Origin of the sequence: Bacteroides sp. 4_1_36, from assembly GCF_003466325.1 — a bacterium.
Taxonomy (GTDB): Bacteria; Bacteroidota; Bacteroidia; order Bacteroidales; family Bacteroidaceae; genus Bacteroides; species Bacteroides uniformis.
The window spans coordinates 1-43389 of record NZ_QSOX01000027.1 but is presented as its reverse complement, the minus strand read 5'-3'; the positions used below and the strand labels follow the sequence as shown (position 1 = coordinate 43389).

General features: G+C 46.0%; 40 protein-coding genes, 3 tRNA genes and 1 pseudogene. 15 read left to right on the top strand and 29 right to left on the bottom strand.

From position 1 onward, the window contains the following. Positions 1 to 601: 601 nt before the first annotated feature. The 20 genes and pseudogenes from DXD65_RS18925 to DXD65_RS18840 form a co-directional block, all read right to left on the bottom strand. Positions 602 to 1150 (bottom strand): ASCH domain-containing protein, encoded by a 549-nt coding sequence (locus DXD65_RS18925; RefSeq protein WP_117887872.1) that lies wholly within the window; start codon positions 1148 to 1150, stop codon positions 602 to 604. 441 nt (positions 1151 to 1591) lie between these two features. Beyond that, positions 1592 to 4107 (bottom strand): annotated as a pseudogene (locus DXD65_RS18920) (DNA methyltransferase). Further along, positions 4104 to 5432, bottom strand: coding sequence for a PcfJ domain-containing protein (locus tag DXD65_RS18915; protein WP_158573903.1), 1329 nt, complete (start codon positions 5430 to 5432; stop codon positions 4104 to 4106). Before DXD65_RS18915 ends, DXD65_RS18920 begins: the two are co-directional and overlap by 4 nt. 4 nt (positions 5433 to 5436) lie before the next feature. After that, positions 5437 to 5853, bottom strand: a complete 417-nt coding sequence (locus DXD65_RS18910) for a PcfK-like family protein (protein WP_117887870.1) — start codon at positions 5851 to 5853, stop codon at positions 5437 to 5439. Positions 5854 to 5967: 114 nt separating this feature from the next. Further along, positions 5968 to 6351, bottom strand: coding sequence for a DUF6633 family protein (locus DXD65_RS21545; RefSeq protein WP_317125009.1), 384 nt, complete (start codon positions 6349 to 6351; stop codon positions 5968 to 5970). Between the two features lie 103 nt (positions 6352 to 6454). Then, the gene (locus tag DXD65_RS21540) at positions 6455 to 7003 is read right to left on the bottom strand and encodes a hypothetical protein (RefSeq protein WP_317125008.1); all 549 of its coding nucleotides are present in this window, start codon (positions 7001 to 7003) and stop codon (positions 6455 to 6457) included. A 215-nt stretch (positions 7004 to 7218) separates the two neighbouring features. Then, on the bottom strand, positions 7219 to 7584 hold the full coding sequence (locus DXD65_RS18895) for a VRR-NUC domain-containing protein (protein ID WP_117600648.1): 366 nt from the start codon (positions 7582 to 7584) through the stop codon (positions 7219 to 7221). Continuing rightward, positions 7581 to 9269 carry a DEAD/DEAH box helicase gene (locus tag DXD65_RS18890; RefSeq protein WP_117887868.1) on the bottom strand — a complete coding sequence of 563 codons (1689 nt, stop codon included), beginning with the start codon at positions 9267 to 9269 and terminating at the stop codon, positions 7581 to 7583. Before DXD65_RS18890 ends, DXD65_RS18895 begins: the two co-directional genes overlap by 4 nt. 1 nt (position 9270) lies before the next feature. Further along, a complete protein-coding gene (locus DXD65_RS18885; protein WP_117887867.1) occupies positions 9271 to 9921 on the bottom strand; it encodes a hypothetical protein in 651 nt (216 codons plus the stop codon). Between the two features lie 2 nt (positions 9922 to 9923). Then, positions 9924 to 10349 (bottom strand): hypothetical protein, encoded by a 426-nt coding sequence (locus DXD65_RS18880; RefSeq protein WP_117589296.1) that lies wholly within the window; start codon positions 10347 to 10349, stop codon positions 9924 to 9926. Then, positions 10349 to 11170 (bottom strand): HNH endonuclease, encoded by an 822-nt coding sequence (locus tag DXD65_RS18875; RefSeq protein WP_117887866.1) that lies wholly within the window; start codon positions 11168 to 11170, stop codon positions 10349 to 10351. The genes DXD65_RS18880 and DXD65_RS18875 overlap by 1 nt, the downstream gene beginning before the upstream one ends. After that, a complete protein-coding gene (locus tag DXD65_RS18870; RefSeq protein ID WP_117589298.1) occupies positions 11154 to 12092 on the bottom strand; it encodes an ATP-binding protein in 939 nt (312 codons plus the stop codon). The genes DXD65_RS18875 and DXD65_RS18870 overlap by 17 nt, the downstream gene beginning before the upstream one ends. Before the next feature lie 215 nt (positions 12093 to 12307). Next, a tRNA-OTHER gene (locus DXD65_RS21050) sits at positions 12308 to 12438 on the bottom strand. A gap of 94 nt (positions 12439 to 12532) precedes the next feature. Further along, a tRNA-OTHER gene (locus DXD65_RS18860) sits at positions 12533 to 12600 on the bottom strand. 179 nt (positions 12601 to 12779) lie between these two features. Beyond that, a tRNA-OTHER gene (locus DXD65_RS21045) sits at positions 12780 to 12896 on the bottom strand. 92 nt (positions 12897 to 12988) lie between these two features. Beyond that, positions 12989 to 13147, bottom strand: coding sequence for a hypothetical protein (locus tag DXD65_RS21165; RefSeq protein ID WP_199670749.1), 159 nt, complete (start codon positions 13145 to 13147; stop codon positions 12989 to 12991). Continuing rightward, the gene (locus tag DXD65_RS18855) at positions 13113 to 13433 is read right to left on the bottom strand and encodes a hypothetical protein (RefSeq protein WP_117887865.1); all 321 of its coding nucleotides are present in this window, start codon (positions 13431 to 13433) and stop codon (positions 13113 to 13115) included. Before DXD65_RS18855 ends, DXD65_RS21165 begins: the two co-directional genes overlap by 35 nt. Then, on the bottom strand, positions 13430 to 13819 hold the full coding sequence (locus DXD65_RS18850; RefSeq protein ID WP_233556161.1) for a helix-turn-helix domain-containing protein: 390 nt from the start codon (positions 13817 to 13819) through the stop codon (positions 13430 to 13432). The genes DXD65_RS18855 and DXD65_RS18850 overlap by 4 nt, the downstream gene beginning before the upstream one ends. After that, a complete protein-coding gene (locus DXD65_RS18845) occupies positions 13816 to 14028 on the bottom strand; it encodes a hypothetical protein (RefSeq protein ID WP_117589300.1) in 213 nt (70 codons plus the stop codon). The genes DXD65_RS18850 and DXD65_RS18845 overlap by 4 nt, the downstream gene beginning before the upstream one ends. Before the next feature lie 1159 nt (positions 14029 to 15187). Then, complete coding sequence (locus tag DXD65_RS18840) at positions 15188 to 15490, bottom strand: hypothetical protein (RefSeq protein WP_117887864.1); 303 nt, start codon at positions 15488 to 15490, stop codon at positions 15188 to 15190. A gap of 161 nt (positions 15491 to 15651) precedes the next feature. Between DXD65_RS18840 and DXD65_RS18835 the strand changes: the two genes are divergently transcribed. The 8 genes from DXD65_RS18835 (at position 15652) to DXD65_RS18795 (ending at position 22308) form a co-directional block, all read left to right on the top strand. Continuing rightward, complete coding sequence (locus DXD65_RS18835) at positions 15652 to 15933, top strand: hypothetical protein (protein ID WP_117589216.1); 282 nt, start codon at positions 15652 to 15654, stop codon at positions 15931 to 15933. A gap of 624 nt (positions 15934 to 16557) precedes the next feature. Beyond that, entirely contained in the window at positions 16558 to 16956 is a 399-nt protein-coding gene (locus DXD65_RS18825; RefSeq protein WP_117589214.1) for a hypothetical protein, read from the top strand. A gap of 79 nt (positions 16957 to 17035) precedes the next feature. After that, the gene (locus tag DXD65_RS18820; protein WP_117589213.1) at positions 17036 to 17746 is read left to right on the top strand and encodes a helix-turn-helix transcriptional regulator; all 711 of its coding nucleotides are present in this window, start codon (positions 17036 to 17038) and stop codon (positions 17744 to 17746) included. Positions 17747 to 17770: 24 nt separating this feature from the next. Further along, positions 17771 to 18862 (top strand): type I restriction endonuclease, encoded by a 1092-nt coding sequence (locus DXD65_RS18815; RefSeq protein ID WP_117589212.1) that lies wholly within the window; start codon positions 17771 to 17773, stop codon positions 18860 to 18862. A 22-nt stretch (positions 18863 to 18884) separates the two neighbouring features. Further along, a complete protein-coding gene (locus tag DXD65_RS18810; protein WP_129643995.1) occupies positions 18885 to 19160 on the top strand; it encodes a hypothetical protein in 276 nt (91 codons plus the stop codon). A 357-nt stretch (positions 19161 to 19517) separates the two neighbouring features. Beyond that, positions 19518 to 20204: an energy transducer TonB gene (locus DXD65_RS18805; protein WP_117887862.1), complete on the top strand. Its 687-nt coding sequence runs from the start codon at positions 19518 to 19520 to the stop codon at positions 20202 to 20204. A 316-nt stretch (positions 20205 to 20520) separates the two neighbouring features. Further along, positions 20521 to 21165, top strand: a complete 645-nt coding sequence (pdxH, locus tag DXD65_RS18800; protein WP_005828057.1) for a pyridoxamine 5'-phosphate oxidase — start codon at positions 20521 to 20523, stop codon at positions 21163 to 21165. Between the two features lie 99 nt (positions 21166 to 21264). Then, entirely contained in the window at positions 21265 to 22308 is a 1044-nt protein-coding gene (locus DXD65_RS18795; RefSeq protein ID WP_117887861.1) for a DUF2776 family protein, read from the top strand. On the opposite strand, the gene pgl is transcribed toward DXD65_RS18795, so the two are convergent. The 3 genes from pgl to gnd are packed head-to-tail and all read right to left on the bottom strand — an operon-like array spanning position 22301 to position 26003. Next, positions 22301 to 23017, bottom strand: coding sequence for a 6-phosphogluconolactonase (gene pgl / locus DXD65_RS18790; protein WP_005828055.1), 717 nt, complete (start codon positions 23015 to 23017; stop codon positions 22301 to 22303). The two genes, DXD65_RS18795 and pgl, sit on opposite strands and share 8 nt — an antisense overlap. Beyond that, on the bottom strand, positions 23014 to 24510 hold the full coding sequence (gene zwf / locus DXD65_RS18785) for a glucose-6-phosphate dehydrogenase (protein WP_117589218.1): 1497 nt from the start codon (positions 24508 to 24510) through the stop codon (positions 23014 to 23016). The genes pgl and zwf overlap by 4 nt, the downstream gene beginning before the upstream one ends. Positions 24511 to 24527: 17 nt before the next feature. Further along, the gene (gnd, locus tag DXD65_RS18780) at positions 24528 to 26003 is read right to left on the bottom strand and encodes a decarboxylating NADP(+)-dependent phosphogluconate dehydrogenase (RefSeq protein WP_034523384.1); all 1476 of its coding nucleotides are present in this window, start codon (positions 26001 to 26003) and stop codon (positions 24528 to 24530) included. 128 nt (positions 26004 to 26131) lie between these two features. On the opposite strand from gnd, the gene DXD65_RS18775 reads away from it, so the two are divergent. The 7 genes from DXD65_RS18775 to DXD65_RS18745 all read left to right on the top strand — a co-directional run bounded on the left by DXD65_RS18775 (position 26132) and on the right by DXD65_RS18745 (position 36638). Continuing rightward, the gene (locus DXD65_RS18775) at positions 26132 to 27292 is read left to right on the top strand and encodes a dicarboxylate/amino acid:cation symporter (protein WP_005837656.1); all 1161 of its coding nucleotides are present in this window, start codon (positions 26132 to 26134) and stop codon (positions 27290 to 27292) included. Positions 27293 to 27366: 74 nt separating this feature from the next. Next, entirely contained in the window at positions 27367 to 28443 is a 1077-nt protein-coding gene (gmd, locus tag DXD65_RS18770; RefSeq protein ID WP_005836261.1) for a GDP-mannose 4,6-dehydratase, read from the top strand. A gap of 26 nt (positions 28444 to 28469) precedes the next feature. Then, entirely contained in the window at positions 28470 to 29546 is a 1077-nt protein-coding gene (locus DXD65_RS18765; protein WP_087332586.1) for a GDP-L-fucose synthase family protein, read from the top strand. A gap of 20 nt (positions 29547 to 29566) precedes the next feature. Beyond that, positions 29567 to 31981, top strand: coding sequence for a TonB-dependent receptor (locus DXD65_RS18760; protein WP_117887860.1), 2415 nt, complete (start codon positions 29567 to 29569; stop codon positions 31979 to 31981). 100 nt (positions 31982 to 32081) lie between these two features. Next, positions 32082 to 33740 (top strand): long-chain fatty acid--CoA ligase, encoded by a 1659-nt coding sequence (locus DXD65_RS18755; RefSeq protein WP_117589210.1) that lies wholly within the window; start codon positions 32082 to 32084, stop codon positions 33738 to 33740. 55 nt (positions 33741 to 33795) lie between these two features. Further along, complete coding sequence (locus DXD65_RS18750; protein ID WP_005828045.1) at positions 33796 to 35343, top strand: sulfatase; 1548 nt, start codon at positions 33796 to 33798, stop codon at positions 35341 to 35343. Between the two features lie 8 nt (positions 35344 to 35351). Then, on the top strand, positions 35352 to 36638 hold the full coding sequence (locus DXD65_RS18745) for an LA_2272 family surface repeat-containing protein (RefSeq protein ID WP_008663090.1): 1287 nt from the start codon (positions 35352 to 35354) through the stop codon (positions 36636 to 36638). A gap of 1 nt (position 36639) precedes the next feature. Here the strand turns inward: DXD65_RS18745 and DXD65_RS18740 are convergent, their stop codons facing one another. From DXD65_RS18740 to DXD65_RS18715, 6 genes are all read right to left on the bottom strand, one after another. After that, on the bottom strand, positions 36640 to 38628 hold the full coding sequence (locus DXD65_RS18740) for a fructose-1,6-bisphosphatase (protein ID WP_005828043.1): 1989 nt from the start codon (positions 38626 to 38628) through the stop codon (positions 36640 to 36642). A gap of 54 nt (positions 38629 to 38682) precedes the next feature. Beyond that, positions 38683 to 40353, bottom strand: coding sequence for a putative transporter (locus tag DXD65_RS18735; RefSeq protein ID WP_005828042.1), 1671 nt, complete (start codon positions 40351 to 40353; stop codon positions 38683 to 38685). Positions 40354 to 40446: 93 nt separating this feature from the next. Continuing rightward, positions 40447 to 41460, bottom strand: coding sequence for an inorganic phosphate transporter (locus DXD65_RS18730; protein WP_005828041.1), 1014 nt, complete (start codon positions 41458 to 41460; stop codon positions 40447 to 40449). Positions 41461 to 41472: 12 nt separating this feature from the next. Then, the gene (locus DXD65_RS18725) at positions 41473 to 42120 is read right to left on the bottom strand and encodes a DUF47 domain-containing protein (RefSeq protein WP_005828040.1); all 648 of its coding nucleotides are present in this window, start codon (positions 42118 to 42120) and stop codon (positions 41473 to 41475) included. A gap of 28 nt (positions 42121 to 42148) precedes the next feature. Beyond that, complete coding sequence (locus DXD65_RS18720; RefSeq protein ID WP_005828039.1) at positions 42149 to 42796, bottom strand: DedA family protein; 648 nt, start codon at positions 42794 to 42796, stop codon at positions 42149 to 42151. A gap of 95 nt (positions 42797 to 42891) precedes the next feature. Continuing rightward, positions 42892 to 43305 carry a hypothetical protein gene (locus DXD65_RS18715; protein WP_005828038.1) on the bottom strand — a complete coding sequence of 138 codons (414 nt, stop codon included), beginning with the start codon at positions 43303 to 43305 and terminating at the stop codon, positions 42892 to 42894. Positions 43306 to 43389: the final 84 nt, after the last annotated feature.

The following is a 43389-nucleotide window of genomic DNA, read 5'->3' as shown; positions in this document are numbered from 1 at the left end:
TGAGAGGACGTTTAGACGCAAGAAGGACGCTGAAGAGCTTAGTTGCGGATTTGAGGATCATGAGATAAATGCACTGAATCATGGAAAATAGCTATATTTGCAAGGAGTGACAAATATAGGGCGTTTTGCTCTATTTTGTCACCCAAAGACAGATGAGGTATAGTACAGCTATTGGAGTTTCACTATAAAACTATTGCATTGAGATGAAATGCTCAATATTAATAGATTATGTAGTTTTTTACAGAAGTGACAAGGAAGGAAATTTGCTCTGTATAGGGGGATTTTCAGAAATAATTCATTTCTAACCTTTTAGAAGTTGTAAACTATATACATCCATCTTTGCGAAAATTTGATTATTAATTGTATTCATGTAGGCTAATATGCGATTTTTCGACTCAGCCACCTTAGTTTACATTTGATATTCAGCAAGTTAGGTGGTAAAAATAAGCTACCTGGGATAGATAGCCTTTTTTTGTATCTATCAGTCACCTTTGTTCTCGTCCCTATACTTATGTTTCCAATAGCTATTTAAACAGTTATATACAGTAACGCAGATTATCAAAACTGTTATAACAAACCAATACCAATCAAATTCCATATCCTACTTTATTACATTCCACTCACTTTCCATAATCACATAGTCACACTTGTTGCATCGATGCAGATAAGTCGGGAACAGAGCCGTCGTATAATCTTCGACAGCTATTTCTATACTGCCACATTCCGGACACTCAATTTTTACCTCTTTAATACCGGAATAGTCCCAGAAAGATAGTTTCCCTTTCACGTTCTCGATAGGTTTGGAGTAAAGGATAGGATTAGCCAGTACCCAGTTATAACCCCCTTTCTCTGCCCAGATGGAAGAGTGATTCACAACGCAATCCACAATTTCGACACTTCCAATGATAGCAGAATTTACATATCCATTGCCGCAAATAATCTCACTCTGGAATCCAAGTGAAAAGCTATCCCATTGCCTTTTCGTAAATACACTATTAGGATTAATCATTTCCACGGGGACGGCGCTTGAATGAATCAGCACCCTCTGCCCTAAGTCTTTCTTAGGACACGGCCAAGTGCGATTCTCGATGTCTTTGATACCGTGGACTATCAAAGAGGCCCACGGTTGTTTTATGGTTATTACTTTCATATTTATTTGCTTTTTATAATAATACCATTTAAATTTGTTCCAGCATCTGTGACCGAATGGATAAGTTTTATATGCAGGTTCGAATCCTGTCAGATGTTAGGTAATATTGCCGCATAATATTAAAAAAGAATCAATATGATTTCATTTATAATAATAAATTTAATCCTACCTATACTTTTAGGTATTTTATCCTCATGGGTATATGATTCTATCAAAGATATGCGTTATCAAAATGCAATATTACTCATTATGGAGAGCCGTGAAGTACGGCTCTCTTACTTTAGCGAATTTTTCACATTATCTAAATTTTCTATTTCCATTACAAGACTGTTTTACTTCTTGCTTTTATTCCGTTTCCTATTATCTTCAGATACACACATCTTGCGCCATGACGCTTTCAGAAGGTATTGTAATCTGAACGGGGAATTGTCTGGTGAATGTTCATACGGCATCGCTCATTAAGTCGAACAATGTGGGTGCGCTGACCTCCATCTCCGCCTCATACAGATATGAAAGACTGTCTTTCCAGTAGTCGTAATTGAGTTCGGTTGACAGACCTTTCCTCCCCAGATTGATTGCGCAATAGGGAACGGTGCCGATACCTCCGAACGGGTCAAACACCAATTCACCTTTGTTTGAGTATCGTTCAATCAACCTTTCGACAATATCTAACTGAAGGGGGCAGATGTGGTTCTGCCGTTTCTTCTGCGACTGTTTCGTATTGAGCGTGCGCATCCGGGTGACATCATCCCATATCCAAGGTTTCTTGCTTACCGGGTCAACGGCCATGAATGTCTTTGGCAGTTTTCCATATGCCTCCAACTCTTCTGCGAACGACACGTGCTCCTCATAGTTGTAGATATGCTCACGCTCGTAGTTTCGGAACAAATGTCGAATCTTATCTATTCCAGCACCTTTCATATCTTCGTATGATAACAGAGAATTACCAGATGATTTCCAACTTGCATGAGCGTCTATCTGCCAACGGGCCAATGAATATTCACTCTTGTTCTTTGTTACCGGCAAATCAGCGTATGCACGTGAGGTGTCAGAAGGCAACTTGCGGAAAAGAAGGACATATTCCGGGCATCCGATACCCATCTTTGAACCGTCCTTACACATTTCAGTATAGCCAAGACGGTAAGTCTGGTTATTCTCTCTTACCACGTCCGTATCCACTGTAATACGCCCCATGTAACGGAACCCGTATTTCATGTAGTGGAATACAGTCATTTCACTGAACGGGTCGATGGTGGGCATACCGTCACCAGTGGCGTTGCCGAACAAAACACGGTCTTTCACATGGATGCAAGCTAACCTACCGGGTTTAAGAATACGCATAAGCTCCGGTGTAAGATAATCCATCTGCTCGAAGAACTTGCCGTTGTCCTCATTATGCCCGAAGTCATTATAGGTCGGAGTGTACTCATAGTGGTTGGAGAACGGGATGCTGGTTACAATCAAGTCCACCGAATTACTTTCCATAGTCTGGCATTCAAGAACATTGTCATTATTGATTGCCCTCCACAGTTTACCGGACTTTTCTTCCCTGCTGGCAAACATCCACCGCATCATCTTCTCCTCTGCCTGCAAGCCGAACAAACCGTTCTCGCGGACTATATCGGTCATCTTGGCTACCATCTCGCGGTGTTGCGCCCACTTCTGCATGAAGCTCTTGTATATCTCGCCCTCACTTTCCGCATAGACCAGATAAAGGTCAACCGGATGCTGCTGCATGAAACGGTAGATACGGGCTATCGCCTGGAACTTGTCGTTAAAACGGTAGTCGATGAACATGATTGCCTTGTGGCAGTGGTACTGGAAGTTCAAACCCTCACCGAGCATCTCCGGTTTGGCGGCCAGGTATTTCAGACGGCCGTCCTTAAAGTCCGCTATCACTTCATCGGCTTCCTCATCATCCTGCGAACCGTACACAGCCTTACAGCCGGGTATGGCGTCACACAAAGCCTTCCGTTCATTCTCCAGGTCATGCCATAAAAGGAAATGGTCGTTCTTGTTTTCAGGACGGTTAATGATTTCCACCACACGGGCAATCTTTTCCTGCATGTTGTCCCGACGTTCTTTCGCTGCGTCGGCAAGTCCGAGAGCAGCTTCACGGAACATCTTCACTTGTCCGTCACGGTCAGTTCCGGCTGTGGAGTTATCAACACTAACCACTTCTTCATGTACACGCAGTTCCGGCAATTCATATCCGTATCGGGGTAACCAAGATCGGACGGTTTGGTGAGGAACAACGCCCATGTACTTACCCACAACCAGAACTCCTTCTCCTTGTGCGGATAAAGGGTAAGGTTATTCGCCTTCGTGCTGTCACGCTGAAAGAAACGGGTAAGCGCCTGCCCGGTATCCATCACACCGAGATAACCAGCATAATGTATCAGTTCCTTATATCTGTTGGGCGATGGCGTGGCGGTGGCGACAAAGCGGTAGGGAACATCCGCAAACAAGGGAAGGAACTCCTGGTAGGTCTTGGTACCGAAACCACGTAATACGCTCGCTTCATCCAATGATGTTGCGGTGAAGTAGGAAGGTTCTATTCTTACACCATCTTCACCGTCGCGCACACGCTCGTAGTTCGTAACCATGATGTCAGTCGGGCATATCATCACATCAGCCATAGTTCGTACATAGGTCACTTTCATGTGCAGATGTTGTTCCGCTTGTGTAAGGAACTCAACCACTACACGTTTGGGACAAACTATCAGCCCTTTGCCGCCTTTGTGTTTCAGAACTACCCGAAGTATCTCCAACTGAGTAACGGTTTTCTGCATACCAAAACTGGAGAATATGGCACGGCAACCACCGGACACCGCCCAGCGAACAGTATCTTTCACATGGGGATATAACGACGGTGTCAGTTCATCCGGATTGACCTCGAACCCGGTCTGACGGCTGATGGCCATCTTGTCTTTCAGAAATTCTATATATTCTTTCATGCTGTCATTCGTTGTTTAATTAGATTTATATTCTTCTCCACAAGACCAATGATACGATTGTGATAAGGCGAAACACCATTGCATACCGCCCTTGACTGCTCTACTTTCAAAGTTTTCAAATTCAGTTCCACAGTCTCGATGCGTTTCCCTTCGGTGTCCTTTGCAGAAAGTATCAGAGAATCCGGCCTCTTGTAATAACCATTGTCATATACGCAATGGTGCATTGCCGCACCTTCTTCCGCTATCTCGGCAACACTGCTTATCACCGTCACCATTATCTCACCGTCACCGAAGCACACACCGAAGAACTTCCCTTTGTCTTTCTTGTACACTTCTTCCCACTTGGCTGCCTCCTTGTACTTTTCCTCCAAACTCCGTTTCGCTTTCACCTTGCGTTTACGCTCCATCATCTTGTCGTGTGCTTCCATAAGGTTAGGCGGACAAACATATTTAGCGTTATGGGTGTCGAGGTTAAAGTATGCCAATGCTTCCAGATAGTCGAACCATAGGGAAGCATCCTGAACGATGTAATGATTCCGGTTGCAGATGTTAAGGGCATGCCGGAAAGGTATCTCGTAGTTATCCTTACGCAACATGTATTCAAAAACGGACAACTGCCCGGTCTTTACCAAAGTCTCGGCTAAGGGGTTGGTAAGCAGCTGGCAAATAGTATCCACAACAGAAACCCGTGCCATCTTCAATAATCGCCCCATCCAACCGTTGCGCCGGAGCAAGGGAGTGACTGATGCACGCGGATAGAGAAAATTTCCCGTCACATCAAAGACATCGTTCATCTCGTAATACCCGGAAGCACTTCCGTTGTGCTGCTTAACATCTGTCTTGCTATCGTAATCCCAACTGAAATGAAACGGACTACGAGTATATTTTTTCCCAGTAATCACCTCCTTACCATCAGCAGTTATCCAATTCTGGAATACCTCATGGATGTACATACGGGTATCGCAACCGTACACATTATCACGCAGCACATCGAACGTCCGTACTACCATCATGCCACGGAAGGATTGCACTACCGAATAAAGCTTTTCTTCGGAATTGGCCTTCCTGCCATGTCTGTGTTCCAAATTCAATGATTTCCCGCAGTTCGGGCAAATGTGAGATTCCATTTCCAACGACACAGCCAGCATCGGTTTACTCACCGTGTCGATATAGCCGCAACACTGGCACCACACTTCACCTTTCTTCAAGTAGTAGCCCACTTGAGGGAACAGAGAAATGGCATATCTCCGTTGCGCATCCGTTAATGACGGCAGCTTGCCTGCCAATGCCACTGCGTGCTTCTCTAATTTCGTCCTCGGTTTCATAACTTTAGAACAATGACATCTGTTGTACTTCAGTTGCTCCTTTCCTTGCCCGTGACGTTTTTTTTCTAAGCGATGCATATTGCTCTTCGACCAAACGTTTTATCGCCGCTTCACGAGCCGCTTTCTTCTCCTCTTCCGTCAGTTCTACGGGTTGAAATGTGGAGATGGATGCACGGGTTCCAGTAGGCATCTTGCTCACTTTGATGTCATCCTCATCATAATAGTGGATAGCCATCCCGAATACTTCCTCGTCTGTCATGGCTACAGCATTACCCCGTTTCCGCGCCTCGCCCATGATGTAGGAACAACACTCATCCAAATTCTTGTTTTCTTTTGCGTAGGACTTGGCGAACAGTTCGTCAGTCCTAGCACGTCCGTCAAGATGATTCTTGATTACGTCCTTGAAAGTTTTGTTTTCCATAATTGCGTTACAAATAACTCCTTAAACAGTAGTCCGCTATCCAGTAGCAGACAAAATAAAAAGCGGCATACGCTGCCAGGATTGACAGAATAGTCGCTATCAGTTTCGTATCTTTCATTTCAAATTCAGTTTTACCCGTAAATCATCGGGCGGTTGGTGATTCCGTTTTACCGGAGCTTGTTGTTCCTCCAAAGCTTGGTTATTGCGTCGACGAATGATAATATCCAGTTCATCTGACCGTTCCCGAAGAAATTTCCGAAATGCTTCGCCAACAGTTATCGTGTCGAAGTAACCGTAGAATTTCCCGTATCTGCCCAACTTGAACCGTGCTACAAACAAGATAAACTCCGTCAGTTTAATGTAGTGGTATTGCCCAACGAACAGCCGTGAAAATTCATTCAAGGCATTTTCATCAGCGCCTTCCTTCGTAGAGGAAGCAAAATCAATGGTCAGTAACTGCGTCTTTACCCACAGAGACGAGGAACCATATCCGTACATCCGTTCAAGGTCTGACAGCGTGGGAGACTTCTCGCTGTACGCTTTCTCGGTATCTGCAAGAAGCATAGACTGGAGTGATGTCGAATATACGGCAGAAGCCTTACTAAAGGTCGGGTATTTCTCCTTGATGGCTGATAGCATTACTTCCCTGCTCGATGGCTGCATATTCGTCAAGGAGGTTTCTTGCCTTTGCTGCCTTATCAGCATCCCGATTGTTTTGTCTTTGGGCTTGATTTTCTGTTTTTCCATTGTCCTGTTGTTTTTTCTCGATTATCCAAAGATTGGCCCGACTATCCCAACGTTCCACCTTGGCACCGGTAGCAGTTTTCCAACCGAGACCGGAAAAGTGATTGTAGAAAATATCCGCTTGCAGTTCCCAATCGGGAAGTTTATCACGGAAATATTCCCGCACTTCTTCGGCGGTAGGTGGAATGAACTCTACCTTGGGTTTCGGAGGTTTCTTTTTCGGAGGTTGGTCCGGTGGGAATAACTCGCCAGAATTACCCACCTGTTTTTGTTTATGTTTATGTTTTATTATCTCGGCACCAACCTCGGCACCAACCTCGGCACAAACCTGCGCACCAACCTCGGTAAATTTTACCAAGGTGTACACTACATTCGGGCTTCCATTCTTCGTTTTGAAGTCAATCAATCCTACTTGTTTTAATCTATTCCGAGCATTTGACAAAGTCTTTAGAGAGGCTATGCTAAGGTCTGCAAGAACTTTACCATTGTTACGGTTAAACGTATTCGCCCACCTACAGAGGTTGTTAGTTTCTAACAGGTAGAAATACAAAGCGGTTTCTGTGACAGTTAGCGAATATGCGTTATGTTGCAACCAGAAGTTCTTTATTAGCTCAATATAGTTCATAATAGGTAAGAATTGACTTCATTCATAAACTCAGTAAGAGAATGGCATACCACATATTTATTTCGGAACTTTTCAGCCTCTCTCTGCCATCTTATCTGCTCCTCGCTTTGTTTCCCTTTCGGTCTCTTCATTTCGATGCAAAGAGCGGAAAATCCTTTCTTAGGTACAAGCAGTATCAAATCGGAAACACCCCTTACACTTCCCTCGTACTTCATTTGTGCTCCAGTCCTGGCATCACGCTTGCCACCATTTGGGACAGCAAACAACATAAGACTCAAAGACGGATATTGAATCCGGAACCAAGTCAGACAGCTATGCTGTATCTGACTTTCCGATTGCGGTGTAGTTTGTTTCTTTCTCATAATCTTCCTTTGAATAAGTCCATAGCCATATCTACTACATTCTCCTTAACCACATCATCCGTTCCGGTAACACCGTTAGCTATACCTTTCTTTCGCTGGATAACATCATACATGTATTCATCAATGGTATTCTTACCAAGAAAGTAGTAACAGTTAACATTATTCTTCTGCCCATTACGGTGTGCCCTATCTTCCGCCTGCTCACAGTCAGAAAAAGTCCATGGGAACTCGATGAAGGCTACACGGCTGGAAGCAGTCAAGGTGAGCCCGGTACCGCCCGATTTGTAGTTAAGGATAATCAACGTACAATCCGGATTGTTCTGGAAAGCATCGACGGCCATCTGTTTCTGCGTAGCGTTATCCTCACCCGTAACCGTTACAGCTTTGGGAAACATCTTCTTCAGTTCCAACACTACTTCTTTTAGGTAGGCAAAGACAATCAGTTTCTCGCCTCCATCTATCACGTCATGGATGAATTCGGCAGCCGCCTTGATTTTCCCACGTGCAGAGATGGCTTTCAGAATGCCCATACGAACCATTACCTCGCCCCTCATGGACTTGGCTATCTTCTCATCATCCGCATTCTTGTAGATACGCAGATATTGTATGAGGTCGCTTTCCGCTTTCTCATACTCCAACCGCGTAGTGATATCCATCTCAATATACTGCCTCGTCTTGTCCGGAAGCTGGGTCAATACCTTGGCTTTTTCACGCCGGAAGAAGCAGGTATTCCAGAGGCGCCAGTTCAGTTCTTTCAGATTGGAGGCTTTCTTCGGCCCATTACAGAAACGTTCGGTGAATGTCTTATACCCTCCAAAATCCTCCAACCGTCCCATTATCTTGAGTTGCTGTATAAGGTCAGTATTATCGTTTACTACCGGTGTTCCCGTCAGTTCAAGAATGAAATCCTTGCCTTTACAAATGCCCTCAACAAACTTGCTCTGCTGGGTCTTGGTAGACTTGCACTTATGCGACTCGTCAATGATTACAGACTTGAAAAGGGTTATACGTGGGTCAAAGGTGATTGATTTCAGCGTAAACCGCGTATCATTCTTCACATCCAATACAAAGAACTTTTTCAAGCTCTCGTAGTTAGTGATGAAGATGTCACAACACTTGGTTTCAATGAAGCGCTGCCAAGTATTTTTGTTCTTGTCATCAAGGATTAGCGCCTGCTTTCCAGCAAATTTCTTGAACTCACGCTGCCAATTTATTTTAAGTGCTGCCGGACATACAACAAGGCACGGATAGGATTTTGCAATCGTCACCGTGCCTATTGCCTGCAAGGTCTTACCGAGTCCCGGCTGGTCACCGAAGATACACCGTTTATGGGCCAGAGCATAGGCTATGCCCTCCTTCTGGTAATCGTACGGTTCAAGTAGCAATCCGTGGGGAACGGTCAGCTGCGGCATCGGAGCAATGTCAAAGCTCATATCGGCCTTTCTTTGCTCCGACCGTTGTACGGAACCGCAGAATCCCTGCTGTACCGCCCATTTCGCCATTGTATCAACATACCATTCATCAGCCAAGTCAACCCACCACGCCTTTTCATTGAAAAGATATGCTTTCTTTGCGTTAGCCTTGACTGATGGAATATTGTTCACGCATTTAACCAACATCGGATGATACATGAATTTCAGTTTGAAGCCGTCCGGATATTTGGTGATACAAAAAGGTGCTGCCATATCAAGCTGCCGGCTCTTTAATCTTCACTTTTTTACTTTTGTTTCTCGGCTTCACTTTCTTCCCGTCAATCGTCAGAGTAGTGCCACTCTGTTCCACCACTTGTTTAAGGAACTCATTCGCTTCCTCTTCAAATGCAGCATCTCCCACCGGGTCGGCTGCAATGTCCGTAGGAATATCCCCATCAAACGGAAGTTCCTGCTGGACTACCGCCCATTTCTTAGCGGTAAGATACTGTTCCACCTCATAATTACATGCCTCAATTGCCTGCTGCAGTTCGAATGAATGCTTATATTCCTCGTTCTCATTGTTGAACATGGTAAACGGAGCTATAAGGTTAAGCACCTTCTTACTTTTAAGAAAACGTTTTCCAACCAATACCACACCTTCATTGTCATCCGAACCGCTAACTGTGTAGCCCGTGACCTCGAATGTAGAGAAGATTTCTTCCGGCAGTTCATCTATGGAGTCCTTTCCATCAGCTTCTTTCTGCTCACAGAGGAAAGCAAGGTGAGGAATCAATTCGTTAAACGCTGCACGCAAATCCTTATGGATAAGATTCTTTCCCTCAATGGTTACATTGTCCTCATTCTCGTTCTTGAAAGAGGCAACAAGCGTGTTGTCTTTCGTGATTTTTGCTTTGGTGATATTCATTTCTACCTCCTGTCTTTATATTCGTTGATAAATTCGTTATAGTAACGGTCAGCCGGAAGAGGGAGCGTTATTCCCAGTTCGGCAGCAGCATCGGCCTGAACCTTATTTAGAAAGTCAGTCATCTGTACTGTATTGAGTTTCGATGTGCTTCCGGCAATGACCATTTCTTTTCCTCTGAAATACGAAGTCCTTCTGAGAAAGCGGTTACAATAGTAATCGTGTACATCCTGCTTGTCCGTCCCGGTCTCCTGCTCAATACAAGTAAACCACAACCACATAAGCGCATTCTGTGACAGCGTCCTTGGCTCTGTGAACCTTTCGATTTTTACACGATACCGACCATTACGAAGCTGGGAACACATGAAGTCAAAAGACTTGCTTATGTGTACCTCGCCGTTGACCTTTTCCAGAATTGCTTCTTGTGCCATTACTCTAATCCAAAGATTTTTTTATCAGAAATAATGTCTCGGTTTGCTTCCAAAAACTCTATGAAATGCTCGCAGTGTGCCGTAAGCAGCTTAATCGTCTGTTCATGGTTATAAGTGTAGTATTCCGGGTATTGCGTTCCGCTAATTAGTGGCGTCCGGCTGGTACCGCCCTTCATCTGATAGGCAGTGTACTCAAACGCTTTCACGCTTTCCATCTGACCGGAAGCAATCAGACAGTAAGGATATACATGGCGCTGCCAGCCGTGTTCATACTTGCCAAAATCATACTTAGATGTTGTCTTGATATCATATACAGTATCACGAACGAGCTCATCTATATACCCATAAAGCTCCACATCACCATAGCGAGTGGGAATGACTGCGGACACAAAGACTTGGGACAATGCACCGGAAAAATACTTCGACTGCTCTATACACCAGCTACGGTCAAATAAGAAATTACGCTCTGGCGCGATATCAGTAGCAGGAAAATATACCTGAATAGTATTCGTTTCTCCATCACCGATAATGGTGTATGGCTCCCGTTCGCTTGGTATATGCTTTTTCTTGTGGATATAGCAGTCTATGACAGCATTAAAGGCCGTTCCTTTATCAGCTGCCTCACTCTCAAACGGGACACGGTTTATCGCATCAAGTAGGCTTTGCTTCAGCTCCGCTTCAATTACTTCCGGACTTTTCTTATATTCCCCCGTTTCATTATCGACATTCCAGAAGCTCTCTACTTGTTCATCAGCCCGTAAATACTGCTCGAATTTATCAAGCAGTGACGGGTAGAATCTGTATTTAGGCTGCTGGTTCATACCTTTTGCTGAGTTTGTTAAACTTCAAGCCAAGTCTCTTGCACTTCTCATTGAGCATCATGCCTGCCCGTACCTTGCTGTCAAAGATATGCGTCATGGTGTCTAAAGCTTCCCGAACAGAATTGGCAGATTGTGTATCAGTCACTTGTTCCACTGCGTCACGGATAGCATCAAGAACCGCATCATATTCGGAAGATAGTTCCGTCTGCTTCGTCTGATACTCCTTATAAGTACTGATGATTTTCGTCATGAAATCATTCTCACCCGTTACGGTACCGGACTCATCAATGATAACGGGTATCTTGATACGAGAAGGAAGATTACATGTGTTCTTGCCGTAGAACTTCTCGCACGGGTCAAAAGAAATAGTTCTATCTTTACCGATAGCTTCCATGTAACCAACCAAATCCAACTCCTTAATCAAATCACCGGCAGATGAGCCACCAATCTCCGGACGTATCTGTTTTTCGTCGCCTACTTTCTCCTCCCGTTCATGAGCCACGAAGATAACAGACTTGCCCATGAGGGTTACTTGGTTAACGAAGTTGATGAACATGTTCTTACGTACTCCGTAGCCTTGCAAAGAAAGGGTACCATCCGCTTTCTTCATCTTCGGATTCGCTGCCATAATCGCCTTATCCATAAAAGAAAGCATCTTTCCGGCAGTATCAATCACAATAGTGGAAAACTCCTTGATTTCTTCGGACGAAAGTACCTGGTTCGTCTCGTCCCAGCTTGTAATCTGGACGGTCGGTACACGATGGGCGGCATTGACACGGTGAATACCGCCGTCATAATCGAACAATACCGGATTGGGAGCCGATAATGCAAGAGTTGTTTTTCCCATGCCAGGTTGGCCGTAAATCAGTGCTGACAAGGTAGTCTTAACGGTCAGCTCGTTAGGTCTTTTGATAAGTCCCATAATAGAAAATATTAAAGTGGTTAATAAAAAAATAGCCAAAGGAAAGCCCCGAAGCGTATTCTCCGGGGCGCAAACGACAAATACTCCTAATCCTATCCGATTTCGCATTACCTTTCAGATAGAGTCAACGGCTAACCGATGCCGCGCGGATGATTCCCTGCGCTATCTTCGCCCTACTCTCGGACTAAAAGCGGATTTTCTCTCATAAAGGCTTGTAGAAACGGATGGATTCGAACCACCGACCGCCGCTTGTGGTGCTCTCCCATTAAGCTAAGAATCTACTTGAGAGAATCGAACTCTCAACCTTCCACCACACACGGTGCTCTATCCACTGAGCTACGTTCCCAGAATAGGTGAACTATTTTCACAAACCGTTCACCTTGAAACACAAACAAAAAATAAAACACGACAAAACTACTAAATAACCCTCTCTTGGATTGTGGACGTTGACGGACTCGAACCGCCAATCTCCTCAAATGAGTTGTGTTAGCCATTACACCGAACGCCCATATTTGCCTACCATATCTTCACAGACCGGGCAGGCAGGTCAACAAAGTTGCTCCCGGATAGGCGGTCAAGCCACACCGGGATAGTCACTTAAAACAAAAGCAAAATAAAAACTTAAATGAGGACTCTCACCTCACGTTGTCCTTTACAACGGTATTCTTGGTTAAACAATAGAAGTCGTGGGTAATACGGGACTTGAACACCGTGACCTATACATGATGAAACCTTTAAATAATACCATGACAAACTACAAATACCAATATCATGTACCGCTCTACCTAACTGAGCTAATTACCCGTGTCTGCCACGGCTCTCACGAGCGGCGGCAACTAACAGTCTAACTTAAAAATCAATCTAATTTATGAGTAATACACTTCCTCCGCTGAGGTTTATATCTTGAATGCCTTCTTCATCTCCATAGCGAAGAAGAACGAATAGCATATTCCTATCACATTGTAGAACCAACATTCCATGTTTTCGTTGAACATCAACAAACAAGGAAGAGCCATTACATTAAGCAATAGCACGTTGAGAATCATTCTTTTCATGTTTCTTGTTTTTTCTCGGTTTTCTACGTTTGATTATTGCGAATTTCAGTACATCTGCCGCATTACAGAACCACTTTCCATTTTGCTTATTGGTGGGCTTATCACTTCTTATTTTTCCTTCCTCTATTAACTTTATAAGCCTTCCCAAGCCACCGACCAATGAAGCGGATTTTCTTTGACCGAAAGTTTCATTCTCCATAATGAACAATACATCTGCCAACTTCGCCTCTGCCGTTCCATCAATCAATATTGTAGAACGCCATTGATTGTTATGAGTGTATATCATACTTCCAAAAAATTAAAGTCATTACTATTCCTTTTACCAAACCTCATATACCGCATGGCTGTCCGTGTCCGTGAGGGTATTCTCATTCTCCGTAAATCAATATCATTGCAAGTGACCTGCATCAATAAGAACAGAATGGAGAATAGGAATTCAAGCCCGTGTCTGCGTAATTCCTTCAAATCAAAATCACGCTTAAGCCTATCGCAAATCATATACAGAAGCAGTTCCGTATCTTTGGAAATACCCAACTTTCGGTATATCGTTCTTTTCTGGGTCTTGACAGTCCAAACCGATTTATTCAGATTGCCCGCCACCTCCTTGTCGGCAAGCCCCTTGCAGTACTCATTCGCGACAAGCAGTTCCGTAGGAGAAAGGGAAATCATCATGCGACCCTTTCCACATCAAAAATACCTTTCCTCTTGTCAACCTCCCCTACTTTCCAGTCAGCATCCTCAACGCAGAACTCCAATCTCAATCGGGGGATAATTGTCCCCTTTATGGAATTATACGCCTTAACCGGAAAAGTTAGAACTTCCCCTACCTCCATATCTCTCAAAGCCGGAGTGTAGTTTTCTGTGATTATTCGCTTTTTCATCGCTATAAAATTTTAATGATTAGTATTTGAGCTCTCCCGAGCCAATCCGATTGGCGGCATCACGCTTTATTCGGGAGATTTACTTAACTTTGCATTGCCACATTTAAAATTAAGTAAGCATGAGTAGTGAAAGAAATCTAATCAGACTCTACATGCGTTCTCTGGATGAACGAACAGAATGGGTATTCAAAATACAAACAACACTTTTAATGGTAGCTTCAACCACCTTTGCAGTAATCATTTCTTTAAGCAGTCCTTCAGAGGACAGTCTTTGCAACAAGCTTCTCCTTGTGACTGCAATATGCGTAAATGCACTCTGTATCCTTTTCTCTGGAATATCTTTATACGAGAATAGAGTGTTGAGCAATCAAGCTGTGCGCACCTATCGGGAATACCTAAGAAAATATCATAACGGGGAATTACCGCACGGTCAAGCTTACGTATATGAAAGCATACCAAAAAGAAAAATCTTCGTATTCTGTGAAGGATGTTCGTATGTTTCATTCCTGCTGTTTATCATCGTATTGGTTACATATACTATTGTAAGGAGTTTCTGTTAATTATTTCATGTTACGAAGTATCTTTTTAAAAACCCTCCAACAAAAGTATAGCACAAAGGGGAACAGTACCATTTGAACAATAGTCTGTATCACATAATTTACAGACAAGGCATCAATCGCATACTCGATTGGTGAATCCTTAATGTAATCTATTATTTCATTCATATTCTCTCTATTTTCGATTAATATTCGTGCCCCGATAAGCTCTCTCTGCTCTTCCCACCGGAGTTATCAGCTACTGTACTTCGCTGCATGACCGTTCGGGGCATGTCGGCTTCTTATTTCGCACCGTTGCAAATCTTTCGCTCGTTCTGAACTTCCATTCAGACATCGTCGCAAATTCTTGCTACTCCGGGTATCTCTCGCGTCCTCTATGCTGGGATTGAGGGTAAGCGCCAGTATCGCTTTCTGGAACGGATTACTTAGGGCAATCTCCATCTCGTTCTCCGTCTCCCATCAAAGGGTAGGCTCAATGACCGGACGGAGAATCTTTCAATTCGCCCATGCAAGGCTTTGCACGCCACTTGCGCAAGTATTCATGTTAAGCGTACAGCTGTTCTGCATGGTATATGTAGCTGCCTTTTCTGCGAATAATTATCTTAATCGCCTACGTAACGGGAACCGAAGGCTCCTTTGCTGTTCTGATTGTAGTAAGCTGAAGCTGGAGCGTTGCAGTAATCATAAGAACTTCTTCTTTCCGGTCGTACCAAAGCTGCTTTCATTACTTCTTTCTCAGCCTTTCTCACTTCTTCATCAGCAACACGTTTCTTTTCGTCAGCCCAAGCGAGTTTCAAGCAATCACCGAAGGTCTGTACACCGTGAGTAAGCTGGTATAGCTTGAAATACTTTCTGTATATCTCGTGAGCCGCTTTCATAATCTTGTGTAAATCGTACTTTTTCATTGTCTTACTCCTTTTTAGGTATGTTGTTTTTTTGGTTATCTCACTCAAACTTCGCATCTTTGCTGCTGTTGTCGTTGTTGACGTTGCAAATATACTATCATTTTTGATTATAACAATCAATTATGATATATTTATTAGTTAATAAAATATAATATGATTGTATGACCTTAAGAGAATTGCTGAAAGAAAAGGGAATAGCCTATAAAGTTGTATCCGATGCCTTAGGTATTCACCCCAACAATATGCCACGATATGACGACTTAATGAAGCGTAGCGTAGAAGAGGTGATGATTATATCTAAGGCAACGAATATAGACCTATCAGAATTGATTGGAATTTCATTACCAAGACAATCAGAAGTACCAACCCCCATCACCAACGAACGCCTGTTCTCCGTCATAGAGAGCCAGCAACGTACCATCGAGAACCTTTCAAAGAAATAACTATGGGGAACTGGAGCGAACAACAAGCAGTAAAGCAAGAACGGAAAGAAAAAGATAAGACTAGACGAGACAAACTCGCAGGATATTTCTTCGACTTATCCAAACTTCCTTTCGCTGGGTTGGTCATAGGAATTACACTACCTTTGTTCTCTGACACCCAAAACGCAACAATGTGGCTCGTTGCTATGTTTGGAATAGTATTAACCGTATTGTCGGCATTGCTGGCAAACAAAATATTAAAATAGTATGGAAGTATTAATATTCGTTTTCGCAGTAGGAGTAGCAATAGTAGGCGGTATTTACCTATGGACATTCACCAAATCAGGCAAGAAGTGGCTTGCAAGTCTGTAATTATTGCATCCTTTCAAATAGACAGCCGTCAGAACGAACCCATAGAGGTTAAGAACTGAAAGGGTGGTAGAAATACTACCCCTTTTTAAATTTGCAACATCAATAAATCAAAGAACTACTCCTTTTTAGGTATTACTTTAATTTTGCCAACTCAACTATTTTTCATTATTTTGTAGTCGTTGTTGACGTTGATGTTGCAAAGATAAGATTTTTCTTATATCAAATACAAGAAATGATATAAGAATATTCTTATATTTAACTTTTATTAATATTATGGAATTAAAGGACTTTATAACGGCATCTTTAGAGAACATCGCAGATGGGATTATTGAATCGAATATTAAATTATTGAATAAAGGATTCATTGTAAGCCCATCAGCAAGTAGAGTAAACGATAGGACAACACATCAAATTCCTTTAGTTCAAGATATAAGATTTAATGTGTATGTAGAAGAAAACAATGAAACTAATGTATCTGGGAAAGGTGGATTGAGGGTATTGTCAGCTGGAATGAATGCAAAAACAGAGGGTAAATATGGAAATTCTCTGTCGTTTTCCATTCCAGTAATTTACCCTCAAAATTACTTTTTACTTTCTGAAAAGACGTTTGAATATTTTCCAGACAAAGATAAAGGCAGCGATAGTGGCCGCTATATATACAAGGATATATAAAGTAGCAGCAATCATTAACCAATCAAACATAATTATGTATGTATTAAATTCAATGCAAATATAAGAAAAATCTTATCACATGACAGGCCAAGAAATAATAAATAGTGTTTTATCTGAATTAGATATTAAAGCTCCAACATTGGCTGAGAAGATAGGGGTGCTTTATCAAAGAATATTTGACCTCCAAAAAGGTAAAACAAAGAAAGTCTCTTCTCAACTAGCTAATGCTATTATAAAAGTATATCCTCAATTTCAACTATCTTGGTTATTAACCGGTGAAGGAAATATGCTTACCGATGCTCCATCACAGACGTACCACTCCAACGCCCGCCCAGTTGACGATTTAAGCTACATGAACGTGCCCGTTATACACATCAAAGCACAATGTGGTTATCTCGCCGGATATGGAGATACCGAATATATAGACACCTTGCCCACAATGCCGGTAATCGTAGATAAGACCTATCACGGAAAATACCGCATATTTGAAGCAGAAGGTGACAGTATGGATGACAACAGCAGGCTTGCCATCTGCGATGGTGACAAGGTTTTAGCAAGGGAAGTAAGACGTGACCTTTGGCTTCCCAAACTTCATATTAACGACTGGTACTTCGTTATTGTACACCGTACAAACGGCATATCCATCAAGCAAATCACGGCCCAAGATGATAAAGGTAATATCACCTGCCACTCGCTCAATGAGTTATTCAATGACTACACCGTTAACCTTGATGATGTAGTGGAGATATACAACGTGATTAAGGTTGTTGAACGCAATATGAGACTATAATATCAATCTAAAAAGTAAAATACTATGGATTTTAAAGACACTATTAAACAGCTTGCTGATAGAATTGAAAAGCTGAAAGATAACATTCAGACAGAAGAAGCTACTAAAAATGCTTTCATCATGCCCTTTATTAATGCTCTGGGATATGATGTGTTCAATCCTTTGGAAGTATTGCCAGAAATGACCTGCGATATTGGGACCAAGAAAGGAGAAAAGATTGATTATGCCATCATGAAGGACGACCAGCCTATATTGCTGATTGAATGTAAGCATTGGAAGCAAGATTTAAACCTACATGATAACCAACTACTACGCTATTTCAACGTATCAAAAGCTAAGTTCGGACTTTTGACCAATGGAATTATCTACCGCTTCTATACAGATTTGAAAGAACCCAATATAATGGATGATAAGCCTTTTTTGGAAGTGGATATTACGGATTTAAGGGATAATCAAATCGAGGAACTGAAAAAATTCCATAAATCATACTTTGATGTGGACAATATTCTGAACTCAGCCAGCGAATTAAAGTACATGGGAGAATTAAAGGCTATTATCCAAGAAGAATTCTCCTCGCCTAGCACTGATTTTGTGAAAATGTTTGCTACCAAAGTTTATGAAGGTAGAATGCTTCAAAATATAATAGACCAATTCACACCTTTAGTCAAACGCGCTATCTCTTCACATATCAACGATATTATTAATGACCGTTTGAAAGGAGCTTTGACAGTTAGTGATTCCAAAATAGAGGAAAGCCAAACAAAAAACAGTGGAAACACATCAGAAGAGACTACAGAAGAAGTAAATACAGAATCCAAGATTGTCACTACAGAAGAAGAGTTAGATGCATACAGAATTGTAAAAGCTATCTGTAGAAAGAAAGTAGATATATCCCGCATAGTATATCGTGATGCACAGACTTATTTCAGTATTCTGCTTGATGACAACAATCGCAAACCTATTTGTCGTATGTATTTCAATACAGCCACTAAGTATGTAGCCACTATTGATGAAAACAAGAAAGATGTGAAACATGTTATTGAAACCCTAGATGACATCTATAATTACGAGGATGATTTCTTCAAGACAATAGACATGTATGAGCACAAAGATTGATGTCAATTCGATTATAGCAAATATGAATCAAATAATTACCGAATGCTCATGTCAGTGGAAAACTCCAAACCATTGTTCCCTCACCCCTACCTGCAAAGGCTGGGGGTGTCGGTTCCTTGCCACTCCCATAGATAAGTTGCCGACCACCGACAAGGAGAAAGCAAAACTGTTCTCCAAGGTATACCGGGAAGCGAAAGAAAAGGGTGTACTGGAATGTCCGCACTATCGTTCGCTTTTCATCGACGAGGTTCTAGAGAACATTGAGAAAAGTAACGTTATACAACAAAACATGAGCTGATTTTTCCTATTTATTGTCGACATCAGATTTAAACCAGCCTATAAAGAAGTGATACACAGATTATAGCTATATTTTCAATACAATAAGTCTAGTTTAGTTTTTGTGTGAAGCACTTCCTCCGTAAGCGAACGTTGGAAGTGCTTTTTACATATCAACACTATTTAATCCACAAGCAGAAAAATTATCAAAGCAAATTTAAAAAACTATATATAACTACATATCAAACACCAACATAACATTCATTTTCTTATCTTTAATACAGAAACAAGTGGGCACGCATGTTTTATGATTTTACTAATCACATCTGTATAATGTTAGTTTCGCGACAACCATTATACGGTAATAATCTTGTAAATTATGGAAATCAAGAAAACATCCAAAGCAAGCCTGGAAAACAAGAAGTCAAGTTGGCTACTTGTAGGTTATGTAATTGTGCTGGTCTTCATGTTCGTTGCATTTGAATGGTCGAAGCGTGATGTTAGGATTGACATGAGCGGTGCTATTACCGAGAACGTATTTGAGCAGGAAATTGAAATTCCTATCACGGAGCAACCCGAATTAGTAGCTCCACCACCCCCTCAAGCTCCTGCAATTGCCGAGGTATTGACAATTGTGGATGATAATGACAATGTGAAAGAAACAGCCATTGCCTCTTCCGAAGAAATCGGTGAAGCTGTAATCATCAACCCCATATCTCCAACCGTAGATGAAGAGATTCCGGTAGAGGATGAGATTTTTGAAGTTGTAGAGAAGAATCCCGAGTTTTCTTATAATGGCATGAGTCTGATGCAATATCTGGGTAAGAGTATAAAATACCCGACTATTGCACAAGAGACCGGAACCCAGGGGCGCGTAATAGTACAATTCGTTGTCAACAAAGACGGCAGCATCGTAGATGTAAAAGTAGTAAGAGGCGTAGATCCCTATCTGGACAAAGAAGCTATCCGTGTGATTTCCACCATGCCCAAATGGAAACCCGGTGAGCAACGAGGCAAACCGGTCCGTTGTAAATTCACAGTTCCCGTAATGTTTAAATTACAATAGCAGACATGCCAGTGTCCACTTTCCACTTGTCTCCATAAGGTAATCTCCAATATCCGAGGGTGTGTCGAAACTGGTATTCACCACAGATTACACAGATTTGCACAGATAAGCATCTTTGATTATCAGTAGATTAAGCTCATTCTGTGTTAATCCGTGTAATCTGTGGTGAATTTTGACACACCCCCATTTTTTTAAGTATCAACACAGCCATTTCCTTCTTCCATATTTTTCTTTCCGCAGAAAAACAAAAACATTCAGCCCTCTCAGACTGTTACATAGAAAAACAATATATCACTCCTGATAAAACCACACGATAATGAAATCACAACTCTTTGACATCAGAAGAGAATATAAGAAAGGCAGGCTGACACCGGGTAACCTCAACGACAATCCCTTTGAGCAATTCGACCATTGGCTGAACGATGCTATCCATAGTGATGAGTACGAGCCCACCGCCATGACGGTAGCTACAGTCTCGACAGACGGGCATCCTTCTACACGCACAGTGTTGCTGAAAGGGGTGGAAAATGGCCGTTTCATCTTCTTCACCAACTACGAAAGCAGGAAAGGCCGGCAACTGACTGCAAATCCGTATATATCCTTATCTTTCGTATGGCACAAACTGGAAAGGCAAATACACATTGAAGGAAAAGCTGAAAGATGCGCTCCTGCCGATTCTGACGCCTATTTTGCAAGCAGGCCTTACAAAAGTAAAATCGGGGCGAGGATTTCACCCCAAAGTCACGTCATCGGCAGCCGTATGGAGATAATGCGCGCGTTCGTCCGCGAAGCGGCAACATGGATAGGGCAAAGTATCAAACGTCCCGACAACTGGGGAGGTTTTGCCGTCACCCCTTTCCGTTTTGAATTCTGGCAAGGACGGGAAAGCAGGCTACACGACCGTTTCCTCTATTCCCAACAAGCGGATGGCAGCTGGAAAAAGGAGAGGCTGGCTCCCTAAATACGGACAGGGAAACACTTCTCATCACAAATAAATCTTAAAAGGAGGAACAAAGCCACAGAAACGCTGTTTGAAGGGGAAACTCTAAAAACAACAGTTATGAATTACGGTATCAGTATTCTTTTCAGGGCTATACCCTTGTTGATGGCCCTTTTCTGTTTCGGCTACGGAGCCTTTGTGCTCCACGAAGGACTGGATTCGGCAAAATTTGTGGCCGGTCCGGTAGTATTTTCCTTAGGGATGATTTGCATTGCCTTGTTCGCCACAGCGGCAACAATCATTAGACAAATTATTCATACCTACAATCCGATAGCCAGATACGCACTTCCGGTTATTGGTTACCTGGCAGCCGTACTCACAGTAATCTATGGTTGGAATTATATGCACGAAGCTGCCACGGCAAGCAATTTCGTGGCAGGACACGTGATTTGCGGAGTCGGTTTCATCACAGCTTGTGTAGCTACCACAGCCACAGCCTCCACCCGCTTCACCCTCATTCCCGCCAACTCGGAACGTACCGACCAGCTACAACCTGCCGATGCATTCAATTCCTCCCAGGGATATATCCTGATAGCAGTTGCCACCCTTATGGCAGTAATGGCATGGATATGGGCCTTCTGGCTATTGTCAAAAAGCAGCGAGCACAATGCATATTATGTAGCAGGCCATGTCATGGCAGGACTTGCTTGTATCTGTTCCAGCTTGGTGGCGCTGGTTGCAACCATCGTCCGCCAGATACGCAACAACTATACAAAGTCTGAACGGAAACAATGGCCGGCCCTTGTTTTGATAATGGGCAGCATAAGCATTCTCTGGGGACTTCTGGTCTTGGTCAACAGCAATCCGGCACTCTCCTCCACAGGATATATTATGATAGGCCTGGGACTGGTATGCTACAGCATTTCCAGCAAAGTCATACTACTTGCCGCCATCTGGCGGAACACTTTCAAGCTGGCCAACCGCATCCCGCTGATTCCGGTCTTCACGGCCCTGGCTTGTCTGTTTCTCTCCGCCTTTCTGTTTGAGATGGCAAGCCTGCACAATGCCTATTTTGTCCCTGCACGCGTACTGGCAGGTTTGGGAGGCATCTGCTTTACATTATTCTCCATCGTAAGCATTCTGGAGAGCGGTACATCTAAGTAGACATTTTCCCGCCATTGGCCTGAGCATCGAGGAACAATTCCACACGCTCGGCATGGTGGGCCACATAAGCTGCCGGACCGGTATCCCCGGAATCAAGAATATCGCGGACCACATCCGCCTTATTCTTGCCGGTAACAAAGAAAATAAGATTCTTCGCAGCAAACAAAAGGCAGCCGGTCATGGCTATGCGTTTCTGCCCATTATAGGGATTGACACTCACCTCATAAGGATGAAAGGAAGAAAGCAGATATTCCTGCCCCGGAAAGATAGAGGAGGTATGCCCGTCGTCTCCAGCACCGAGCAAAACAACATCGAAGGCCGGGAAGCCACCCCAAAGCGGAACCGTGCGGCAAACCAGCGTCGAATAGTTCTTTGCTTCAATCTCCGGGCGGTTCACTCCATAAATAGGGTAAACGTATTCATCGGGCATGCCTACTTCATCCAACAGCAAACGGCGCATGGTACCATAATTGCTCTCATAATCCTCTGCCGGCACACACCGTTCATCCACCCAATAAATCCGCATCCGCATCCAAGGAGTCACCTCCTTGTACTCGTTAGCCCAAATGTCAAACATCAACGAAGGAGTACTCCCCCCGCTGAATGCAAAATAAAAGGTCTTTTCCGGCTCACGCTCCATCATCGCAATCAAATGTTCAATCAACGCATGTGCCGTAGCTGTAGCCGAATGGTAAACATAACTTTTCATAACTCGCAATATTCATCTGTATTAGTCAAATTCTTACACGGATTAGTCCACTCAGCACCATGTTCGTGCATCATCGCTTCACTTTCCAAAGGTCCCCACGTACCTACGGGATACCCATATAAAGGAGCATCCGTATGCTCTTTCCAATAACGCAACACGGGATCGAAAAAGCGCCATGAAGCCTCTACCGCGTCGCTGCGGGTAAAGAGTGTAGGGTCACCTTGTATGCAGTCCTCTATCAGACGGGCATAGGCATCGCCGGTAGGCAACCCGCCCAACTGGTCATAACTGAAGTCCATCATCACCTGCTTCACGTCAAATCCCGGTCCGGGAGTCTTCATGCCGAATTTCAGCACAATACCTTCATTGGGTTGCAGGCGGAGAATCAGCTTATTCGCGCGGGGACAATGTCCACCCTCGCAACGGAACATCTGATGGGGCGTCTCACGGAAATGTACAACAATCTCAGTCACCTTTGTCGGCATTTGTTTGCCGGTACGGATATAGAAAGGAACACCCTTCCACCGCCAGTTGTTAATACCGATTTTCATGGCAATATACGTTTCGGTACGCGAATCAGGTGCCACGTTCTTCTCTTCCCTATACCCGGCTTTCGAGCCCGAAGCCGTATATTGTCCGCGGACAATGTGTTCCTCCAAATCCTCCTCTGTCAAGGGAGCCAATGACTCATAGACCTTCACCACCTCGTTGCGGAAATTATCGGCATTGAAAACGGCAGGCGGTTCCAATGCTGTGAGCGCCACAAGCTGTATGAGGTGGTTTTGTACCATATCGCGCAGGGCTCCGGCACCTTCATAGAATCCGCCACGTCCTTCGATACCCAGATTCTCTACGGCTGTAATCTCCACATAGTCTATATAATTACGGTTCCATAGCGGTTCGAAGATTCCGTTGGCAAAACGGAAGGCGAGAATGTTCTGCGCCGTTTCCTTACCCAAAAAATGGTCGATGCGGTAAATCTGATGCTCCTTGAAAACGGAAGCATAAATGCTATTCAGCTTTCTGGCTGACTCCAAATCGTAACCGAACGGCTTTTCAACGATGATACGCGTATCAGGACGGTTCAGACCGGCCGCCTTCAAGTGCAAGGGAATGACACCGTACAAGGAAGGTGGAGTAGCCAGATAGAACAGCAGGTTGTCCGGTTTCTGCTCACCGGTAAACTCTTGTAAACGTCCGTCCAGCAGATGATAGCCTTCAACCTCGGCGGGATCCAATGTCTGGTAATGCAGATGGCTGCAAAAATCCCTCATTTTATCTTCCACCTGCTCTCTGGAAGCTACGAACTTACTCAATTCACTCATTATATATTCTTGGTAACGGGCATCCGTATACTCGGTGCGTCCTATCCCCAGAATGGAGAATCCTTCCGGCAACCGCCCGCCACTATACAAAGTATAGAGCGCCGGCATCAGTTTGCGCTTCGTCAAGTCACCCGAAGCGCCGAATATAACAATCACTAATTTATTCATCATCTTCTCCCCCTTTCTCACACATTGTACGTACCCGATTTCGTATCTCCTCCGTGTCCCGTCCAATTTTCATGGAAAAACTGTCCACGCAACTCGTCTGTCCTTTCAAAGGTATGCGCACCAAAATAGTCACGTTGCGCCTGAATCATATTGGCAGGCAACTTGGCAGACACCAGCGAATAGAAATAATTCAAGGCGGACGAGAATGCAGGCACCGGAAGTTCCTCTTTCATGGATTGTGCCACCAGATGTTTCCAGCCGGAAAGCAACAGCTGCATTTCATTTTTGAAATAAGGAGCCAACAGCAGATGTTTGGGCTTGTCTTTTGCCTCGAAAGCCGTAGCTATGTCGTTCAGGAAAATACTACGGATGATGCAGCCGCCCCGCCACATGCGTGCGATGGATGCCAAATCGAGGTTCCAGGCAAAAGCGTCGGATGCACGCTGCAACACGGCGAATCCCTGAGCATATGACACTAATTTGGAAGCATAGAGTGCGGAATAGATATCCTTCACCATCTCCGACTTGTTGTACACCGCCTGCGAGCGTCGGCATACAAATTGCTTGGAAGCCGTTTCACGCAAGCCCTTCTGTGCCGACAAACTACGTTCGAACACAGCCGTAGCAATCAGCCCCAACGGCATGCCCAGCTCCATCGCATTGATAACGGACCACTTGCCCGTACCTTTCTGTCCGGCGGTATCCAATATCTTATCTATCAGGTAACCTCCTGATTTGTCCTTATGACGCAGTATGTTGGCGGTAATTTCAATGAGATAGCTACGCAACTTGCCCTCATTCCAATCAGCAAAGATTTCCGCCATCTGTCCATTGTCCAGACCAAGCAGATTCTTCATCACCCAATAAGCTTCGGCAATAAGCTGCATATCTCCATATTCGATACCGTTATGTATCATCTTGACGAAATGACCGGAACCGGCAGGACCAATCCACTGGCAGCACGGGGTACCGTCAGATGCTTTTGCCGCAATACTCTGCAGGATAGGCTTCACCTCAGGCCAGGCACTTTCAGATCCTCCGGGCATGATAGACGCGCCGTTCAGCGCTCCTTCCTCTCCACCGGAAACTCCAGCTCCCACAAAACGGAAGCCTTTCTTTTCGGCCAATGCCACACGCCGGTTGGTGTCCTCATAATTGGAATTACCACCGTCAATCAGGATATCCCCTTCGGACAAATGGGGAAACAGCTGTTCCATCAGTTCATCCACCGCACTGCCGGCACGAACCATCATCATTATTTTGCGGGGTATGGCAATGGAAGTTACAAATTCGGCTATATCTGTATAGCCTTCAATTTTTTTCCCTTTGGCGCGGCCGTTCACAAAACGTTCCACCACCCCTTCTTCCACTCCCGGAACCGTACGATTATATACCGAAACATTCCATCCCTTATCTGCCATATTGAGGGCCAAATTCTCGCCCATAACTGCCAGACCGATAAGTCCAATGTCTGTTTTATTTAAATTCTTCATATTCATGTAAATTTTGTCTTTATATGGAAACAAAATGCTAACAGCATTTGTTCGTATGAATTACGAAAATAAAATAGTACTTTTGTCAGCGAAAGCCTATTTTTCAACCAGACAGAAAACCAATGCTCATGAAGAACTTCCACATCGGACTATTGCCACGCATCATCATTGCCATTATCTTAGGTATACTTTTCGGAAATTTCCTACCGGCTTCGCTGGTACGGCTGTTCGTAACATTCAATGCCATTTTCAGTGAATTCCTGAACTTCTCCATCCCCCTCATCATTGTGGGACTGGTCACGATTGCCATTGCCGACATCGGCAAAGGAGCCGGACGGATGCTGGTCGTCACGGCGCTCATTGCTTACGGAGCTACCTTATTCTCCGGCTTTCTCTCCTATTTCACCGGTATGGCGGTATTTCCTTCCCTCATAGAAACCGGGGTGCCGTTAGAAGAAGTCAGTGAGTCTCAAGGCATTCTTCCCTATTTTTCCGTGGGTATCCCGCCCTTGATGAATGTTATGACCGCACTCGTACTTGCCTTCACACTGGGGCTGGGCCTGGCTCATCTGAAAAGTGAGGTACTGAAAAATGCGGCACGCGATTTTCAAGAGATTGTCATCCGCATGATCAGTGCAGTGATATTGCCGCTGCTTCCCATCTATATTTTCGGCATTTTCCTCAACATGACGCACAGTGGACAAGTATTCGGCATCCTGATGGTCTTTATTAAGATTATCGGTGTAATCTTCCTGCTTCACATCTTTCTCCTGGTATTCCAATACAGCATTGCGGCACTGTTTGTCCGCAAGAACCCTCTCAAACTACTGGGACGGATGATGCCTGCCTACTTCACGGCTCTAGGCACTCAATCCAGTGCCGCCACTATCCCCGTAACATTGGAGCAAAGTCGGAAGAACGGCGTCTCTGCCGATATTGCCGGATTCGTCATCCCACTTTGCGCCACCATCCATCTGTCGGGCAGCACATTGAAGATTGTGGCATGCGCCCTGGCACTGATGATAATGCAAGGCATGCCCCATGATTTCCCTCTATTTGCAGGATTCATCTTCATGCTGGGCATCACTATGGTAGCCGCTCCCGGGGTACCGGGAGGCGCCATCATGGCATCACTGGGCATCCTGCAATCCATGCTGGGCTTCGACGAGTCGGCACAAGCGCTGATGATTGCACTATACATAGCGATGGATAGCTTCGGTACTGCCTGCAATGTGACGGGCGACGGGGCAATCGCACTGATTATCGACAAAGTGATGGGAAAGAAATAGTTTATATTTTGCTATCTCGTGGAAAATAACGAATATTGCAGTCCGAAAAGACATAATAACAAGAAGCATACATTATGAAGAAAGCCCTTATCTCCGGCATTACCGGGCAGGACGGCTCGTTCCTTGCCGAATTCCTCCTGCAGAAAGGATATGAAGTGCACGGTATCCTGCGTCGCTCTTCCTCTTTCAACACCGGCCGCATCGAACACCTCTACTTCGATGAGTGGGTACGCGACATGAAACAGAAACGTACCATTAACCTGCACTATGGAGACATGACAGACTCCAGCTCTCTCATCCGTATCATCCAGAGTGTGCAGCCGGACGAAATATATAACCTTGCCGCCCAAAGCCATGTCAAAGTATCCTTCGACGTGCCCGAATATACCGCCGAAACCGATGCCGTAGGCACCCTACGCATGCTCGAAGCCGTACGCATTCTCGGTATGGAAAAGAAGACACGCATCTACCAGGCCTCCACTTCCGAGCTCTTCGGAAAAGTGCAGGAAGTGCCGCAAAGCGAAACGACCCCGTTCTATCCCCGCAGCCCCTATGGCGTAGCCAAACAGTATGGCTTTTGGATTACAAAGAACTACCGCGAAAGCTATGGCATGTTTGCTGTAAACGGCATACTCTTCAACCACGAGAGCGAACGCCGAGGTGAAACCTTCGTGACAAGAAAAATCACACTGGCGGCTGCCCGCATCGCCCAAGGCTTCCAGGACAAGCTGTATCTGGGCAATCTGGATGCCCGGCGCGACTGGGGATATGCCAAAGACTACATCGAGTGCATGTGGCTCATCCTGCAGCACGACACCCCCGAAGACTTCGTCATTGCCACCGGAGAAATGCATACCGTACGCGAATTTGCGACACTGGCATTCCGAGAGGTAGGCATCACTCTGTGCTGGGAAGGCCAGGGAGTGGATGAGAAGGGTATCGACACACAGACCGGAAAAGTCCTCGTGGAAGTCGACCCCAAATATTTCCGGCCTGCCGAAGTGGAACAATTGCTGGGCGACCCCACCAAAGCAAAAACACTGCTGGGATGGAATCCGAGGCAGACCAGTTTTGAAGAGTTGGTACGCATCATGGCAGAGCACGACATGAAATTTGTGAAGAAACTGTATTTAAGAAGCAAAGAGCTTTGAATGAACTATTAAACTTTCAGACAACAATGTTAGACAAAAATGCCAAAATATATGTAGCAGGCCACCGGGGACTGGTAGGTTCTGCCATCTGGAAAAATCTTGAGGAGAAAGGATACACCAATCTCATCGGCAAGACCCACACAGAACTCGATCTGCTCGACGGAGTTGCCGTACGCCGCTTCTTCGACGAGGAACAGCCCGAATATGTATTCCTTGCCGCCGCCTTTGTGGGTGGCATCATGGCCAACAGTATCTACCGTGCCGACTTCATCTACAAGAACTTGCAGATACAGCAGAACGTCATCGGCGAAAGCTTCCGCCACGGAGTGAAAAAACTTCTCTTTCTGGGCAGCACCTGCATCTATCCCCGTGATGCCGAACAGCCGATGAAAGAAGACGCACTCCTCACTTCTCCGCTGGAATACACGAACGAACCCTATGCCATCGCCAAAATAGCCGGACTGAAAATGTGCGAAAGCTTCAATCTTCAATACGGTACGAACTACATTGCCGTGATGCCCACCAACCTTTACGGTCCCAACGACAACTTCGACCTGGAACGCAGCCACGTGCTCCCTGCCATGATACGCAAGATACACCTCGCCCACTGCCTGAAACAAGGCGACTGGGATGCCGTACGCCACGACATGAACCTGCGTCCGGTGGAAGGCATCAACGGCGACAGCAGCAAAGAGGACATTCTGAATATCCTCCGGAAATACGGCATCAGCGAAGAAGAAGTGAGATTATGGGGTACCGGCACCCCCTTGCGCGAATTCCTCTGGAGCGAGGAGATGGCAGATGCCAGCGTCTTCGTCATGGAACACGTCGACTTCAAAGATACCTTCAAGCCGGGCGACAAGGAAATCCGCAACTGTCACATCAATATCGGTACGGGCAAGGAAATCACTATCCGCCAGTTGGCAGAGCTGATTGTCAACACCGTAGGCTATCAGGGCCGGTTGACCTTCGACACTTCCAAACCCGACGGCACCATGCGCAAACTGACCGATCCCGGTAAGTTACATGCATTGGGATGGCATCATAAGATTGATATCGAGGAAGGTGTGCAACGCATGTACCGATGGTACTTGGGAAAGTAATTAGTGACGTCTGATTAGCCATGAATGCCATACGGTACAATGTGGAAACTGTATTGTTTATATTGCTGATACTTTTATCAGGTATCAGCCCAACCATGAATGCCATGATAGCTCCCGTGACCTATTCCGTTCGCGGCAAAGTCATCGACAGACAGTCCAGACAACCCGTGGCCTACGCCAACGTTTTCGTTGCCGGCATCCCCGGGAAAGGGGCATCCACCGATTCACTCGGCACATTCAAGATAGAGCAGGTACCTCCGGGCATCTATAGCCTTGAGGCATCCTGCATAGGATACCAGACTGTTTCCACCCCCGAATATATCGTTTCAGCCTCAACCCCGTTCATCGAGATAGAGATGGAAGAGGATGCCAATCTGCTGAACACAGTAGTGGTGGTGCCTTCCCCCTTCCGGCGAAATATCGAAAGCCCGGTCAGCATGCGTATCATCGGCTTGCAGGAAATAGAGAAAAGTCCCGGAGCCAACCGGGATGTTTCGCGCATCGTACGCTCCTATCCCGGCGTCTCTTTCTCTCCCATCGGCTATCGCAACGACTTGATTGTTCGGGGCGGTTCTCCTTCCGAAAACCGCTTTTATATGGATGGCATCGAAATCCCCAACATCAACCACTTTGCCACTCAGGGTGCATCCGGAGGACCGGTAAGTATTGTCAATGCCGACCTGATACGCGAGATTACATTTTATACGGGCGCCTTCCCCGCCAACCGCTCCGGAGCCTTGAGTTCCGTCCTCGACTTCCAACTCAAGGACGGAAATCCGGACAAGCAGGCGTTCAAAGCCACCATCGGCGCATCGGAAGTCTCGCTCAGCGGAGCAGGCCATCTGGGGCAGCGCACCACTTATCTGTTCTCCGCACGCCAGTCCTACCTGCAACTTTTGTTCAAGGCTTTGGGACTGCCCTTCCTGCCCAATTTCATTGACGGACAATTCAAAACAAAAACCCGTTTCAACGAGCACAGCGAGCTGACCCTGCTTGGTCTTGCAGGCATTGACAAGATGAAACTGAATACCGATGAAAAAGGAGAAGATGCCGAATATCTGCTCAGCTATCTCCCCACTATCCATCAGGAAACATTCACTCTCGGAGCCTCTTACAGACACTACAATGGAAGGCACGTACAATCCCTTATACTGAGCCATAACTACCTGAACAACCGCAATCTGAAATACCGCAACAACGATGACTCTTCCGAAGACAACCTGACCCTGCGCCTACGCTCCACAGAACAAAAGACCACCCTGCGTTTCGAAAACCAAACGCGCTTGGGAGCATGGACCCTAAAAGAAGGAGCAGAACTGAACAACTCCATCTATACAAACCACAGCAGGCAAAGACTATACGGCAGTCATTCGAGTACGCTTTCCATCTACGAAACCTCACTCAACATCTTCGGCTGGGGGGCTTTCTTCTCTTCCAACTATACCACCGCCGACAAGCGTCTGGCCCTTTCTGCCGGTATCCGTATGGATGGCAACACTTACAACCGAAAGATGCGGCAGCTATGGAAACAGTTCTCCCCACGCCTCTCTGCATCCTACAAACTCTCGGAACAATGGACCCTGAGCGGAAGTACCGGCCTCTACCACCAATTGCCTCCCTACACCGCTTTGGGATATAAAGACAATGAAGGGCAATATCTCAACAAAAACCTGAAGTACATGCAGGTCTTTGAAAGCAGCCTCGGTGTGGACTGGCACCTGCAAGACCGGTTCATGGTTTCTGCAGAAGGTTTCTTCAAGCGTTACAGCCGTATGCCACTTTCCCTCCAAGACAACATTCCGTTGGCATGCAAAGGAAACGATTACGGTGTCACCGGCAACGAAGCACTCGTCCCTACAGCCAGCGGCAGGGCCTACGGACTGGAAACCATGTTCCGCTGGCAGGCATCCGGCAAGTTCAATCTCGTATCCTCCTTCACCTTATACCGCAGCGAATACCGCAACCGTTCAAATGGAGACTTCATTCCATCTGCCTGGGACAACCGTTTCATACTCAACATGAGCGGTACATACAACCTGCCCCGGCGCTGGAGCATAGGAGGCAAGCTAAGCTATATAGGCGGCAGCCCCTACACTCCCTATGATGAAGACAAATCATCACTCGTAGAAGCATGGGATGCCAAAGGACAGCCCTACTACGACTATGCGTACTATAATACCGGGCGGCTTCCCAACTTTGCCCAGTTAGACTTGCGTGTGGACAAGTCCTTCTACTTCCATCACTGCATGATAGGAATCTATCTGGACATACAGAATATCACCGGCAACAAACTGAAGCAGCCGGATGTGATAATGAGTACGGGCATCATCGAAAATCCGTCTGCTCCTGTTGCCGAACAGCGCTATAAAATGAAATACCTCAAGCAGGAAAGCGGCACTATCCTGCCTACTTTAGGTATAACTGTCGAGTTTTAGCAAATAGCCGCCATAAAAACTATTTTCCCTATAAAAGTTTGCTTTCTATATATAAACCCTTATATTTGCACAATTTTCAACCAAATGTGCAATTAATATCATGGAACAAAGTTTTATCGCCTATATAGAGAATAGCATAAAGGAAAATTGGGATTTAGACGCTCTGACCGACTACAAGGGAGCAACTCTACAATATAAGGACGTAGCCCGCAAAATAGAAAAGCTGCATATCATTTTCGAGGCAAGCGGCATCAAGAAAGGCGATAAGATTGCCGTCTGTGGCCGCAACAGTTCCCACTGGGGCGTAACGTTCCTCGCAACATTGACCTACGGTGCGGTAATCGTCCCCATCCTTCACGAGTTCAAGGCAGACAATATACACAACATCGTGAACCATTCCGAAGCCAAACTGCTTTTCGTAGGCGACCAGGTTTGGGAAAACCTCAACGAAAGTGCCATGCCGCTGCTGGAGGGCATCATGATGATGGCAGACTTCTACATTCTTGTCTCCCGCAGCGAAAAGTTGGACTATGCCCGCGAACATCTCAACGAAATGTTCGGTAAAAAATACCCCAAGAACTTCCGCAAGGAGCATGTCAGTTATCACAAGGACCAGCCCGACGAACTGGCGGTCATCAACTATACATCCGGCACCACCAGTTACTCCAAAGGAGTGATGCTGCCCTACCGCAGCCTTTGGTCAAACACCACTTTTGCTTTCGAAGTATTGCCGCTGAAAGCCGGTGACAAGATTGTCTCCATGCTGCCAATGGCACATATGTACGGACTTGCATTCGAGTTTCTGTATGAATTCGCCGTAGGTTGCCACATATTCTTCCTCACTCGTATGCCCAGCCCCAAAATCATTTTCCAGGCTTTCACCGAAGTGAAGCCTAACCTGATTGTGGCTGTTCCGCTCATTATCGAAAAGATTATAAAGAAGAGCGTACTGCCCAAGCTGGAAACTCCCGCCATGAAGCTGTTGCTGAAAGTACCCATCATCAATGACAAGATAAAGGCGACCGTACGCGAACAAATGATTCAAGCCTTTGGCGGAAACTTTGCAGAAATCATTGTAGGAGGAGCTGCCTTCAACCAGGAAGTGGAGCAGTTCTTAAAGATGATAGATTTCCCCTATACGGTAGGCTATGGAATGACGGAATGCGGCCCCATCATCTGTTACGAGGATTGGACCCGCTTCAAACCCGGTTCTTGCGGAAAGGCCGCACCGCGTATGGAGGTGAAAATCCTATCATCCGATCCCGAAAACATTCCGGGAGAGATTGTCTGCCGTGGTCCCAATGTCATGCTGGGTTACTACAAGAACGACGAGGCCACCGTACAGGTACTCGACAAAGACGGCTGGCTGCACACCGGAGACCTTGCCCTGATGGATGCCGAAGGCAACGTAAGCATCAAGGGACGCAGCAAGAACATGCTCCTTGGTCCGAGCGGTCAGAATATCTACCCGGAAGAGATAGAAGACAAACTGAACAATATGCCGTATGTAGCCGAAAGCATCATCGTGCAGCAGAATGAGAAACTGGTAGGTCTGGTTTACCCCGACTTCGATGATGCCTTTGCCCATGGGCTGAACAATGACGACATCGAACGCGTCATGGAGGAAAACCGTGTGGCACTGAATGCAGAACTGCCCGCATACAGCCAGATATTCAAAATGAAAATCTATCCTGAAGAATTTGAAAAAACGCCGAAGAAATCTATCAAACGCTTCTTGTATCAGGAGGCCAAAGGATAATGTAAAAAAACAATTAAACTACAACCTATCTAACCCTTTCTAAATTATTATCTAAATGAGAAACGAATTATTATTATCCGCCATGCTTCCGATATGCGGAATGGCGGGAGAAGCGTATGGCATGCCGCCTGGGGATGCCGTACCTGCTCCAAAAGAGCAGCCAAACATCATTCTGTTCCTAGTGGATGACATGGGATGGCAAGACACGTCCCTCCCCTTTTGGACACAGCGTACCAAGTACAACGATACGTACCATACTCCCAACATGGAACGGATGGCTACACAAGGCAAAATGTTTACGCAGGCCTATGCATGCAGCATCAGTTCACCTACGCGTGTCAGCCTTTTTACGGGCATGAATGCTGCCAGGCATCGAGTCACCAGTTGGACCCTCCGCAAGAACACTACCCATGAACAACCCGACTCGGTCATGATTTATCCGGAATGGAACGTTAACGGCATTTGTCAAGAGCCTGGCGTGGAACGGACCACACAAGTCACCTCCCTGGCCGAAGTGCTCAAAGACCATGGCTATCACACCATTCATTGCGGAAAAGCCCACTTCGGTGCTGAAGGCACTCCCGGAGCCGACCCGTTGAAAATGGGGTTTGAAGTGAACATAGCCGGACATGCTGCCGGTTCACCTGCCAGCTACTATGGCAAGGAGAATTTCGGCAACAAAACAGACGGTAAAAGCCCGCTGGCTGCCGTACCCGGTCTGGAGAAATATCATGGAACCGACACTTTCCTAAGTGAAGCCCTTACCATAGAGGCCATGAAGGCCCTGGACGATGCACAGCAGACTGACAAGCCATTCTTTCTGTACATGGCACACTATGCCATCCATACCCCTATACAACCTGACATGCGTTTCTACCAGAAGTACCTGGACAAAGGCCTTCCTCCGGTAGAAGCTGCCTATGCTACTCTCATTGAGGGTATGGACAAAAGTCTGGGAGACATTATGGATTATCTGGACAAGAACAACCTGACGGAAAACACTATCCTCATCTTCATGTCCGACAATGGCGGTTTGGCGGCCCATACCCGCGCCGGACAACTGCATGTCCAGAACTATCCGCTCAACAGTGGTAAAGGTTCCGCCTACGAAGGAGGCATACGTGAACCGATGATTGTCCGCTGGCCGGGCATCGTAGCGCCCCAAACCCAATGCGACCATTACCTGATGATAGAGGACTTCTTCCCCACCATCCTTGAGATGGCAGGCGTAGACAACTATACAACCGTACAGCAACGCGACGGCATCAGTTTCATGCCATTGCTCACCGGAAAAGGTAAAATGAAAGACCGTGATATCTACTGGCATTATCCCAATAGCTGGGGTCCTTCCGGCCCGGGCATCGGAGCCACTTGCTCCATCCGTTCGGGCGAGTGGAAGCTGGTGTATTATTTCGGTGACGGTAGACGGGAACTTTTCAACATCCCCGCCGACATCAGTGAAAAACATGATATGGCCCGAGAGAAGCCTGAAGTTGTCAAAGAGTTGTCACGGAAATTAAGTAATTACCTCCGGTCTGTGGATGCGCAGCGCCCTCTGTTGCGTGCCACCCGCCAACCAGCTCCCTGGCCGGACGAAATATAGAAAAAAGTATGAAACGAAACCTTTCCCTCCTCCTTGTGTCCCTGCTTTTTGCAGGGACAGCTCTTGCCCAAGAACATAATCCGGGCAGCGTACAGCCGGATACGATTCAGAAATCCTCCGAGAAATCTTTCCGGAAACAACGCTCTCCACGAACAGACCATGGCCCGGTAGGTATCAATATCTCCTTATGGAAAAACATCTCCACACAGCGGACTGATACCATAGGAAGCACCTGCTTCAATCTGGGTGTGTTCTCCTCCATGAACCGTCTGAATGGCCTCGGCATGAATATTCTTGGCAGTGTAACCGGCAGGGATGTGAACGGTGTACAGATGGCAGGTCTGTCAAATATGGTGGGGGGAAGCATGCGAGGCATGCAGATAGCAGGAATTACCAACATCAATGGCAACAACCTTATCGGAGTATCCGTTTCGGGACTGGTAGGTATCACCGGAAACCATGCGCAAGGCGTCATCATTTCCGGTCTGGCAAACATCAGTGGGGACTATAATCGTGGCGCCTCCATAGGCGGCCTGTTGAATATCAGCGGAGAAGGTGCTTCCGGCATACACTTTGCCGGACTCGCCAATATTTCCGGTGGAAATTTCAAAGGATTTTCAGGGGCCGGCCTGCTAAGTGTAATCGGTGAAGACTTGAATGGCATGCAGATGTCCGCCCTTACCAACATCACCGCCGGAGATATGACCGGTGTTCAGGTTTCCGGCCTGGGCAATGTGGTGGGTGGTACAGCCCGAGGATTACAAATAGGCGCTGCCAATATGGCCATACGTGCCAAAGGGCTTCAAATAGGTCTATTCAACTACTACAAAGAAAAATTAGATGGTTTCCAGTTGGGATTAGTCAATGCCAATCCCCAAACAAAAGTTCAACTGATGTTTTTCGGTGGTAATGCCACCAAGCTGAATGTAGGTGCCCGTTTCAAGAACCGGCTCTTCTATACCATCCTCGGTGGCGGTACCCATTATCTGGATTTTGGCGATAAGTTTTCCGCTGCCCTCTTCTACCGTGCCGGTCTTGAATTACCGCTCTACAAACAGCTGTTCATCAGCGGAGATCTGGGATACCAACATATAGAAACCTTCAAGAACAAGGACTACGGCATTCCGGCACGTCTCTATGCCCTCCAGGCACGTGTCAATCTGGAATACCACCTGACCGAGCGCTTTGGCATATTCCTCACCGGCGGTTATGGCGGCAGCCGCTACTACACCCAAGGGAAAACCTATGACAAAGGCATCATTGTAGAGGGCGGGGTGACGATACTGAAATTATAAATTATTGTTTCTCCTTAATCAGCCCCGTCCTATACGCCACCAGCAGTTTCATCAAATCCTGAATCTGCGTAACGAGTTCACTTCCTTTATCCGTATCCTTCACCATCATACGCTGCGAATTGAATTCGACAACCAGGGTTGTAGACTTGATGTCTTGTCCTTCTTCAATGGCTTTCTGACGGCTCTGGAACGGCTCATGCTGCACCAACTGCAAGCCGTGGGAATGATATACCAGCGTATATCCCGCAATTCCCGTTTCCGGCTGATAGGCTTTTGAAAAACCACCGTCAATCACCAGCAGCTTACCATCCGCTTTGATGGGTTTCTCACCTTTAATGGTCTTTACCGGTACATGTCCGTTGATGATATGCGAATGTGGCCCCGGCTTCACGCCGAACTCTTCAAGAATGCGGTCACACACCTCAGCCTCGTTGCGCAAAGCATAGTAATGCCCTTTCGTCTCCTTATGCAATGTTTTGTCGGCCACAAAATAGCGTTCAAAGGTAGCCATCTTGTCTTTATCGAAGGAAGGGGCATCCGGTCCGCACCACATGTACCAGACATAATCCAGTGCAAACTGTTTCTCGTCCGAACCGTCCTCGTCAAAGTAAGCGGTACGTATCAGCTGGTCGGTCTTTTTCAGCAACTTACGTCCCCAGTATTCCTTTTGGCCGATGCGGACATGTTTAAAACTGCCGTCCGCATTCAGAGGCACGGAAGCATGATAAAGCAGGTTACTGTTGCACACCAGATACATGCCGCCATACGTAAACAAGCAGCGCATGTGCTTCTTCATCTTCTCGCTGTTCATGAAAGAAGAATGAATCCGGTGCATCAGTTCGCGCTCTTCGTCCGACAGACGATACGGGTCCGCCGGGTCTACGGTGGGGAAATTCACATCGCGCAACGGATATTCCTTGCCTTCGTATACAAACACACCACGCTCGAAATCCACCAGATGCAGCAGTTTCCGGTTCTCCATACCGAACTCAGGACGGCGGCTGATGATTTCCGCCTCCAGTTTCAACTGGATAACCGTAATCGCCTTGTGCATCTGTGTAATCAGCCGCAAGGTCTTCTCATTGTATTCCGCATCGGCAAAGTTCATTTTCGGCGCAAAGATGGTGCAAGGGTCATCCGCATAGGTATCCATGGCAAACGTTGCAAGAGGCAACAGATTGATGCCATAACCATCCTCCAGCGTTGCTAAATTGGCATAGCGCATCGACATACGGATTACGTTGGCTATACAAGCATCATTACCTGATGCGGCACCCATCCACAGAATATCGTGGTTACCCCATTGGATGTCGAAATTATGATAATCACAGAGAGTATCCATGATAATATGCGCACCCGGTCCGCGGTCGTATATATCGCCCACGATATGCAGCGAGTCGATGGTCAAGCGCTGGATAAGGTTGCACATCGCCACAATAAAATCATCCGCACGCTTCGTAGAGATAATGGTACTGATTATGACATTGATATAGGCATGCTTGTTAGGTTCGATGCTCGATTCGTGCAACAGCTCTTGAATGATATACGAGAACTCTGCTGGAAGTGCCTTGCGTACTTTCGAACGGGTATATTTGGACGAAACGTTCTGGCATACTTTTACCAACTGGTTCAGTGTTATCAAATACCAGTCATCCAGGTCCGTTTCCTGCTCCTTGATAAGTTGCAGCTTCTCTTCCGGATAATAAATTAACGTACAGATTTCCTTCTTCTCACTTTCGCGCAGTGTATGCCCGAATATTTCGTTCACCTTACGTTTCACTGCCCCCGATGCATTCTTCAGCACATGCTGAAAAGCCTCATACTCGCCATGAATATCCGTCAGAAAATGCTCTGTACCTTTCGGCAGATTCAGAATGGCCTCCAGATTGATGATTTCTGTACTGGCATCAGCAATGGTAGGAAAACTGCGTGATAATAATTGCAAATAACGCAAGTCATTGACAATACTTTCCGGAGTTATATTTCCCATAGTTATTTAATTGATAGTTGATAATTGACAGTTGATAATATCCCTCATTCTTCATTATCCATTAATGAAGAACATGAGCAGCACTTGGGCTATAATTACCCGTAGAAACATGCACAGCGGATAAACCGTAGCATAAGCTACAGACGGATTGTCTCCCGGAATGGTGTCGTTGGCGTAGTTCAGCGCCATGGGGTTTGCCATGCTTCCGCACAGCATACCCGCCATTGTTCCGAAATCTATCTTCAGCCACTTGAAGGTAACGATACCCATAATCAATACCGGAACCACAGTCAACGCAAAACCCGTAGCAATCCATAACAGCCCTTCCGGCCGGAATACCGTATCGAAGAAATGGGCACCTGCATCCAGTCCCAGGCAAGCCAGGTAAAGAGACAATCCCAATGCACGGAGCATCAGGTTCGCACTGCGCGTAGTATAAGTCACCATGTGCATCCTCGGACCGAATGTCCCGATAAGAATACCTACGATGATAGGGCCTCCTGCCAATCCGAGCCGCACGGGAGCGCTGATGCCGGGAATGGAAATAGGAATTGCTCCCAAAGCCAGACCGATGACAATGCCGATAAATACCGCCACCAAGTTCGGTTCCTTCAGGCTTTTCACAGCATTGCCCAGCACCTTCTCCACATTTTGTATAGCAGCGGCTTCGCCCACTACGGTCAGGCGGTCACCCAATTGCAAGGTCAGTTCCGCTGTGGCCAGCAGCTGCACGCCGCTACGATAAACCCGGCTGATATTGATACCGTAATGATTACGCAGATGGAGAGAACCCAGCTTCTTGCCGTTCAACTCCGGGCGCGTCACCACGATACGTTGCGAAATCAACTGGCTGTCTATGGCATTCCAGTCTATATCTTCCTTGTTCCAATCAGTATGCTCCTGCTCGCCGAAAAGCACGGTCAGAGCCGGCGTATTTTTCTCCGAGGTAATCACCAGCAGGCGGTCACCTTCCTTTATAATCTTTTCCGAGGTAGGAATACTCACATTCCCATCCCGCCACAAGCGGGAAATCACGAACTTCGGATAGCTGTTCAGCCCGCCTATTTCCTTGATACTCTTGTTGAAGATGGCAGGATTGTGCACCTGGAACGCAACAATGTAAGGCTTGTTCACGTCATCCTTCTCTTTCAATTCCAGGTCTTCCTTATGCGCCAGCGTCTTACGGATGAACAGTACGGCCAGAATGACCCCTACCACCCCCAGCGGATATGCCACCGCACACCCCAAAGCAGGGGTACTGGACTCCAATCCCATCTGTTTCAATGTCTGCTGTGCCGCACCGAGTGCCGGTGTGTTTGTCGTGGCACCGCAAAGTATGCCCACCATATCCGGCAGGGATACTCCCAACCCATAGCTGCCCAGTACAGTCAGCAGGGTGCCGATAAGCACTACACCCGTGGCGAGCATATTCAGTTGTACCCCTCCTTTACGGAAAGAGCTGAAAAAACCCGGTCCCACCTGCAAACCCAAAGCATACACAAATATCACCAGCCCGAAGCTTTCCGCATAATTCAGCATCTGCGGGTCTATGGACAACCCGAAATGCCCGGCAATGATGCCGGCAAAGAATACAAACGTCACTCCCAATGAAATGCCGCAAACATGTATCTTCCCCAATCCCAATCCGATAGCAGAAATCAGTGAGAGTACCACAACCGCCTGCAAGGCGGAGTGCTCGACGAATAAACTATATAGCCAGTCCAATGTGCATTCTATTTTACAGTTTCAGGCTGCAAAGATAGTGCAAACCTCATGCAAAATAAAACGAACCCGTCTATTTTTTATGCGGCAGCACTTCTAAAAAAGGGATACGATACAATAAATCCCTGCTGCCAGCAAAGCACTGACGGGGATAGTCAGCACCCAAGCGGTCATCAGACTCTTCGTAACTCCCCAACGCACAGCCGAAAGCCGCTTCGTGGCCCCTACTCCGATAATAGCTCCCGTAATGGTGTGTGTCGTACTTACCGGAATCTTCAGATACTCCGTCAGATAAAGCGTAAACGCACCGGCAGTTTCCGCAATCACCCCTTCCAGTGGCGTCACCTTCGTAATCTTAGTCCCCATGGTCTTCACAATCTTCCACCCGCCGGACATGGTACCGAGTGAAATGGCCGTAAAACAAGAGAATGCCACCCAGTCCGGCAGGTCATCAATACTGTTTATCCCCATTCCCAGTCCTTCCGAATGTCCGGCTATCATAGCCGCAGCAATGATACCCATTACCTTCTGTGAATCATTCAGACCGTGCCCGATGCTGAACAAAGCCGAAGACACCAGCTGCAGTTTCTTGAACCACACCTCGGCCGTATGGGGATGCGCCCTGCGGCAAATGTACAAGACCAACAACGTAAAACCAAATGCCACCACCATACCAATCAAGGGAGCCAGAAAAATGAATGCCGCAATCTTCAGAATGATACTCAACTGGATGGCCTCAAAACCGTGTGCCATGATGGCAGCTCCGGCAAAACCTCCGATAAGCGTGTGCGAAGAAGAGGAAGGGATTCCCTTCCACCAAGTGAACAGATTCCAGGCAATAGCCGCAATCACGCCGGCCAGAATGATAGGCAAAGTAATGTAAGGCTCCATCACCGTTTTCGATACGGTGTTGGCAATGCCGAAACCGCCGATGACACACTTGGCGATGAAAAAGGCCACAAAATTGAAGAAAGCCGCCCATATCACCGCCTGAAACGGTGTAAGCACTTTGGTAGACACAATGGTGGCAATAGAATTGGCCGCATCATGAAAACCGTTGATATAATCGAATATCAGAGCCAGTACAATGATAATCACTAATAGTTCCATGCGTCCGTTCGTTTATGCGTATTTCACAATCAGGCTCCTCAAAATCTTGCCCACGTGTTCGGCTGCGTCCGTCGTTTTTTCCAACTCATACATAATCTCCTTGATTTTGATGAGTTCAATGCAGTCCTTCTCTTCTTCAAAAAGCCTGGTGATGAAAAATTCATAAATATCATCTGCCCGGTTTTCTATGTCATGCAGCTGGTTGCAATATGCGCGCAGCTTATCCGGACTCTTGCGGAATGCCTCCAGTTCATCCATGGCCTGGCCGATGAGGGCCGCTTCTTGTTGAACCATATGTCCCAGCTCTTTCCCCTTGTCCGAAATAGGATGCGGATTATAGATAGTGATACGCTTGGCACAGCTGTTTATTCCATCAATCACATCATCCATGCCCGAAGCCAGGTCATGGATATCCTCCCGGTCAAAAGGAGTAATGAAAGTAGTGCCCAGTTCATCCAGAATCAGATTGGTCAGCTTATCGCCCTCGCGCTCCAAATCTTTGATTCGTTTATAATCTTCCGCCCTCTTCTCAGGCGAGTCATGGCCCAATATTTCTATCAACAGAGCCGACGAGGACAATAAAATCTCAGACAATTGCTTCAGCAAAGGAAAGAATTTCGGTTCTTTCGGTGTGAACCGGCTAAAAAAAGAATTCTTCATAATGGATAAATGTACTAAGTATATTAATTTATTTTTGTTTTCGTTGTTTCAGTCTTGCACGCAGCACTTCTACCACGGCCGGCAGTATGGAAACCACAATAATGGCCACAATCAGCAGTTTGAGGTTCTCTTGTACAAACGGAAGGTCACCGAAGAAATAACCCGCATAACAGAAGATGGCAATCCAGCAGGCGCCCCCAATCAGGTTGTACAGCATGAAGTAATAGTAATGCATCTTACCCATCCCCGCCACGAATGGCGCAAACGTACGGACGATAGGCACAAAACGGGCTATGATAATTGTCTTGCCTCCATACTTCTTATAGAACTCATGGGTCTTGTCGAGATGGCTTTGCTTGAATATTCTGGAATCGGGATTATTGAAGAGCCTTTGCCCGAAGAAATGCCCTATCATGTAGTTGCAAGAGTCGCCCAATACCGCGGCAACAAACAATATCAAAGCCAGCACATTGACCTCGAGAGGCATGTCGGGCAGTGCGGCAATAGCTCCCGCCACAAAAAGCAGGGAATCGCCCGGCAGGAAAGGTGTGACCACCAGCCCCGTTTCGCAGAAAATAATCAGAAACAATATGGCATACGCCCACATATGATATTCCTGCACTATATCAATCATATACTGATCGATATGGAGAATAAAATCTAATAGAAAATCCATTATATATTGATTATCAGTACTTAAAAAATAGAGAAAAACTCGGCATGGGGAGACGGGCAATCTCTCTGGCTCCCGAAAGAGAGGAAGGGAAAGTACTAAATAAGAATACGCCTCAGCGTATATACATAATATCTATATGAAATCTTATGGGGATGGAAAGTAAAGGGGAAAGAAGTTGTCTTTTCTTCCGGGAGCAGAGTTTTCAGGGTTCTCGCAACCTTGGCGGCAATGAAGTCCGGATTAAGCCTCAACAATTTCGAGCAAGAGGCATGCCGTAATGAGAAGGTATTTCCTATGCAACCGGCATCTGCCAGGCAATTATAATTCGCGTCCTCCCCTTTTTCCTGGCATTGTCTGCCATCTGCCCCCGACAAGCTGTGCTGGGCTCCGGAGAAATAATGCACATCCGCAGTAGGGAGTGTCTTACATCCCTCCATATCATCAGAAACGGAAGTGAACTTCGATATGAGGAACAACCCTAACAAGATATAGAATATACATTTCGCCATAGCGGGTGCAAATATAGAAACTATTGGGTCAATGTAAAAACCTGAGGGGTAAATTTATAAATTATTATCTTTGTCTCCAAATTC

Coding starts and splice junctions, on each gene's coding strand:
- DXD65_RS18925 (WP_117887872.1), bottom strand. CDS start 1,150: ATGAAAGTAATAACCATAAAACAACCGTGGGCCTCTTTGATAGTCCAC.
- DXD65_RS18915 (WP_158573903.1), bottom strand. CDS start 5,432: ATGAAACCGAGGACGAAATTAGAGAAGCACGCAGTGGCATTGGCAGGC.
- DXD65_RS18910 (WP_117887870.1), bottom strand. CDS start 5,853: ATGGAAAACAAAACTTTCAAGGACGTAATCAAGAATCATCTTGACGGA.
- DXD65_RS21545 (WP_317125009.1), bottom strand. CDS start 6,351: ATGTACGGATATGGTTCCTCGTCTCTGTGGGTAAAGACGCAGTTACTG.
- DXD65_RS18895 (WP_117600648.1), bottom strand. CDS start 7,584: ATGAGAAAGAAACAAACTACACCGCAATCGGAAAGTCAGATACAGCAT.
- DXD65_RS18890 (WP_117887868.1), bottom strand. CDS start 9,269: ATGGCAGCACCTTTTTGTATCACCAAATATCCGGACGGCTTCAAACTG.
- DXD65_RS18885 (WP_117887867.1), bottom strand. CDS start 9,921: ATGAATATCACCAAAGCAAAAATCACGAAAGACAACACGCTTGTTGCC.
- DXD65_RS18880 (WP_117589296.1), bottom strand. CDS start 10,349: ATGGCACAAGAAGCAATTCTGGAAAAGGTCAACGGCGAGGTACACATA.
- DXD65_RS18875 (WP_117887866.1), bottom strand. CDS start 11,170: ATGAACCAGCAGCCTAAATACAGATTCTACCCGTCACTGCTTGATAAA.
- DXD65_RS18870 (WP_117589298.1), bottom strand. CDS start 12,092: ATGGGACTTATCAAAAGACCTAACGAGCTGACCGTTAAGACTACCTTG.
- DXD65_RS21165 (WP_199670749.1), bottom strand. CDS start 13,147: ATGAAAAGAATGATTCTCAACGTGCTATTGCTTAATGTAATGGCTCTT.
- DXD65_RS18855 (WP_117887865.1), bottom strand. CDS start 13,433: ATGATATACACTCATAACAATCAATGGCGTTCTACAATATTGATTGAT.
- DXD65_RS18850 (WP_233556161.1), bottom strand. CDS start 13,819: ATGATGATTTCCCTTTCTCCTACGGAACTGCTTGTCGCGAATGAGTAC.
- DXD65_RS18845 (WP_117589300.1), bottom strand. CDS start 14,028: ATGAAAAAGCGAATAATCACAGAAAACTACACTCCGGCTTTGAGAGAT.
- DXD65_RS18840 (WP_117887864.1), bottom strand. CDS start 15,490: ATGAAAAAGTACGATTTACACAAGATTATGAAAGCGGCTCACGAGATA.
- DXD65_RS18835 (WP_117589216.1), top strand. CDS start 15,652: ATGACCTTAAGAGAATTGCTGAAAGAAAAGGGAATAGCCTATAAAGTT.
- DXD65_RS18825 (WP_117589214.1), top strand. CDS start 16,558: ATGGAATTAAAGGACTTTATAACGGCATCTTTAGAGAACATCGCAGAT.
- DXD65_RS18820 (WP_117589213.1), top strand. CDS start 17,036: ATGACAGGCCAAGAAATAATAAATAGTGTTTTATCTGAATTAGATATT.
- DXD65_RS18815 (WP_117589212.1), top strand. CDS start 17,771: ATGGATTTTAAAGACACTATTAAACAGCTTGCTGATAGAATTGAAAAG.
- DXD65_RS18810 (WP_129643995.1), top strand. CDS start 18,885: ATGAATCAAATAATTACCGAATGCTCATGTCAGTGGAAAACTCCAAAC.
- DXD65_RS18805 (WP_117887862.1), top strand. CDS start 19,518: ATGGAAATCAAGAAAACATCCAAAGCAAGCCTGGAAAACAAGAAGTCA.
- pdxH (WP_005828057.1), top strand. CDS start 20,521: ATGAAATCACAACTCTTTGACATCAGAAGAGAATATAAGAAAGGCAGG.
- DXD65_RS18795 (WP_117887861.1), top strand. CDS start 21,265: ATGAATTACGGTATCAGTATTCTTTTCAGGGCTATACCCTTGTTGATG.
- pgl (WP_005828055.1), bottom strand. CDS start 23,017: ATGAAAAGTTATGTTTACCATTCGGCTACAGCTACGGCACATGCGTTG.
- zwf (WP_117589218.1), bottom strand. CDS start 24,510: ATGAATAAATTAGTGATTGTTATATTCGGCGCTTCGGGTGACTTGACG.
- gnd (WP_034523384.1), bottom strand. CDS start 26,003: ATGAAGAATTTAAATAAAACAGACATTGGACTTATCGGTCTGGCAGTT.
- DXD65_RS18775 (WP_005837656.1), top strand. CDS start 26,132: ATGAAGAACTTCCACATCGGACTATTGCCACGCATCATCATTGCCATT.
- gmd (WP_005836261.1), top strand. CDS start 27,367: ATGAAGAAAGCCCTTATCTCCGGCATTACCGGGCAGGACGGCTCGTTC.
- DXD65_RS18765 (WP_087332586.1), top strand. CDS start 28,470: ATGTTAGACAAAAATGCCAAAATATATGTAGCAGGCCACCGGGGACTG.
- DXD65_RS18760 (WP_117887860.1), top strand. CDS start 29,567: ATGAATGCCATACGGTACAATGTGGAAACTGTATTGTTTATATTGCTG.
- DXD65_RS18755 (WP_117589210.1), top strand. CDS start 32,082: ATGGAACAAAGTTTTATCGCCTATATAGAGAATAGCATAAAGGAAAAT.
- DXD65_RS18750 (WP_005828045.1), top strand. CDS start 33,796: ATGAGAAACGAATTATTATTATCCGCCATGCTTCCGATATGCGGAATG.
- DXD65_RS18745 (WP_008663090.1), top strand. CDS start 35,352: ATGAAACGAAACCTTTCCCTCCTCCTTGTGTCCCTGCTTTTTGCAGGG.
- DXD65_RS18740 (WP_005828043.1), bottom strand. CDS start 38,628: ATGGGAAATATAACTCCGGAAAGTATTGTCAATGACTTGCGTTATTTG.
- DXD65_RS18730 (WP_005828041.1), bottom strand. CDS start 41,460: ATGGAACTATTAGTGATTATCATTGTACTGGCTCTGATATTCGATTAT.
- DXD65_RS18725 (WP_005828040.1), bottom strand. CDS start 42,120: ATGAAGAATTCTTTTTTTAGCCGGTTCACACCGAAAGAACCGAAATTC.
- DXD65_RS18720 (WP_005828039.1), bottom strand. CDS start 42,796: ATGGATTTTCTATTAGATTTTATTCTCCATATCGATCAGTATATGATT.
- DXD65_RS18715 (WP_005828038.1), bottom strand. CDS start 43,305: ATGGCGAAATGTATATTCTATATCTTGTTAGGGTTGTTCCTCATATCG.